47 protein-coding genes, 1 tRNA gene and 1 pseudogene (2 of these 49 running past the window's edge) are annotated in these 57,671 nt (G+C 70.1%); 40 read left to right on the top strand and 9 right to left on the bottom strand.

What is annotated here, in order from left to right; genetic code table 11:
• The 5 genes from topA to EHO50_RS26160 all read left to right on the top strand — a co-directional run.
• On the top strand, positions 1-507 hold the final stretch of the coding sequence (topA, locus tag EHO50_RS26180) for a type I DNA topoisomerase (protein WP_128433662.1). 2,316 nt of this gene lie to the left of the window's left edge; the window shows 507 of its 2,823 coding nt (coding positions 2,317-2,823); its start codon lies beyond the left edge, outside the window; its stop codon occupies positions 505-507.
• A gap of 167 nt (positions 508-674) precedes the next feature.
• Positions 675-3,941 (top strand): dTMP kinase, encoded by a 3,267-nt coding sequence (gene tmk, locus EHO50_RS26175; RefSeq protein ID WP_128433661.1) that lies wholly within the window; start codon positions 675-677, stop codon positions 3,939-3,941.
• Between the two features lie 235 nt (positions 3,942-4,176).
• Positions 4,177-5,382, top strand: a complete 1,206-nt coding sequence (locus tag EHO50_RS26170) for a DNA polymerase III subunit delta' (protein ID WP_128433660.1) — start codon at positions 4,177-4,179, stop codon at positions 5,380-5,382.
• 133 nt (positions 5,383-5,515) lie between these two features.
• Positions 5,516-7,141 carry an alpha/beta hydrolase gene (locus tag EHO50_RS26165; protein ID WP_128433659.1) on the top strand — a complete coding sequence of 542 codons (1,626 nt, stop codon included), beginning with the start codon at positions 5,516-5,518 and terminating at the stop codon, positions 7,139-7,141.
• A 170-nt stretch (positions 7,142-7,311) separates the two neighbouring features.
• Positions 7,312-7,385 (top strand) — tRNA-Thr (locus tag EHO50_RS26160).
• 690 nt (positions 7,386-8,075) lie between these two features.
• Here the strand turns inward: EHO50_RS26160 and EHO50_RS26155 are convergent.
• Entirely contained in the window at positions 8,076-8,924 is an 849-nt protein-coding gene (locus EHO50_RS26155) for a helix-turn-helix transcriptional regulator (RefSeq protein ID WP_128433658.1), read from the bottom strand.
• Positions 8,925-9,027: 103 nt separating this feature from the next.
• Between EHO50_RS26155 and EHO50_RS26150 the strand changes: the two genes are divergently transcribed.
• On the top strand, positions 9,028-9,735 hold the full coding sequence (locus EHO50_RS26150; RefSeq protein WP_128433657.1) for an SDR family NAD(P)-dependent oxidoreductase: 708 nt from the start codon (positions 9,028-9,030) through the stop codon (positions 9,733-9,735).
• Between the two features lies 1 nt (position 9,736).
• Here EHO50_RS26150 and EHO50_RS26145 read toward each other — a convergent pair whose 3' ends face one another.
• The gene (locus tag EHO50_RS26145) at positions 9,737-9,898 is read right to left on the bottom strand and encodes a hypothetical protein (protein WP_246101445.1); all 162 of its coding nucleotides are present in this window, start codon (positions 9,896-9,898) and stop codon (positions 9,737-9,739) included.
• A gap of 182 nt (positions 9,899-10,080) precedes the next feature.
• On the opposite strand from EHO50_RS26145, the gene EHO50_RS26140 reads away from it, so the two are divergent.
• Both EHO50_RS26140 and EHO50_RS44140 read left to right on the top strand, forming a co-directional pair.
• The gene (locus tag EHO50_RS26140) at positions 10,081-10,596 is read left to right on the top strand and encodes an alpha/beta fold hydrolase (protein ID WP_128433656.1); all 516 of its coding nucleotides are present in this window, start codon (positions 10,081-10,083) and stop codon (positions 10,594-10,596) included.
• A 26-nt stretch (positions 10,597-10,622) separates the two neighbouring features.
• On the top strand, positions 10,623-10,760 hold the full coding sequence (locus EHO50_RS44140) for a hypothetical protein (RefSeq protein WP_164904948.1): 138 nt from the start codon (positions 10,623-10,625) through the stop codon (positions 10,758-10,760).
• A 390-nt stretch (positions 10,761-11,150) separates the two neighbouring features.
• On the opposite strand, the gene EHO50_RS26135 is transcribed toward EHO50_RS44140, so the two are convergent.
• On the bottom strand, positions 11,151-11,819 hold the full coding sequence (locus tag EHO50_RS26135) for a GntR family transcriptional regulator (protein WP_128433655.1): 669 nt from the start codon (positions 11,817-11,819) through the stop codon (positions 11,151-11,153).
• Between the two features lie 122 nt (positions 11,820-11,941).
• Here EHO50_RS26135 and EHO50_RS26130 point away from each other — a divergent pair, with 122 nt between their 5' ends.
• From EHO50_RS26130 to EHO50_RS26070, 10 genes are all read left to right on the top strand, one after another.
• The gene (locus EHO50_RS26130; protein WP_128433654.1) at positions 11,942-12,373 is read left to right on the top strand and encodes a VOC family protein; all 432 of its coding nucleotides are present in this window, start codon (positions 11,942-11,944) and stop codon (positions 12,371-12,373) included.
• A gap of 47 nt (positions 12,374-12,420) precedes the next feature.
• Entirely contained in the window at positions 12,421-13,071 is a 651-nt protein-coding gene (locus tag EHO50_RS26125; protein ID WP_128433653.1) for an NAD(P)H-binding protein, read from the top strand.
• 53 nt (positions 13,072-13,124) lie between these two features.
• Positions 13,125-13,526 carry a RidA family protein gene (locus tag EHO50_RS26120; RefSeq protein WP_128433652.1) on the top strand — a complete coding sequence of 134 codons (402 nt, stop codon included), beginning with the start codon at positions 13,125-13,127 and terminating at the stop codon, positions 13,524-13,526.
• 784 nt (positions 13,527-14,310) lie between these two features.
• Positions 14,311-14,544, top strand: a complete 234-nt coding sequence (locus tag EHO50_RS26105; RefSeq protein WP_128433651.1) for a hypothetical protein — start codon at positions 14,311-14,313, stop codon at positions 14,542-14,544.
• 335 nt (positions 14,545-14,879) lie between these two features.
• Positions 14,880-18,323: a S8 family serine peptidase gene (locus tag EHO50_RS26100; protein ID WP_128433650.1), complete on the top strand. Its 3,444-nt coding sequence runs from the start codon at positions 14,880-14,882 to the stop codon at positions 18,321-18,323.
• 114 nt (positions 18,324-18,437) lie between these two features.
• Positions 18,438-20,129 (top strand): rhamnogalacturonan lyase B N-terminal domain-containing protein, encoded by a 1,692-nt coding sequence (locus EHO50_RS26095; protein WP_128433649.1) that lies wholly within the window; start codon positions 18,438-18,440, stop codon positions 20,127-20,129.
• A gap of 110 nt (positions 20,130-20,239) precedes the next feature.
• Positions 20,240-23,995, top strand: coding sequence for an nSTAND1 domain-containing NTPase (locus tag EHO50_RS26090; RefSeq protein WP_128433648.1), 3,756 nt, complete (start codon positions 20,240-20,242; stop codon positions 23,993-23,995).
• A gap of 175 nt (positions 23,996-24,170) precedes the next feature.
• The gene (locus EHO50_RS26085) at positions 24,171-25,601 is read left to right on the top strand and encodes a polysaccharide deacetylase family protein (protein ID WP_128433647.1); all 1,431 of its coding nucleotides are present in this window, start codon (positions 24,171-24,173) and stop codon (positions 25,599-25,601) included.
• A gap of 139 nt (positions 25,602-25,740) precedes the next feature.
• Positions 25,741-26,133: an AMP-binding protein gene (locus EHO50_RS26075; RefSeq protein ID WP_128433646.1), complete on the top strand. Its 393-nt coding sequence runs from the start codon at positions 25,741-25,743 to the stop codon at positions 26,131-26,133.
• Between the two features lie 228 nt (positions 26,134-26,361).
• Entirely contained in the window at positions 26,362-28,362 is a 2,001-nt protein-coding gene (locus tag EHO50_RS26070) for an RICIN domain-containing protein (protein WP_128433645.1), read from the top strand.
• A gap of 222 nt (positions 28,363-28,584) precedes the next feature.
• Here EHO50_RS26070 and EHO50_RS26065 read toward each other — a convergent pair.
• Positions 28,585-28,803 (bottom strand): annotated as a pseudogene (locus EHO50_RS26065) (hypothetical protein); the annotation flags it as partial.
• A 200-nt stretch (positions 28,804-29,003) separates the two neighbouring features.
• Here EHO50_RS26065 and EHO50_RS26060 point away from each other — a divergent pair.
• Positions 29,004-29,459: a M1 family aminopeptidase gene (locus EHO50_RS26060; RefSeq protein ID WP_425472261.1), complete on the top strand. Its 456-nt coding sequence runs from the start codon at positions 29,004-29,006 to the stop codon at positions 29,457-29,459.
• Positions 29,460-29,539: 80 nt separating this feature from the next.
• Here the strand turns inward: EHO50_RS26060 and EHO50_RS26055 are convergent, their stop codons facing one another.
• The gene (locus EHO50_RS26055) at positions 29,540-31,372 is read right to left on the bottom strand and encodes a trypsin-like serine peptidase (protein ID WP_164904947.1); all 1,833 of its coding nucleotides are present in this window, start codon (positions 31,370-31,372) and stop codon (positions 29,540-29,542) included.
• Positions 31,373-31,636: 264 nt separating this feature from the next.
• Between EHO50_RS26055 and EHO50_RS26050 the strand changes: the two genes are divergently transcribed.
• Together EHO50_RS26050 and EHO50_RS26045 are read left to right on the top strand one after the other, a co-directional pair.
• Positions 31,637-32,059, top strand: a complete 423-nt coding sequence (locus EHO50_RS26050; protein WP_128433643.1) for a hypothetical protein — start codon at positions 31,637-31,639, stop codon at positions 32,057-32,059.
• Positions 32,060-32,342: 283 nt separating this feature from the next.
• The gene (locus EHO50_RS26045; RefSeq protein WP_181449698.1) at positions 32,343-32,495 is read left to right on the top strand and encodes a hypothetical protein; all 153 of its coding nucleotides are present in this window, start codon (positions 32,343-32,345) and stop codon (positions 32,493-32,495) included.
• Between the two features lie 101 nt (positions 32,496-32,596).
• On the opposite strand, the gene EHO50_RS26040 is transcribed toward EHO50_RS26045, so the two are convergent.
• From EHO50_RS26040 to EHO50_RS46110, 4 genes are all read right to left on the bottom strand, one after another.
• Positions 32,597-33,421 carry a glutamate racemase gene (locus tag EHO50_RS26040; protein WP_128433642.1) on the bottom strand — a complete coding sequence of 275 codons (825 nt, stop codon included), beginning with the start codon at positions 33,419-33,421 and terminating at the stop codon, positions 32,597-32,599.
• 304 nt (positions 33,422-33,725) lie between these two features.
• Complete coding sequence (locus EHO50_RS26035; RefSeq protein WP_164904946.1) at positions 33,726-35,006, bottom strand: ATP-grasp domain-containing protein; 1,281 nt, start codon at positions 35,004-35,006, stop codon at positions 33,726-33,728.
• Positions 34,996-36,216: an ATP-grasp domain-containing protein gene (locus EHO50_RS26030; protein ID WP_128433640.1), complete on the bottom strand. Its 1,221-nt coding sequence runs from the start codon at positions 36,214-36,216 to the stop codon at positions 34,996-34,998. Before EHO50_RS26030 ends, EHO50_RS26035 begins: the two co-directional genes overlap by 11 nt.
• 122 nt (positions 36,217-36,338) lie before the next feature.
• Positions 36,339-36,581 (bottom strand): winged helix-turn-helix transcriptional regulator, encoded by a 243-nt coding sequence (locus tag EHO50_RS46110; RefSeq protein WP_425472273.1) that lies wholly within the window; start codon positions 36,579-36,581, stop codon positions 36,339-36,341.
• Between the two features lie 650 nt (positions 36,582-37,231).
• Between EHO50_RS46110 and EHO50_RS26020 the strand changes: the two genes are divergently transcribed.
• From EHO50_RS26020 to EHO50_RS25940, 19 genes are all read left to right on the top strand, one after another.
• Entirely contained in the window at positions 37,232-38,155 is a 924-nt protein-coding gene (locus tag EHO50_RS26020) for a phytanoyl-CoA dioxygenase family protein (protein WP_128433638.1), read from the top strand.
• A gap of 326 nt (positions 38,156-38,481) precedes the next feature.
• Entirely contained in the window at positions 38,482-39,801 is a 1,320-nt protein-coding gene (locus EHO50_RS26015; RefSeq protein ID WP_128433637.1) for a KamA family radical SAM protein, read from the top strand.
• Positions 39,802-40,063: 262 nt separating this feature from the next.
• A complete protein-coding gene (locus EHO50_RS26010; RefSeq protein ID WP_128433636.1) occupies positions 40,064-41,344 on the top strand; it encodes an ATP-grasp domain-containing protein in 1,281 nt (426 codons plus the stop codon).
• On the top strand, positions 41,341-42,609 hold the full coding sequence (locus EHO50_RS26005; protein ID WP_128433635.1) for an MFS transporter: 1,269 nt from the start codon (positions 41,341-41,343) through the stop codon (positions 42,607-42,609). The genes EHO50_RS26010 and EHO50_RS26005 overlap by 4 nt, the downstream gene beginning before the upstream one ends.
• A 58-nt stretch (positions 42,610-42,667) precedes the next feature.
• Positions 42,668-42,835: a hypothetical protein gene (locus tag EHO50_RS44135; RefSeq protein WP_164904944.1), complete on the top strand. Its 168-nt coding sequence runs from the start codon at positions 42,668-42,670 to the stop codon at positions 42,833-42,835.
• Positions 42,836-42,859: 24 nt separating this feature from the next.
• The gene (locus EHO50_RS26000; protein WP_128433634.1) at positions 42,860-44,182 is read left to right on the top strand and encodes a cation:proton antiporter; all 1,323 of its coding nucleotides are present in this window, start codon (positions 42,860-42,862) and stop codon (positions 44,180-44,182) included.
• A gap of 11 nt (positions 44,183-44,193) precedes the next feature.
• Positions 44,194-45,075, top strand: a complete 882-nt coding sequence (locus EHO50_RS25995; protein WP_128433633.1) for a 4-hydroxyphenylpyruvate dioxygenase — start codon at positions 44,194-44,196, stop codon at positions 45,073-45,075.
• Positions 45,072-46,739 carry a hypothetical protein gene (locus tag EHO50_RS25990; RefSeq protein ID WP_128433632.1) on the top strand — a complete coding sequence of 556 codons (1,668 nt, stop codon included), beginning with the start codon at positions 45,072-45,074 and terminating at the stop codon, positions 46,737-46,739. The genes EHO50_RS25995 and EHO50_RS25990 overlap by 4 nt, the downstream gene beginning before the upstream one ends.
• Positions 46,732-48,048 carry an amidase gene (locus tag EHO50_RS25985; RefSeq protein WP_128433631.1) on the top strand — a complete coding sequence of 439 codons (1,317 nt, stop codon included), beginning with the start codon at positions 46,732-46,734 and terminating at the stop codon, positions 48,046-48,048. Before EHO50_RS25990 ends, EHO50_RS25985 begins: the two co-directional genes overlap by 8 nt.
• A gap of 34 nt (positions 48,049-48,082) precedes the next feature.
• Entirely contained in the window at positions 48,083-49,543 is a 1,461-nt protein-coding gene (locus tag EHO50_RS25980; RefSeq protein WP_128433630.1) for a type I glutamate--ammonia ligase, read from the top strand.
• Positions 49,530-50,555, top strand: a complete 1,026-nt coding sequence (locus EHO50_RS25975) for a GNAT family N-acetyltransferase (protein ID WP_128433629.1) — start codon at positions 49,530-49,532, stop codon at positions 50,553-50,555. Before EHO50_RS25980 ends, EHO50_RS25975 begins: the two co-directional genes overlap by 14 nt.
• Complete coding sequence (locus EHO50_RS44130) at positions 50,552-52,006, top strand: phosphotransferase (protein WP_164904943.1); 1,455 nt, start codon at positions 50,552-50,554, stop codon at positions 52,004-52,006. The genes EHO50_RS25975 and EHO50_RS44130 overlap by 4 nt, the downstream gene beginning before the upstream one ends.
• A gap of 5 nt (positions 52,007-52,011) precedes the next feature.
• Entirely contained in the window at positions 52,012-52,743 is a 732-nt protein-coding gene (locus EHO50_RS44125; protein ID WP_164904942.1) for a class I SAM-dependent methyltransferase, read from the top strand.
• A complete protein-coding gene (locus EHO50_RS25965) occupies positions 52,740-54,011 on the top strand; it encodes a lyase family protein (protein WP_128433627.1) in 1,272 nt (423 codons plus the stop codon). Before EHO50_RS44125 ends, EHO50_RS25965 begins: the two co-directional genes overlap by 4 nt.
• Entirely contained in the window at positions 54,008-54,430 is a 423-nt protein-coding gene (locus tag EHO50_RS25960; protein WP_128433626.1) for a GNAT family N-acetyltransferase, read from the top strand. Before EHO50_RS25965 ends, EHO50_RS25960 begins: the two co-directional genes overlap by 4 nt.
• Positions 54,423-55,127 (top strand): gamma-glutamyl-gamma-aminobutyrate hydrolase family protein, encoded by a 705-nt coding sequence (locus EHO50_RS25955; RefSeq protein ID WP_128433625.1) that lies wholly within the window; start codon positions 54,423-54,425, stop codon positions 55,125-55,127. The genes EHO50_RS25960 and EHO50_RS25955 overlap by 8 nt, the downstream gene beginning before the upstream one ends.
• Entirely contained in the window at positions 55,124-56,293 is a 1,170-nt protein-coding gene (locus EHO50_RS25950; protein WP_128433624.1) for a methyltransferase, read from the top strand. The genes EHO50_RS25955 and EHO50_RS25950 overlap by 4 nt, the downstream gene beginning before the upstream one ends.
• Positions 56,290-57,330 carry a GNAT family N-acetyltransferase gene (locus tag EHO50_RS25945; protein ID WP_128433623.1) on the top strand — a complete coding sequence of 347 codons (1,041 nt, stop codon included), beginning with the start codon at positions 56,290-56,292 and terminating at the stop codon, positions 57,328-57,330. The genes EHO50_RS25950 and EHO50_RS25945 overlap by 4 nt, the downstream gene beginning before the upstream one ends.
• Positions 57,327-57,671: the beginning of an MFS transporter gene (locus tag EHO50_RS25940; protein WP_128433622.1), read on the top strand. The gene runs 939 nt beyond the window's last position; only the first 345 of its 1,284 coding nucleotides appear in the window; it begins with the start codon at positions 57,327-57,329; its stop codon lies beyond the right edge, outside the window. Before EHO50_RS25945 ends, EHO50_RS25940 begins: the two co-directional genes overlap by 4 nt.

Raw genomic sequence — 57,671 nt, 5'->3', positions numbered from 1 at the left:
ATCACCGCGCAGAACGGCCGCTACGGCCCGTACCTGAAGAAGGGCACGGACTCGCGCTCGCTCCAGTCCGAGGAGCAGCTCTTCACGATCACGCTGGAGGAGGCGCAGGCGATCTACGCCCAGCCCAAGCAGCGTGGGCGCGCGGCCGCCAAGCCGCCGCTGAAGGAACTGGGCGTGGACCCGGTCAGCGAGAAGCCGGTCGTCGTCAAGGACGGTCGCTTCGGGCCGTACGTCACCGACGGGGAGACCAACGCGACCCTGCGCTCCGGCGACAGCGTCGAGACGATCACCCCGGAGCGCGGCTTCGAGCTGCTCGCCGAGAAGCGCGCGAAGGGGCCCGCCAAGAAGACGGCGAAGAAGGCCCCCGCGAAGAAGACGACCGCCAAGAAGGCCGCCCCGGCCAAGAAGACGGCCGCCAAGAAGACCGCGGCGAAGAAGACGACGACGGCCGCGAAGAAGACGACCGCGAAGAAGGCGGCTGCTTCGAAGTCGGCGAGCGAGGACTGAGCCGCAAGGACCGGACTGGCAACGGGGCTCTTTCTGAGCCCGGTTGAGGGTCCGGTTCTTCACTTCCGGTTCGCAAAACGAACGCCTCGGCATCAGTTTGGTGTCGGGGCGCGCGTACGTTCGGGCGTGCGCGTCGGGCTGTCAGTAGGTCCCGATAGGCTGAAAGCATGACGCGAGCCGAGCAGCCAACGGCCCCCCACCCCGCCTCCGACGACGCCCTTGCCGCGGACTCCCGCGAGCGTGCCGTCCGCGCCCTGCTGCGCCGACCGCAGCTGAAGCGCTTGTGGAGCGCGCAGTTGGTGGGCGGTGTCGGCGACTTGCTCGCCCTCCTTGTGCTGGTCCTGCTGGCCCTTCAGGCGGCGATCGCCGAGGGCTCGTTCGGCGGCGGGTACCGGGGCGTGGCGTTCGCAGTGGCGACCGTCTTCGGCGTGCGCATCCTGGCGACGCTGCTCTTCGGCGCCGTACTCCTCGGGCCCCTGACGTCGCTGACCTCCCAGGAAGGCCCGCTCGACCGGCGCTGGACCATGGTCGGCGCAGACGGCCTGCGGGTCGCCCTGCTGATCATCGCGCCCCTGTGGATCGACTGGACGCCGGACAACGCGCTGGCCGTCCTCCTGGTCACCGTCTTCGTGACCGGCGTCGCCGAGCGCTTCTGGACGGTGTGCCGGGAGAGCGCGGCGCCCGCGCTGCTGCCGCCCCCGCCCCCGGAGGGCGCGACGGTACGACCGCTGCCGGACCACATGGACGCCCTGCGCCGCCTGTCGCTGCGTACGAGTTTCGTGGCGATCCCCCTGGCCGCCGCCGCACTCGTCGTCGCCGCCCTGCTCAACAACCTCCTGGGTGCCGGACTCGACTGGTTCGACCAGCACCAGGCCGCCCTCGCGTCGTATGTCGCGGCGGGTCTGTTCGCCGCGTCCCTGTCCGTGCTGACCTTCCTGGAGCTGCCCGACACGCGCACCCCGCGCGCGCGGTCGCCGCTGGAGGGCCTGCGCCGCCCCAAGACGGGCGCCGGCGTCGACAAGGGCCGTACCGGCGCCATCCCGCTGCTGGTGACGGCGTGCGCGGCGGTCGCCGCAGCGGTGGCCGCGGCGGTCGCCGTGGCCGTGCTGCACGCCAAGGACCTCGGCGGCGGGCCGGTGCTGTACGGCCTGCTGGTGCTCGCGCTGACCGGCGGAGTGGTCGTCGGCATCCGTACGGCGCCCTCCGTGGTGCCCGCCCTGTCGCGGCGCCGGCTGCTGGCGCTGGCGATCGCCTTCACCGGCATCGCACTGCTGGCCGCGGGACTCGTCCCAGACGTCACCACCGTGCTGCTGATCGTCGCGCTGGCCGGGATCGGCGCCGGCGTCGCCGCCAACACCGGGCACACGCTGCTCGACCAGGAGGCCGAGGAATTCCGGCGGCCGCGGACGACCGAGCATCTGCACGCGGTCGTACGGGTGTGTGTGGCCCTCGGTGCGGTGATCGCGCCCAGCGTGGCCGCGCTCATCGGGCCGCACCGGCTGGAGAGCGGCAAGTTCGTCTTCGCGCACGGCGGTGCGGCGTTCACGCTGATGCTGGTCGGGGCGCTGCTGCTGCCGGTGGCCGTGCTGGTGCTGGCCAAGGTCGACGACCGTTCCGGTGTGCCGCTGCGGCAGGACCTGCGGGACGCGCTGCTCGGCGGGGACGACCCGGAGCAGGTGCCCGCGACGTCCGGCTTCTTCATCGCCCTGGAGGGCGGAGACGGCGCCGGGAAGTCCACCCAGGCCGAGGCGCTCGCCGAGTGGATCCGGGGCAAGGGCCATGAGGTCGTCGTCACGCGCGAGCCGGGCGCGACGCCGGTCGGCAAGCGGCTGCGGTCGATCCTGCTGGACGTGTCGAGTGCGGGGCTGTCACACCGGGCGGAGGCGCTGCTGTACGCGGCGGACCGCGCGGAGCACGTCGACACGGTGGTCCGGCCCGCCCTGGAGCGGGGCGCGGTCGTGATCTCCGACCGGTACGTCGACTCCTCGGTCGCCTACCAGGGGGCGGGCCGTGACCTGTCCCCGACGGAGATCGCCCGCATCAACCGCTGGGCGACGAACGGACTCGCGCCGCATCTGACCGTGCTGCTGGACGTCTCGCCGGAGATCGCCCGCGAGCGCTTCACCGAGGCGCCGGACCGGCTGGAGTCGGAGCCGGCCGAGTTCCACGCGCGCGTGCGGTCCGGCTTCCTGGCGCTGGCCGCGGCCGACCCCGGGCGGTACCTGGTGGTGGACGCGGGCCAGGAGCCCGAGGCCGTCACGACGGTCGTCCGGCATCGGCTCGACCAGATGCTGCCGCTGTCCGAGGCGGAGATCCAGGCGCAGGAGGAGGCTCGGCGCAAGGCCGAGGAGGAGGCCCGCCGCAAGGCCGAGGAGGAGGCCGCCCGCAAGGCCGAGGAGGAGCGCCTGGAGCGTGAGCGCCAGGAGCAGCTCGCCCGGCTGCGTGCCGAGGAGGAGGAGCGCAAGCGGCGCGAGCTGGAGGAGGCGCAGCGGCGCGAGGCCGAACGGCAGGCGGAGGAGGCCCGGCAGCGGGCCGAGGAAGCGCGTCGGCGTGCCGAGGAGGAGCGCCAGCGGCTCCTCGCGGAGGAGAAGGTGCGCGCCGAGGAAGAAGCGCGCCGCAAGGCCGACGAGGAGCGACGCCGCAAGCAGGCCGAGGAAGAGGCCCGGCTGCGGGCCGAGGCGGAGGCGCTCCGCCTGGAGAAGCAGCGCAAGGCCGAGGAAGCTCTGCTGCGGGCCGAGGAGGCGCGGCGGCTGGCCGAGCAGGCGGCGGCGTCGGCGCAGGCGGGTCCGAGGCCGACGGGGCCTGCGGCCGCGGCTGCTCCTGGGGACGCGGCGACGGTGCCCACGCCGATGGTGACGCCGGGGAAGGTGCCAGGTGGGGCGTCGGACGAGACGACTGTGTTGCGGCCGGTGCGGGGTGAGGAGCGGCGGGAGCCTGGCGGTCAGGGTTCTTCCGGTGACCGTCCTGCCGGTGACCGCACTTCCGGCGACCGTCCTTCCGGGGAATCCGAATCCGAGGTGACGGCGAAGCTGCCGCAGCCGCCGGTGCCTTCGGGGGCGGCGGACGAGACGGCTGTGCTTCCGCCGGTGGTGCCGGGTGCTGCCGATGAGACCGCTGTGCTTCCGCCGGTTCCTCCGGGGGCCGCGGACGAGACTGCGGTGCTGCCTCCCGTGTCGGGGGCGGGGTCGGGATCGGGCGAGGTGTCGGGCGAGGCGTCTGCCGATCGGATTCCGCCGGGGTACTTCCGGGACCAGGAACGTACGCGCGAGATGCCTCAGGTCGACGAGTCGGGGGCGCCCCGGCGCAGGGCTCGGTCCGACTGGGCCGAGGAGACCCCGCTGGACGATCTGCCGACGCTGGCGGATGAGCTGTTGGGGCCGCGTGAGGACGAGTACGACGACGAGGGTGGCCGGGGACGGGGCCGGCGGCGCTGAGGTCGGGTGGCCCTGAGATCGGTTGCTGAACCGGCGGTGAGTCGGCCTTGCCGTGCCGCGAGGTTCGGCCCCACAGGCTGTCGGGCCGGTGCGCGCTGTTGAACTGGCGCTGTCGGCGTCCGACCTCCACCCCGCCTTCGTTCGTCCCGCCTTCGTTCGCCCTGACCCCGTTGTCAGTGCCGCCCCCCACAATGGAATCCGCGACGCGATATGTGACGGAAGGGCGGCGTGACCCATGAGCGTGTGGGACGACCTGGTGGGGCAGGAGAGGGTGAGTGAGCAGCTGGCTGCTGCCGCTCGGGACGCCGATGCCCTCGTCACCGCCGCCGCTGCCGACGCGCCTCCCCCCGAGGCGTCCAAGATGACGCACGCCTGGTTGTTCACGGGGCCGCCCGGGGCGGGGCGGAATCAGACGGCGCGGGCCTTCGCCGCCGCCCTGCAGTGCGTCAGCCCGGATCGGGCGCTCGGCGGCGCCCCCGGATGCGGGTTCTGCGACGGGTGCCATACGGCGCTCGTCGGCACGCACGCCGACGTCACCACCGTCGCCGCCGTCGGCACCCAGATCCTCGCCGACGACATGCGGGACACCGTCCGCAAGTCGTTCACCTCGCCGGCGAACGGCCGGTGGCAGATCATCCTCGTCGAGGACGCCGAGCGGCTGAACGAGAAGTCGGCCAACGCCGTCCTGAAGGCCGTGGAGGAGCCCGCCCCCCGCACGGTCTGGCTGCTCTGCGCCCCCTCCATCGAGGACGTCCTGCCCACCATCCGCTCCCGCTGTCGCCACCTGAACCTGAGCACGCCCTCGGTCGACGCCGTCGCCGACATGCTCGTACGACGGGAGGGCATCGAGCCCGAGGTCGCCGCCGCCGCGGCCCGCGCCACCCAGGGCCACGTGGACCGGGCTCGCCGCCTGGCCACCGACCCGGCCGCCCGTGAGCGCCGGGCCGCCGTCCTCAAGCTGCCCCTCCGGGTCGGCGACGTCGGCGGCTGCCTCAAGGCAGCCCAGGAACTCGTGGACGCCGCCGCCGAGGACGCCAAGCAACTCGCCGAGGAGATGGACGGCAAGGAGACCGAGGAGCTGAAGGCGGCGCTGGGCGCGGCCCAGGGCGGCAGGATGCCGCGCGGCACGGCGGGCGTGATGAAGGAGCTGGAGGACAAGCAGAAGCGGCGCCGTACGCGGACGCAGCGCGACAGCCTCGACCTCGCGCTGACCGACCTCACCGCCTTCTACCGCGATGTCCTCGCCCTCCAGCTCGGCTCCCGCGTCGCCCTCGCCAACACCGATGCCGAGGACGCCCTGGAGCGCCTCGCCCGCGACAGCGCCCCGGAGTCCACGCTGCGCCGCATCGAGGCGATCGCCGCCTGCCGCGACGCCCTCGACCGCAATGTGGCGCCGCTGCTCGCGGTGGAGGCGATGACCATGGCACTCAGAGCGGGCTGAACCGGCCGCCCGCGTCCACTCGTCCGACCTCTCTCACCCGCAAGTGATCAACAGGAGGCCGACCATGTAACCCGTACGAGCCGTGATGTGCACGCACAGCATCCGAGCCACTGCACAGAGTTACGCTCGCTTGATGCACACCAGGCGCACTCCAGTCAGCACAGACCCGAGCCCGACCGGGCACGGCCCACGTACCCGCCGCCCGAACCTCCGGCGAGTCCGCGCGGTCGGCACCTTCCTCGCCGTCGCCGCGCTGCTCGCCTCCGCCTGCACCTCCGGCGGATCGACGCACCCGGGGAACCCGGCGGCCGAGGCGGCGCTGGCCGCACTGCCGCGGTCGACGCCGGCCGCGCTCACGCCGTACTACGGGCAGAAGCTGACCTGGCGCAGCTGCGGGACGCCCGGCTTCCAGTGCGCCACGATGAAGGCGCCGCTCGACTACGCGGAGCCGGGCGCCGGGGACATCAGGCTCGCCGTGGCCCGCAAGAAGGCGACGGGACCGGGCGCGCGGCTCGGGTCGCTGCTCGTGAACCCGGGCGGCCCGGGCGGCTCGGCGATCGCCTACCTCCAGCAGTACGCGGGGATCGGCTACCCGACCGACGTACGTGCGCGGTACGACATGGTCGCGGTCGACCCGCGCGGAGTCGCCCGCAGCGAGCCCGTCAAATGCCTGAACGGTCGCCAGATGGACAGGTACACGCAGACGGACTTCACGCCCGACGACGAGAAGGAGGCCGGCGCACTCGTCGCCACCTACAAGAGGTTCGCGGAAGGGTGCGGAGCAGATGCGCCCGGCCTCCTGCGCCATGTCTCCACCGCCGAGGCGGCCCGGGACATGGACATCCTGCGGGCGGCGCTGGGCGACGAGAAGCTGACGTATGTGGGGGCGTCGTACGGCACCTTCCTCGGGGCGACGTACGCCGGGCTCTTCCCGAACCGGGTGGGCAGGCTGGTCCTGGACGGAGCCATGGACCCCTCCCTGCCGGCCCGTCGAATGAACCTCGACCAGACGGCCGGCTTCGAGACGGCGTTCCAGGCCTTCGCCAGGGACTGTGTGCGACAGCGGGACTGCCCGCTGGGCACGAAGGCGAGCGGCGTCGGCAAGAACCTCAAGGCCTTCTTCGGGAAGCTCGATGCGCGACCCATCCCGACCGGCGACCCGGACGGCCGCGTACTCGGCGAATCCCTCGCCACCACCGGCGTGATCGCGGCGATGTACGACGAGGGGGCCTGGGCGCAACTGCGTGACGCGCTGGCCTCGGCCATGAAGGAGAACGACGGCGCGGGCCTCCTCGCCCTCTCCGACAGCTACTACGAGCGCGACGCCGACGGCCGCTACACGAACCTGATGTTCGCCAACGCGGCCGTGAACTGCCTGGATCTCCCGGCGGCCTTCGCCACCCCCGACGACGTCCGTGAAGCCCTGCCCGCCTTCGAAAAGGCGTCCCCCGTCTTCGGTGAGGGCCTCGCCTGGGCGACCCTGAACTGCGCGTACTGGCCGGTGGCGCCCACCGGTGAGCCGCGCCGTATCGAGGCGAGGGGCGCGGCGCCGATCGTCGTGGTCGGCACCACCCGCGACCCGGCGACCCCCTACCGCTGGGCCCGCGCCCTCTCCGGCCAGCTCTCCTCGGCCCGGCTGCTCACCTATGACGGCGACGGTCACACGGCGTACGGGCGGGGCAGCAGGTGCATCGACAAAACGATCAACGCCTATCTCCTCCGGGGCACGCCACCCACCCACGACAAGCGCTGCTCCTAGCGTCTCGGCCGGCCCTGCTCCGTCCCCGGAAGCCCTCGCTCCGGGGGCGGAGGGGGCGGAGAGGGCTGGGAACCGGGCCGGAACGGGGCTGACCGGGGGTGGTACGGAGCACCCCCGGAAACTGTGTAGACTTACCGACGTTGCTGATCGCACCATAGTGCGGACGGCGCGCCGCCTTAGCTCAGATGGCCAGAGCAACGCACTCGTAATGCGTAGGTCTCGGGTTCGAATCCCGAAGGCGGCTCATTTCAAACCCCAGGTCAGGCCTCTGACCTGGGGTTTTCTAGCATTTATGGTGCGTCGTCCGGGCGGGATTGCGGCTGTTGACCTGCGCAGGCGCAATGCGTAGGTCGGAGGTTTGTGGTGGTGTGGTTCCCCGGAGTGTGCGTGCGGATGCCCCTCTGACCTTGTGGTTTCGAGAGTTCGCCGCTGCCTGATCGGTTCTGGTTGGCAATGGAGTGCGGGAGGGGAGCGCATCGGTGCAACTGCAGTGCGGCAGCCGGCGTTGAGGGCGGGCGGCCGGGCGGGAAGTGCTGACTCCGGCCAGGTTGTCGATGTCGCACAATCCTGTGCAGGAAGGGGGGCGCGGTCGGTTCCGTCGGCCCGGTGGTGCCGTCCGGGGTGAGGGCGGGGGTGTGAGTGCCGTACGCGCGAGGTGCGCCGTCGTACTCTCGGGGTTCCGCCGCCCGCGCGCGATCCGCCGCTTCCGTTGACGTGGTCCATCCCGACCGAACCCCGAACGAGGACATGGCCCGTCTCTCCGCGTTCGTCCGCCCCCACATCAACATGCACGGACGGCACACGTTCCAACTCCGGCCCTGCCCGGCGGGCTTCGCCCGCTGCACGACAAGGACGCCACCGACGACGAGTGCTGCCGTACGGCAGCATCGGCTTGTCGTGCTCGCCCCCTCCTTGACCAAGACGTCCGAACTGGTCAGAGCCCCGGAGCGACCAGGTTCTGGGTGCCGAGCACCGAGATCAGCTCCAGCTTCTCGGCGGCTCCGGTGCCCGGCTCGGCCGAGTAGACGAGGATGTACAGGTCGCTCTCCTCCAGCCGGAGCAGGTCGCAGTCCAGCGTCAGCAGGCCTACCTGCGGATGCTCGATCGTCTTGTGCCAGGCCTCGAACCGTCCCACGGCGCCCGCGTCCCACAGCTCGGCGAACCGCTCGCTGTTGGTGCGCAACTCCGCGATCAGGCGTCGCAGTTGGCGGTCCGCCGGATAGCGGGCGGCGGTCCTCCGCAGCTGGGAGACCATGCCGGCCTCGCAGGCGCTGCGTTCCTCGGGGGTGTGCCGCACCCGGGTCGGTGCACCCATGAAGGTGCGCCACGCGTCGTTGCGTTCCACGCCGCGCAGGCCGGACGGGTCGCCCATCAGCGCCGCGTACATCGGGTTGGCCAGCAGCAGCGTCATGACCGCGTCACAGACCGCGACGGGCGCGTCGACGAGCCGGTCCAGCAGCCGCTGGACGCTGGGCGTGATGAACCCGGGCACCATGTCGGGACCGGGCGGAATCAGCCCTGCCAGCCCGAACAGGTATGCCCGCTCGTCCCCCGACAGCCGCAGCGCACGGGCCAGCGCCTCGACGACCTGCCCGGAGGGGTTGGCCGCCCGGCCCTGTTCGAGGCGCGTGATGTAGTCGGCCGAGATCCCGGCCAGCAGGGCCAGTTCCTCGCGCCGCAGACCGACCGCGCGCCGGTGACCGCCGGAGGGCAGCCCCGGCGCCTCCGGTGTGACCCGGTCGCGCCAGCGCCGCAGCGCCTGTCCGAGTTCCGTCGCCGTCATGTTCCCCAGTGAAACACCGTCGGCCGTACATGTGCCTGGTACCCGCAGTCCCAGGAAGAAGGGTCTCCTGGCTGATCGTGCCGCCGCACCGGAGGCTGGACGCATGACGACAACACTGATCACCGGAGCCAACAAGGGCCTCGGCCACGAGACCGCCCGCCAGCTCATCGCCGCAGGTCACACCGTCTACGTGAGTGCCCGCGACGCCGAGCGCGGACGCCGGGCCGCCGAGCAGCTGGGCGCACGGTTCGTCCTCCTCGACGTCACCGACGACGCCACGGTCGAGGCCGCGGCCAAGACCATCGCGGCCGACGGCGGCCTCGACGTACTGATCAACAACGCCGGAACCGCGAGCAGGGCCGACGCCCACAGTGAGCCCACCGCCGCGACCGTGACCGCCGACCAGATGCGGGACACCTTCGAGACAAACGCCTTCGGCGTCGTCCGCGTCACCCACGCCTTCCTGCCCCTGCTGCAGCGCTCGGCCGCACCGGTCGTGGTCAACGTCGTCGGCGGCCTCGCCTCGCTGACCAACCTCTCCGCCCCCGAGTCTCCCACGCACTTCTACCCGGGCGTCGCCTACCCGGCGTCCAAGACCGCGGTCAACATGCTCACCGTGCAGTACGCGAAGGCGTTCCCGGACATGCGGATCAACTCCGTCGAGCCCGGCTTCATCAAGACGGACCTCAACGACAACACGGGCACGCAGTCCGTCGAGGAGGGCGCCGAGGTCATCGTCCGCATGGCGCAGATCGGTCCCGACGGCCCGACCGGGGGCTACTTCGACGCCAACGGTCCGCTGCCCTGGTGAGTCACAGCCGCACCTGCCGGGGCGCCGCGCCCTCCGCGCGCAGCAGCGCCCCGGCCTGACGGGTCAACTCCCGTGCACTGCCCAGCAGTCCGTCCAGGACGACGGCCCGGCGCAGGTACCGGCGCCGCGGGTGTTCGGCGGCGAACCCGATCCCGCCCAGCACCTGGAACCCAGCCCGTCCTCCGCGACGGCGAGTCCAGTACCCGGCCACCACAAGGCACCTGGACCTTGAACGCTCGCACTGCCCGCTCCTTCTGAACAGCAGCAGGAAGCCGCAGAGCTATACCCGAAGAACCGCCGAACCGGCTGCTTCGTACCACGAGTCGCAGCCTGAGAGGGAGCCCCATGACAACGTCGTCTGCCCGCAGGGGCCCGGCAGCTTCACCGGATCTGCTCCTCGTGCACGGTGCATGGCATGGCCCGTGGGCCTGGGACCTACTGCTCCCGAAACTCCCCGGTACCGTGCGCACGGTGGCTCTTCCGTCTAGCGGGGCCGACCTCAGTGCGCTGGGCGGCTTCGCCGAGGACGTCGAAGCGATCAGAACCGGGTTGGCGAAGAGCGCCGACAGGCCCACCGTCGTCGTGGCCCACTCGGGCAGTGGCCTCTCAACGACCCAGGCGGTGTGCGGGCAGCGGCACGTCCTCGGCGTCGTGTACGTGGCCGCATTCGTGGCCGATGTCGGCCAGCGCGTGTCCGACCTGTTCACCGGCCCGCCGCCGACCTGGTGGGATCTGCATCCGGAGGAAGGGTACGTCGACGCCCTCACTCCACTGCCCGTCTTCTACAACGACGTGCCCACGGACATCGCGGAGTCCTGTGCCGCTCGGCTGGAACACAAGTCCCTCGCCGGAGCGCAGTGACGCTAACCGACGCCGCGTGGCGTCACATGCCGACCACCTACGTCGTCTGTGACCACCTGCCGAGCGGGCACTCGCCGTTCCTGTCGATGCCCGACGAACTCGCCACGGTGATCAGCCGCGAGAGTGAGGAGTTCATGCGCGTCGGCACAGATCAGGAGGCTTAGCCTCGATCAACCGATGGGGATTGTGGGCTGGTTCGCGTGTTGACGAGCGCGCCAGCGTCTTTGGGGGCAGGAGGTAGCAGCCGGTCTGTCCAGCCTTTCTACTGTGGTCTCCGGTGGGACCGTCGGGCGGCGGGTGGTCAGATGGGCATTGCTGGTGGTGGCGTAAAGCCGATAGTGCTGCGCTACAACCAAAGCCATGACGTGGCCCAGGGCCGGTGGTGGGGCAGGTGTACGAGGCGATGGACCTGGAGATCGCGCACAACCCCATCAACAACACCCGCCTGAAGCCCAAGTGGCTCACCGAACGCGGGATTCCACCCTGCGTCGCCGCGACCTGCCCGCTCATCCTCGACAAAGCAGCAAATCAGATATCAACCTCATACCTCCCTCTCAGTTCGGTTCGGTGTTCCCGGTCACCACGTCGACAGCGTGGCGGCGATGTGCGGCGAAGAGGCGAAGCGTGGTTTCGGTGTCGCGGGAGCGCAGCGCGGTTACGAGCCCCTGGTGCTCGCGCGGGATGCAGCCGAGGTACCCGTCGGTGCTGAGGTTGATCCGGGTCAGCAGGAACAGGTGGACCTGGCACCGGATGCCGTCCCACGCGTCGGCGAGGCGCCGGTGGCCGGCGGCGGCGAAGACGGCGTCGTGGAAAGCGATGTCCAGTCGCACCATCTCGTGGGCGTCCGTTACGTGCGTCATGACCTCGGCCGCCTTGGCGAGGGATGTGAGGTCCTCGTCCGAGGCGCGCGTGATCACTTGACGAACAGCCAGGTCTTCCAGTGCGCCACGCAGGCTGTCGAGCTCTCCGACATCTTCGGGAGACAGTGTCGTCACTGTCGTCCCACGGTGCCACGCGCAGTGGACCAGTCCCTCGCGCTCCAGTACGCGCAGTGCTTCACGTACAGGACCGCGGCTGACGTCCATCGTGGCGGACAGTTCCACCTCGCGCAGTTGGGCGCCGGGGGCGTAGGCCCCGTTGAAGATGGCATCGCGGATCCGGTCTGCGACCTCGTCCGACAGGCCGCGGCGACGGGCCGGGGAGACCTTGCGCTGATCACTCATGTCTGAACTTGCACCTCCTCTATCTACGTCCTAATGTTAACATTCAACTCATTGTCTTATTGTTAACATTAAGTCAATGAGGTTCACGCTCCCGCTGGACCCACTCTCGGAAAGGCAGTGCCGTGACTGTTCTCGACTCCCCGATCCCTCGGTTCCACCTGGCCATGCCGGTCGACGACCTGGCTGCCGCGCGCCGCTTCTACGGCGACGTACTGGGCTTGGAGCAGGGCCGCAGCGCGGACACCTGGGTGGACTGGAATCTGCACGGCCACCAGTTCGTCACGCATCTGGCACCGGAGCGCGCGCAGCGCATACACAACCCGGTCGACGGTCACGACGTCCCGGTACCGCACTTCGGGCTGATCCTGACGATCCCGGCCTTCCAGCAGCTTGCCGAGCGGCTGCGCGCGGCGGGCACCAGTTTCGTCATCGAGCCCTACGTGCGCTTCGAAGGCCAGAGGGGCGAGCAGTGGACGATGTTCCTCCTCGACCCGGCCGGCAACGCGTTGGAGTTCAAAGCGTTCGCCGACGACTCCCAGGTGTTCGCCGCCTGACCGGCGGACATCGCACCCTCTCACCACTCGAAAGACGGGACGAACCCATGAACGTGTTCCAGATCGGCGCTGCTGGAGGAGTCGGCCGCCGCCTCACCCGACTCCTTGCCGCACGCGGAGACTCGGTGACGGGCATGCATCGCGGGCCCGCTCAGGGCGAGACCGTGCGAGAGGCCGGCGGGATACCGGTGATCGGCGATCTCATCACCGACACGGTCGACGACCTCGCGCAGAAGATGCAGGGCCATGACGCGGTGGTCTTCTCGGCCGGTGCGCACGGTACCGGCATGGACAAGACGACCCTCATCGACGGCAAGGGCCTGCAGAAGGCCGCCGACGCGGCCGCGCTCGCCGGGGTGACGCGGTTCGTCCTCGTCTCGGTGTTCCCCGACGCCCTGCGCGGCGGCGAGGCCGGTGACGGCTTTGAGCACTACATCAAGGTCAAGAAGAGCGCCGACGTGTACCTGACGCGCACCGATCTCGACTGGCTGATCGTCCGTCCCGGAACCCTGCTGGACACCCCCGGCAGCGGCCGGGTCACGGCGGGCCCGGCCGTCGAGTACGGCGACGTGCACCGCGACGATGTCGCCGCGTTCATCGACGCCGCCCTGCACGAGCCCGCCCTCAGGCGCGTCATCGTCGAGCTGACCTCCGGCGACACCCCCGTCGCAGACGCGGTCGCCCGCCTCACCGCCTGAGCCTGCCCCCACAACTCACCCCCGCATCCCCCCACCAGAGAAGGACAGCCACCATGACTGCGATCGATTCCTACAGCCACGGCGTCTCGGGCGAGCGCGAGTTCGGCTTCGCCCAGGCCATCAAGGTCGACCATACGATCTATGTCTCGGGCCAGCTCTCCCACGACGACGAGGGCAACTTCCTCTACGCGGATGACTTCGAGGCCCAGACCGCGCAGGTCTTCGCCAACTTCGAGAAGGTCCTCGCCCACTACGGCGCCACCCGCAACCAGGTCGTCTCAGAGACCCAGTACATCGTTGACCTGCCGAGGTACAACAACGCGATGGCGGCCGCCAACCTGGCCTACTTCGGCGACCACCGCCCCACCAGCAGCACCATCGGCGTCGCCCACCTGTTCTTCCCCGGCCAGCTCATCGAGACCAACTTCGTCATCGACACCCGTCTGCCCGCCTGACGGCAAAGGCGGTACTGGAGCTCAGTCTTCACCAGCTCCGCAGATTAGACATGGGCCGTCGTCCGGCGGTTCAACGGCCTACCCGACTGGCACCCGGCCATCCGGGCGAGCGAGATCATCTGGGCGGCAACGGGCTCACCCTCGGTGCGGTCCGCCTCCTCACCGGGGCGGACGGCAGCACCTACCGGGAACGGCTCGTGGCGCTGGACGAGGCCGACCGGAAGCTGACACGAAATCCTCCAGGCACCGCTGCCGGTCCGCAGCTACTGCTCGACGCCTGCCGTCCAGCCCGTCGCCGATACCGGTGGCGCCTTCCTCAGCTGGCACGCCACCTTCGATCCGGCCGAGGGAGCCACCGCCCAGGAAACCACCACGGTCCTCGAAGCTGCCTACGCCCCGCCCGTCGCGGGCCTCCACACGATCACCGCCTGACCTACGACGGCAGCCAGGCCCGCGCTGTCATCGATCACCGACCACGAAAAGAAGCACCACGCGCATGAGTTCCCTGTTCACTCCCCTCACCCTGCGTTCGCTTCAGATACCCAACCGGGTGTGGATGTCCCCGATGTGCATGTACTCCGCCGCCCCCGAAGGCTCGACACCGAGCCCCGCTGGCCCGACCAGTACGCCTACGTCGTCAAACGCCGCAAGCACTGACCTCCCCACCCCCGTACAACCTCTACCACCTTGCCCACCACGGAAGACACGTTGAACCACCCCACTGGGAACTTATCGAGGGCAGGTCAAGCTCCGTTTCAGCGGTCGGAGTTACGCCTCCGCGGGGGTGCCCGAGCGGACACGGACCGTCCCCGCGGGTGGCCCGGCCGACTTCGACGTCCATCTGGACCTGCCCGACCCCCGCGTACTGGCGCGTGCCCCGGCACTCCAGCCTGCTGTGACGGCATCCGGCACCGCCGACCAGCCCGTCGACATGGAGATGGCCCACGCCCCCACCGTCGCACCCGACATCGTGGGCTTCGCCGGACCCGGCAGTCCGTACGCCTACAACGTCGGCTGACGCCGCCCCCGACCGCCCGGGACATCCCGAGCGTTCGGGGTATCGCGCGGCGGGCCCGCGCGCGTTCCCGACTCGGTGGGGACCGCGGCGCTGTGTCGGGGTCGATGCGCATCGCATCAGTCGGCGCTCCGCATTTTTCAGTGCTGGTCAGGGCCTACTTATCAACTCCCCGGCCTCGCAGAGTCGGTGCCGGCCGGTGGCACTCCCTCGCCATCGGCCCTTCAGCAGGCGGTCCCGGTCACCCATGCCCCCTTCGGTGACTCGGGGCCGCCCTTCCACTCGCGTACGCGACCGCGTACGGACCACGCACCGACCACGGGGAAAGGGACCTTCCTTTGCAGAACAAGCACCAGCGGACGAGAAGGAGACTGCACGGACATGGCAGGGCGGGATTCGGCCTCGCCGCCGTACTCGCCCTGGCCGGCCTCACCGCGACCGCGACAGTCGCCCCCGCCGCACCGATCACTCCGGCCGACCGGTCCGCCGCGTCCTTGGGCGGCCACCCAGGCCTGGCCAAGCCGGCCGCGCGCGTGACGCTGCTGACCGGTGACACCGTCGGTGTGGACGGCAGCGGCCGGGTGGTCGAGGTACGGCCGGGCAAGGGCCGTAGCGGCGTCGGGTACTCGGTACGGCGCTTCGCCGGGCACACCTACGTCGTTCCGCTGGACGCGACGAGGCTGCTGGGCAGCGGCAAGCTGGACCGCCGGCTGTTCGACGTCACGCAGCTGGTCAAGGACGGCTACGACGACGCTCGTCGCAAGCAGGTGCCGCTGATCGTCTCCTACACCGGCTCCAGCACTGTTCAGAAGGGCGCGAGGGAGTCCCTCTTCGCCGCCGAGGCGGATGTCACGCACCGGCTGCCGGCCGTCAACGGCGACGCGCTGACCGCCGACAAGCCGGACGTGGGCAAGGTGTGGCGGGCGTTGACCGACTCCGTCGGCGGCCGGGCCGCCGTGGCCGCCGCCCCCGGTGTCGACCGGGTGTGGCTGGACGGCCGGGTCAGGATCAGCGCGCAGGACACTGCGGCTCCCGACCCGCACGGAGGGGTCGCGCAGATCGGTGCCCCGGCGGCCTGGAAGGCCGGCTACGACGGCAAGGGCGTCAAGGTCGCCGTCCTGGACACCGGCGTCGACGCCGGCCACCCGGACCTGAAGGGCAGGATCCTCAAGGCCAGGAACTTCACCGGCTCCGACTCCGCCGACGACCGGCAGGGCCACGGCACCCACGTCGCCTCCACCATCGTGGGCTCCGGCGCGAAGAGCGACGGGAAGTACAAAGGCGTGGCGCCCGGCGCGGAATTGCTCGTCGGCAAGGTCCTGGACGACACGGGCTTCGGCGACGACTCGGACATCATCGCCGGCATGCAGTGGGCCGTGGCGCAGGGCGCCAAGGTCGTCAACATGAGCCTCGGCTCGCCTGACACCGCGGACGTCGACCCCATGGAGAAGGCCGTGAACGACCTGTCGGCCTCCTCCCACACCCTGTTCGTGATAGCCGCAGGCAACTCAGGCCCGTCGGACACCACCCTCGGCACCCCCGGGTCGGCCGCGGCGGCCCTGACGGTGGCCGCCGTCGACCGCCACGACAAGATCGCCTCCTTCTCCAGCCGCGGCCCCACCGCCGACGGCCGCCTCAAGCCGGACATCGCCGCGCCCGGCGTCGACATCATCGCCGCGAAGGCCGCCCACGGCCACGAGGGCAACGACGAGGCGCCCGGCTATGTGTCGATGTCCGGCACCTCGATGGCCACCCCGCACACCGCGGGCGCCGCCGCCATCGTGGCCCAGGAGCACCCCGGCTGGACCGGCGAGCAGCTCAAGTCCGCCCTCACCGCCTCGGCCGGGACGCTGAGCGGCGTCACTGCGTACGACGTCGGTGCCGGCCGGGTCGACCTGACCCGGGCGATCGGCGCCACCGTCAGCAGCGAGCCGTCCTCGGTCGACTTCGGCACACCCGACCCCTGGCCGCACAACGACGACATCCCGGTCACCAGAACCCTCACCTACCGCAACGACGGCTCCCGGCCGGTCACCTTGGACCTGGACACAACCGCGACCGGCCCCGACGGCCAGGACGCGCCCCCTGGCATGGTCACCGTCTCCCCCGCCCGGCTGACCGTCCCGGCCGGCGGCACCGCGAAGGCGACGGTCACGGCCGACACCCGGCTCGGCAGCGCCGACGGCCTGTACTCGGGCGCGGTCACCGCGAGTGGTGACGGGCAGCGCGTCCGTACCGCCGTGGCCGTCGACCGCGCGGTGGAGACGCACACGCTGAAGCTGGTCACCACCCGCCGGGACGGCAAGCCCGACAACGAGCCCGACGTGACCGTGGCGGGCCTGGACACCGGCAAGCAGTTCACGCCCTACGACGACGGCAAGGCGCAGCGCGGCACGGTCACCCTGCGGCTGCCCAAGGGCCGCTACGCGATCAGCGCCACGAGCACCACCCCGGCCGGGCGGTCCGCCCAGTTGGTCGCTCCCCACCTCGTGCTCGACCATGACACCACCGTCGCCCTCGACGGGCGCAAGGCCAAGCCGGTGAAGGTGACCGCTCCGGACCGCCGGGCCACCCTGCGCGACGGCCAGGTCGTCTTCGCCGCCCACGGCGCCAAACGGGCCTACGACTTCTCCGCCAGCGCCAGCCTCGACGCCAAGGACACCTTCCTCGGCCAGGTCGGCCCGAAAGCCCCCGCGAACTTGGCCATCGCCCAGATCGGCGGCGTCTGGCAGCGCACCGCGACCTCACCGTCGTACACCCTGGTGACCACCCGCGCCGGCGGCTTCTTCGACGGCCTCACCCGTGCCTTCGCCTCCACCCGGGGCATGGCCAGGGTCAACACCTCCGTCGCCACGGCCCTGGCCAAGGCGGAGACCTCGCCGCAAGCCTGGTGGACCATGCCCGGCTGGCCGTCCCTCGACCAGGTCGTCTTCCCCCTCGAAGGGCCCCTGCGGCCGGCGCCGACCTCGTCGGTCGTGCAGTACCTGTCCGCCGACCACGGCATGCGCTGGTATCTCGGCGCCCAGACTCAGAACGGTACCGACGGAGAGGGCGTGACCGCCTTCACCACCCCGCGCCGCTTCGAGCCGAACCGGACGCACCGCGTCACCCTGGACGGCGGTGTCCACGGCCCGATCGTGACACCTACGCAGATCGTGGGCGGCCTGCGGGTCGGCCGGTACTACGCGCTGTGCGTGCCGATGTTCTCCGACGGGGCGGGCGACTTCTCCTACTCCCGGCAGATCCAGATCCGCACCCGGCTCACCTCCGGCAGCAAGGTCATAGGCGACTTCACCGAGGACACCTGCCAGAACAGCTACGCCAACCTGCGGGCCGGGACGGCGCGCTACAAGCTGTCCATCACCGCCGACCGCAGCAAGGGCTACAAGATCAGTGACCACGTCGAGGGCGTGTGGACGTTCACCTCGGCGAACACTCCCGAGACCGAGGTGGTCGCCTGGCCGCTGTCCGTCGTCCGCTTCCACCCGAAGCTGAGCCTGACCGGCACGGCGAAGGCGGGCGCCCGGATCACCGTCCCGCTGTCCCTGCAGGGCCCGGCGGCGGCCAAGGGGCACCTGAAGTCGCTGACGGTGAAGGCGTCGTACGACGGCGGGCGCACCTGGAAGCCGGTCACCGTGCACAGCGCGGCGAGCGGGAAGCCTTACCTGACCCTTACCAACCCGAAGAACCCCGGCACCGTCTCCTTCAGGACGAACCTCGCCGACACCGCCGGCAACACCTACACCGGCACGATCCACAACGCCTACCGCACCGTCCGGTAACGGAAGGCAAGGCAACCTGCGGCGGTGGTGAACCGGCTCCGCCCGGCCACCACCGCCGCACCGCCGTCCAGGCACTACAGCTCCATCACTTCCTTGCTCACGAACGGAACAACCATGGCCGCACACGGTCGCCGGCGCCTGACCCGCCGGGATGTCCTGCTCAGAACCGCCGCCGGCGGACTCGTCCTCGGCGGGGGCGCCGCCATCGCCGGCCCCCTGCTCGCCAGCGCCGACGCGGCGCCCAGCGCCTTCGGGTACCGGAACGACGGGCGCGCCTACGTCATCACCACCGGCGCCGACCTGGTCTTCAAGGTCGACCACCGCAACGGCGACCTGACCTCCCTGGTCTACAAGGGCACCGAGTTCCAGGGCTACGGCAACCGGAACTCCCACGTCGAGACGGGGCTCGGCACTTCGTCCGTGAGCATCCGTACGTCCGGCGACACCATCCTGGTCACCGTCGTGCACGGCACGATGCACCACTACTACGCCGCCCGCCGCGGCGAGAACAACGTCTACATGTGGACGAACAAGGCGGACGCCTCCATCACCGCCACCCGCTACATCGTCCGCGTCAAGCCCGGCCTGTTCCCCAACAACAATCCCGACACCTGGGACGCCCGCACCGACACTCTCATCGAGGCCCAGGACATCCGCCGCAAGCCCAACGGCACCACCCGCTCCAAGCACTACTCCAACCAGCGCGTCATCGACTACGACCACGTCGGCTGGAGCGACGGCAAGACCGGCATGTGGATGGTGCGCAGCAACCACGAGAAGGCCTCGGGCGGCCCCTTCTACCGCTCACTCATGCGCCACCACTACGAGGACGGCGCCGGGCTGTACGAGATCCTCTACTACGGGGAGAACCAGACCGAACCGATGCGGTTCGGCCTCCAGGGGCCCTACGTCCTCGCCTTCACCGACGGTGGCGCCCCCGCCCGCTCGCTCAGCCACGACGTCATCGACACCTCGTGGGTCGACGGTCTGGGCCTGGCCGGCTGGGTCGGCCGCGGCGGTCGCGGACGCGTCGCCGGCGTCGGCATCAGCGGCCGCGGCGACGGCCACGCCTACACCGTGGGCTTCGCGAACGCCGCCGCCCAGTACTGGGCGAAGGCCGACGCGGTCACCGGGCACTTCATGTCCCCGTACATGCTGCCCGGCACCTACACGCTCACCGTGTACAAGGACGAACTCGCCGTCCACACCACGTCCGTCACCGTCACGGCCGGGAAGACGACGGCCCTGCACACGCTGAAGATCACCGCTGACCCGAGCCGGAACACCGCGATCTGGCGGATCGGCGACTGGACCGGCACCCCCGGAGGCTTCAAGAACGCCTCCCTGATGACCACCATGCACCCTTCCGACGCGAGGGCCAGGCCCTGGGCCACCGGTGTCCACACGGTGGGCTCCTCGTCTGCGGCGGACTTCCCCTGCTACCAGTGGGCGGACATCAACAACAAACTGAAGATCCGCTTCAGGCTGACGCAGCAGCAGCTGGCCTCCGGCCACACCCTCAACATCGGCATCACCACCGCGTTCGCGAACGGCCGCCCCCGGATCAGGGTCAACGACTGGCTCTCGGCCGTCCCCCAGCCCGCCAAGGAACCCACGACCCGCTCGCTGACCGTCGGCTCCTACCGGGGCAACAACCACACCTACAGCTACGCCATCCCGGCGAGCGCCTGGACCAAGTCCGCCGACGCCTACCAGGAGCTGACGATCGACATCGTCAGCGGCTCCGGCGGCACCGCCTACCTCAGCCCCGGGGTGGCGTACGACGCCATCGAGCTGGTGCCCTGAGCCGGACGAGATCCCGGCCTCATCAGGTGGGGCCGGGATTGCCTCCGGATGGGTGAAAAACGTAGGTTGGGCGCCCGTTCCTGTGTTTGAAGGTTGAAAGGTGCCACCAGGTGGGCCGACGAGAGAAGCCGGTCGACCCGAGCGCCGGTCCGGTCCAGCGCCTCGCGCACGACCTGCGCCTGCTGAGGGAGAAGGCCGGCAAGCCGCCGTACCGGGAGATGGCCGAGCGCGCGGGCTACTCCACGACCGCCCTGTCGCAGGCCGCGGCCGGCGACCAGTTGCCGACGCTCGCGGTGGTGCGCGCGTACGTGGAGGCCCTGGACGCCGACCCGGACGAGTGGGAGGCCTGCTGGCGGGAGGCGGACGCCGAGCTGCGGGCTCCCGCGGCCGACGAGCGGGCTCCGTACCGAGGGCTGGCCCGCTTCGAACCGGCTGACAGCGACCTGTTCTTCGGCCGGGACGCACTGGTACGCGAACTCCTGCACCTGGCGCACGCGCACCGCTTCGCGGCCGTGTTCGGGCCCTCCGGCAGCGGCAAGTCCTCGCTGCTGAGGGCCGGTCTCGTCCCGCGGCTGCGGGAGAGCGAGGGTGTCGACCGCCCGGCGGTGATCCGGGTGCTCACTCCCGGCGAGCGGCCCGCTCGCACACACGGACAGGCGCTCGTCGCCAAGGACGGTGAGCTGGACACCTGGGTGATCGTCGACCAGTTCGAGGAGCTGTTCACCCTCTGCCACGACCGCGAGGAGCGGGACCGCTTCCTGGACCTGCTGCTCAGCGCGCGTGAGCCGGGCAGCCGCCTGCGCGTGGTGGTCGCGGTACGCGGCGACTTCTACGGCCACTGCGCCGCCCACCGGGAGCTCGCCGAGGCGGTCAGCCGCGCCAACCTGCTGGTCGGGCCCATGAATGGGGACGAGCTGCGCGAGGTTATCACCGGCCCGGCCACCGCGGCCGGGCTGAACGTGGAGCGGGTGCTGACCGCCCGGATCATCGAGGAGGCCGGCGACCAGCCGGGCGCGCTGCCGATGCTCTCGCACGCCCTGCTGGAGACGTGGCGCCGTCGCCGGGGCCGCACCCTGACGCTGGCCGGGTACGAGGAGGCGGGCGGCGTCCGCGGGGCGATCGCCGCCACGGCCGAGCAGGTGTACGGCGGCCTGACCGCGCGGCAGGCACGGACCGCCCGCCGCATCCTGCTGCGGCTGATCGCACCCGGCGGCTCCGCTCACGAACAGGGTCCCTCCCTGCCCGCGGTCGCCCCCGACACGCGCCGCCCGGCGTCCCGCGCCGAACTGACCGGCCCGGACGCACCGGACGTACTGGAACGTCTCGCCACCGCCCGCCTGATCACCCTGGACGGCGACGCCGTCGAGCTGGCCCACGAGGCCCTGATCACGAGCTGGCCGCGGCTGGCCGGCTGGATCGACGAGAGCCGGGAACGGCTGCACGCCCAGCGACTGCTCGGCGAGGCCGCCCGCGCCTGGGACGGACTGGACCGCGATCCGGGCGCCTTGTACCGGGGCACCCGGCTGGCCCGGGCCGAGGAACTGTTCCAGAGGCGAGGAGCGCAGGACGACGACCTGTCCCGGCTGGAGCGGGCCTTTCTCACCGCGTCGCTCGCGGCGCGGGACGCCGAGCGGGACGCCGGGGCACGGACCGCCCGTCGCACGCGCGCGCTCGCCGTGGGCCTGTCGGTGTTCCTCGTGTGCGCGCTCGCGGCCGGCCTGCTCGCCTGGCAGCGCGACCGGACGAGCGAGCAGGAGTCCGCGAAGGCCGCCGCCCGCCGCCTGGCCACCATCGCCGACAGCCTGCGCTCCAGTGACCCGCGCACCGCCGCCGTGCTCGGCGTCGCGGCCTGGAAGCTCGCTCCGCTGACGGAGTCCCGCTCCGCACTGCTCGCCTCGCTGGCCCAGCCGGAACGGGACGCCTTCACCGACCCCCAGACGGGCAGCGACGCCCGGCGCTTCCTCACCGACCACGGCCGGAGCCTCGTCAGCGTCGCGGACGGCACCGTGAGGGTGTGGCGTGTCGCCGACCACCGGCGTACGGCGACCTACCACCTGCCCAGCGGTATGGAGATGACCGCCGCCGGCCCCGACTCCCGCTCCCTGGATCTGACCGGGCCGGACGGTGAGGTGCTGTGGGACCTCGCCGCCGGGAAGCCCGCCGCCGAACTGGGCGACGCCACGCTGGTGGACGCCTCCGACGACGCAAGCGCGTACCTCACCGTCCCGGCGGGGGACGGCGGCTCGCTGCGGCTGCAGCGGACCGACGGCGCCGGGAACGTCTTCTCGGCCGCCGCCCCGGACAGCATGCTCATGACGGCCGTCGGTCCGCGCGGCCGACTGCTGGCGCTGTGCCCTCCCGGAGGCCGGCCGCAGGTGTGGGACACCGTCCGGCACCGGCGCCTGACGGGAGCCTGGGACAAGGCCGACAGCACCGTCTGCGGCACCGGCTCGGGCGCGGACAACGGAGACCGCCTGCTGAAGTTCAGCGCGGACGGCCGACGGCTGGCCGTCGCCTACGGCACGGCGGCCACCGTCTGGGACGTGGGCAGCGGGCGCACGGTCGCCGACTTCGCAAGCGGCGGCATCTCCGGGTTCACGCAGCTTGCCCTCTCCCCCGACGGACGGTTCCTCGCCACGGCCGACGACCAGCAGATCGCCGTGTGGCGCATGGACAGCGGAGGCACCCTCGCCTACGCGCGGCCGCTGTCCGGCGCGGAGGTGGGAGGGCTGACCTGGGTCCCGGGCGGGCAGCGCGTGCTGCGCTATCTGGACGGTGCCACCGTCCACAGCTACGACCTGACTGATCGCCTCGAGGCCCGCTGGCAGGACACCGAGGCCGGGGCGACCGCCCTCAGCCCCGACGGCACCTCCCTGGCCACCGTCACCCGGTCCGGCCACGGCTACCGCTTCGAACTGCGCTCGAGCGGGGGGACCCCCATCGGCAAGGTGCTCGCCCGGGCCCCGCTCGGCCCCCTGCCCTCGCTGGACAGCACCACGAGCCCGTTGCTGTCCTTCAGTCCGGACGGCCGGTCGCTCGCCGTCGCCGACACCACCTCCTCGCAGGGCTCCCTGCGGCTGCGGTTCACGGTGTGGGACGTGCCGGCGCACAGGGTGCGCACGTCCTTCGAGACCTCCGGCGCCGCCGACCGCCCCCTGTCCGACCTCGCCGTGGGCCCCGGGGGGCGGACTGTGCTGACCGTGCGTGAAGGCGGGGCCGAGGTGTGGGACACCGCACGCGGCCGCAGGTCACGGACCCTGCACGGCATGTCCGAGACAGCCCTGGCCATCCGGCCGGACGGACGGCTGCTGGTCAGCCACGGCGACGCGTACGCGGACCCGGCATCCGGCAAGGTCACCGGGCGCGCTCTCGCCGACGGCCGCGAGGTCACCGCGCTCGACTTCAGCCCCGACGGCACCCGGCTGGCCGTCGGTGACGACACCGGGCACGTCACCCTCTGGGACGGAGACGTACGGCGTCGTACGGGCGTGTTGACCGGCACTGCCGACACGGTCTCGCGGGGTGAGCCCGAGCCCGTCACCGCGCTCGCCTTCTCCTCCGACGGACACACCCTCGCCGTGGGCGGAAGAGCCGGCACGCTGCGGCTGTGGGACACCGACGGGCAGCGGCTGCTCGGCAGCGACTTGCCGACCTCCGGCGACGAGATCGGCTCCCTCTCCTTCGCGCGTGACGGGGGCACTGTCTACGTTTCAGGCCCGGACGTGCTGCTCCAGGCCCTGTCCATCGACCCGGACCAGGCCGTCCGCACCATCTGCGAACGAGCAGGCGGCGGACTCACCCGGGCCCAGTGGCACACCTACGTGCCCGACGCCCCGTACCGGGAGGTGTGCCCCGCACCGCGCTGAGAAGCCGCGACCAGGGGCCGAGGATTGTTCAGGGTGACCCCGAGGGTCGCTGAAAAACGCCTCTGACCTGGAGCATCGAGAGCACGACGGCCGTCCGCGCACTTCCCGCGCAGGGCGGCCGACCGGCGTCCGCTCCGCGACGCCCGGCACATCCTCTCCCCTCCAGGTACTCCGCATGCGCGCTCACACCCTCATCCCCTCGGCCCTTCTCCTCCTCGGTTCCCTCACCCTGACCGCGGCCTGCTCCCACGGGTCCGGAACCCCGGGCCCCACCCCTGAGGCACAGCCCGGCCCGCCCTCCACCGCGTCCCGGACGGTCGACCCGTCGAAGATCAAAGGTCTGGAGATCGTCAACGACAGCAGTGAGCAGAGCTCCTGCCCGTTCGCCGTCAGCTACCCGGACGTGCCCGGGGCGGAGGCGATGACCGCCGCGATGAAGAAGGACGTCGACCAGCGCCTGGACACCTTCCGCTCCAACAGGTGCGGCAGCGGCTCAGCCTCGGGGGGCGAGTTCAACGTCAGCCACCGGTTCCTGGTCGCGTCCGGAGACGTGCTCGGAGTCCGGCTCACCACCCTGGACGGCAGCGGGGCCGGCAACGGGCAGTCGGCCAAGAGCTACTGGTACGACGGAAAGGACGGCGCCTACCGGCAGGCGCTCGACCTCATCGCCGACGGATCCCGGGACGCCTTCTCCGCCGCCCTGAAGAAGCGGCTCAGGGGCCACGAGGGGGTGGACCCCACCTACCTCGACGACGCTTTCGCCGACGCCACCCACCTCGCCGGCCTTCTCGACGACCTGTCCTTCACCACGGACGGCGGTCTCCGAGTGGAGTTCGAACCCGGCACGGTGGGAGGCACCGCGGCCGGGTCATTCGTCGTGTCCTTCACCAAGGCGGCGATCACGCCCTGGCTGTCCCCCTTCGGCAAGCGCGCCCAGAAGCAGACCGAGCGCCCCAGCGACGGTCTCGACCTGGGCGCCACCAGCACACCGAGTGCGGCCGTGCCCACCCACACCGCCTCCGCCGACGACGACACCGACTGCACGAAGGTCAAGTGCATCGCCCTGACCTTCGACGACGGCCCGGCCGCCCCGGAGACCGCGACCCTGCTGGACCACCTCGCCCGGTACAAGGCGCGCACCACCTTCTTCGTCGTCGGCCAGAACATGGCCGCCCACCCCGCGCTGGTACGCGCCGAGGCCAAGGCCGGCCACGAGATCGGCAACCACACCTGGAACCACCCCGACCTCACCAAGCTCACCCCCGAGCAGGTCGCCTACCAGCTGCGCCGCACCAGCGCCGCGATCAAGGCCGCCACCGGCAAGGCCCCCACCCTCTTCCGCCCGCCGTACGGTGCGATCAACACCAAGGTGAAGGCCGCCACCACACTGGCGCCGGTGCTGTGGGACATCGACACCGAGGACTGGAAGTACCGGGACAGCGCCAAAGTCGCACAGACGGTCATCGCCAAGGCCCGGCGCAACAGCGTCGTCCTGATGCACGACATCCACCCGACGTCCGTCGCCGCCGTCCCGCAGATCCTGCGCACCCTCACCGCCGAGGGCTTCCACTTCGTCACGGTGAGCCACCTGCGCGCCACGCTCTGACTTCCGACCGCCTTCAGCTGTGCGGCCGTCCCCATCACTCCCGCACCAGGCCGCGTTCTCACGCCCATGCCGGGATCGACCCGGTTGCGGGCGTCGATCTTCTGCTGGATGTCGGCCAGATGCGTCTTGACAGTGGACAGTGAGCAGCAGCGCGGAGGTGATCGTCTGCGAGGAGGGGCGCCGCGCCGGTGTGGAAGCCGTGCGCGTCTGGACACGCCTCAGGCGTTTTCTCCTGGTGGACGACGACCCCGAAGTGCCGACCGCCGGAGCGGAAGGCCGGGAGCCATGGTCCCCGCTGATCACCACGGCACAGCCGACCATCGAGGTCGTCCCCGGGCGCACCGACGACCCGGTGATCCCGATGTTCACCTCGGGCCCTACCGGCACGCCCAAGGGCGTTGTGCTCACCCACGGCAACACCTGGTGGAGCACCGGGAACGGCGACATACGCCCGGACACCCGCCGCGGCGACGTGACCTGCGTGACCTTCCCCAACCACACAAAATCCAACGCGCTTCGACAAAACCATTGACCTCCCTATGCCCCACCTCTACTTTCTGACCACTTCCCCGGACTGCGGCCGGTATATCGGACGGCCGACGACGCCGGGGTCACGTCCCGGCTGGACACGGCGCCGCGGGCCCGGCGAACCGGCACCCGAGCGTGGTGCCCGGGCCGGCGGACCCCCGCCGTCCCTGGGCCGTCGTGAGGCCGGCCTTGTTTCCCCCTTCCTCTTTTCCCCCTCCCCCTGGAGAGCCGCATGCCCCACCCCGCCGTACGAAGATGGACCAGGCGCATCACCGCCCAGGTCCTCGCCGCCGGACTCGCCGTGGCCGGTCTTGCGTCCCTTGACCGGCCCGAGCCGTCGGCGCCCCTGCCCGCCGAACCGGCCGCCGTGAGCACCAACCAGATCGGCGTCACCCCGCCGCCGATGGGCTGGGCGTCCTGGAACAGCTTCTTCAGCAGCATCGACCACAATGTGATCAAGCAGCAGGCCGACGCCCTGGTCTCCTCCGGCATGGCCGCGGCCGGCTACAAGTACGTCAACCTCGACGACGGCTGGTGGCAGGGCGAGCGGGATGCGAACGGCAACATCGTCGTCGACGAGAACCTGTTCCCCGGCGGCATGAAGGCGATGGCCGACTACATCCACAGCAAGGGCCTCAAAGCCGGCATCTACACCGACGCGGGCAAGCAAGGCTGCGGCTACTACTTCCCCACCACCCGCCCGGCCGCCCCGAACACCGGCATGGAGGGCCACTACCAGCAGGACCTGGAGACCTTCCAGCGCTGGGGCTTCGACTACGTGAAGATCGACTGGTGCGGAGGCCGCGAACAGGGCTTGGACCAGGAGAGCACGTACAAGCAGATCGCCGCCGCGAACGAGGCCGCGTCCGCCGTCACCGGCCGCAAGCTGGTGCTCTCCTTCTGCGAGTGGGGTACCGGCCTGCCCTGGAACTGGGCCACCGGTTACGGAGACCTGTGGCGCACCAGCCACGACGTGCTGCTGTACAAGGAGACCCCGGGCCTGACGAAGATGTACCGCAACTTCGACGAGGCCCTCCAGCCCGCGGCCCAGCACACCGGGTACTACAACGACCCCGACATGCTGATGGTCGGCCTGAACGGCATGACCGCCGCGCGCAACCGGCTGCACATGAGCCTGTGGTCGATCGCCGGCGCCCCGCTGCTGGCCGGCAACAACGTCGCCACGATGACCACCGAGACCCGCGACATCCTCACCAACCCCGAGGTCCTCGCCGTCAATCAGGACCCGCGCGGCCTGCAGGGCGTCAAGGTCGCCGAGGACACCCGGAACCTGCAGGTGTACGGCAAGGTCCTCGCCGGCACCGGCAAGCGCGCGGTGATGCTGTTCAACCGCACCGGCTCCGCCGCGAACATCACCGTCCGCTGGGCCGACCTCGGCCTCACCCCGGCCTCCGCCAGCGTGCGCAACGCCTGGACCCGCACCAACGCCGGATCGCACGCGACGAGTTACACCACCTCCGTCCCCGCCAACGACGCTGTCCTGCTGACCGTCTCCGGCACCGAGGCGGCCGGCTCGACGTACGAGGACACCACCACCGCCACCACCCCCACGTTCGGCAACGTCAACGCCTCCACGGCGGGCACCAAGCTCGTCGACATCACCTACGCCAACGGCTCCAGTACCGCCCGCAAGGCCACCATCCAGGTCAACGGCCAGTACAGCTACCGCATGGCCTTCCCGCCGACCGGCTCGGCCACCACCTACCGCACCGTGTCCGTGCTCGCGCACCTGGCCAAGGGCGCGAACACCGTGAAGTTCGCGGCGGTTTCGGGCAGCTCCGCCCCCGACATCGATGCCCTCCGCGTCCAGGGCATCCCCGGCACCGACGGCACCGCCCTGGTCGGCTCCGCCTCGGGCCGCTGCGTGGACATCGACAAGAACACCTACGTCAACGCCACCCAGGCAGGGATCTGGGACTGCTCCGGCGGACGCAACCAGACCTTCACCCACACCTCGCGCGGCGAACTCGTCGTCTACGGCAACAAGTGCCTCGACGCCGACAACAACGGCACCACCAACGGCACCAAGGTCATCATCTGGGACTGCACCAACGGAACCAACCAGAAGTGGACGGTCAATTCCAACGGCACCATCACCAACAACCTCTCCGGCCTCTGCCTGGACGCCTCGAACGCGGCTACCGCCAACGGCACCAAGCTGATCTTGTGGACCTGCACCGGAGCGGCCAACCAAAAGTGGACCCTCAGCTGATGTCCGCGGCAGGAGCATGACGCACAACCGGCGAGGGCGCGGCAGCACCTTCGCCGGTCGGCGTACCACAACCGCAGTGTCATGCCCTGATGCGCGCCGTCGCAGTCTCGTCAGCTCATCGCGGGCCCCATTCGACAGGGCGCCCCGCAATCGATTCGTCAAGTTCCCTCTTGAGGCGGGTGAAGGTGATTTCGGCAGACGAGCGCGCGTGCGCCTGCGTGGTTACCGCGCGCCGAAGCGGGCCGCGTCGAAGTTGGCAGCGCCCATGTTCTGGTGGGCGTTGTCCTCCAACTCCACATCACCGGTGCCGAACGCGCTGTCCATGCCGGACTGACCGCCCAGGATCGCGCTGAGCGAGCTGTTCAGCGCGTCCGTGATCTCATCGGCATGCATCTTGAACGTCTCGAACGCGGCCTTGCCCGCCCCGTTGAACTTGCCCTCCTCCTCTCACACCTCGCGTTGCAGACGCAATGTCAACAGGCCGAAGTGGCGTGAACAAGCGGGTGAGCAGCGGACCCGCCCCAGGCCGGCCGAGCTCGCCCAACGGCCCGCTCTGCGTGCGCTGATGGAGGCCAAACGGACCCTGTGCTGGCCGTCCGAGCACGTGGGGGGCTGCGCCGCCGGTTGCCCGGTGGCTGCTCGTGCACGAGCTGGCGCACCAGTGGTTCGGCAACTCCGTCACCCCGCGCAAGTGGAAGGACATCTGGCTCAACGAGGGCATGGCCACCTACGCGGAGTGGCTCTGGGAGGAGGAGCAGGGCGGCAGGAACACCGATGAGATCTTCGAGGATTTCTACGACGGCACGGATTCCGAGAGCGAGGGCATCTGGGCCTTCCCGCCGGCCGATCCTCCCCGCGCAGCGCGCGTCTCCGACCCGCCCGTCTATGGACGTGGCGCCATGGTCATGCACAAGGTGCGTGAGGCCGTCGGCGACGAGACCTTCTTCGACATTCTCCGCACCTGGACCCGACAGCACCGGCACGGCAACGCCGACACCGGACAGTTCATCGCCCTGTGTGAGGGCAAGTCCGGGAAGAAGCTGACGAAGCTCTTCGATGTCTGGCTCTTCAACAAGAAGAAGCCGTCCCGGATGTAACGAGAGCAGTCCGATGGGAGGAGGGCTCTTTCTCGCGCCCAGGGGGAGAGAAGAGCCCTTCTCCTGTCCGGAGGAAGCCCTTACGCGGGCGGGTATACCAGCGTGATCTCGCGGTTCAGGCCGGTCTCGTCGGCGTCCGGGTACATGGAGACCTCACCGTCGGACCACCGCACCAGGAAGTCGTCAGGGTGGCGGTTCTCCGTGTAGTCGCCGGCGCCCAGGAGGGTGGCGTGGGTCCAGAGCCGGTTGGGCTTCTTGACCTGGATCTCGCCGTGGAAGCCGTTCTGGTCGAGGTCTTTGTAGAGGGTCAGTTCGCCATCCGTCCAGCGCACCATGAGGTCGTGCTGGTCGTTGCCCGTGAAGTCGCCCGACGTGATTGTCGCGGCGTGCTTCCAGGTGCCGTTGGGCGCGGCAAGCTTCTTCTCCCCGTGGAAGCCGTCGCGGTTGACGTCGGTGTACAAGGTGACTTCACCGTCACTCCAGCGGACCAGGAGATCGTCGGCCCACTTGTTGCTGCTCGTATAGCGGCCACCGGTGATGGAAATGGCGTGCTTCCACGTGGCGTTGGGCTTCTGCAGCTGGACATCGCCGTGAAATCCCCGCTCGTCGACGTCGGGATAGAGCGTCAGCTCGCCGTCGGTCCAGCGGACGATCAGGTCATCCCTGTCGGCACCGGTGAAGTCGCCCGCCGCGATGGTCTCCGCGTGCTTCCAGGTGCCGTTGGGCCCGATTAGACGAATCTCCTTGTCGAAGTTGTCAGCGTCCTCACCGGCACCGCGGTACAGGGTCACTTCGCCGTCGGTCCAGCGGACGATCAGGTCGGAGTAGTCCCACGTTCCGGGATTGCCGTCGGTGAAGTAGCCCCCGGCGATGACCTCGGCGTGCTTCCAGGTCTCGGCCTTGCCCAGAACGCCACGGCCGGCCGGCTGACGGTTGTTGACCGCGTCGTCGTACAGCGCCTTGGCGTCAGCATCGAGGTAAGAGCTGTAGGAGATGTCGTCCTTGTCACCGCCGGTCTTCCAGCCGCCGATGACGCCGATGAGACCCCAGCCGCCGCCTCGCTTGATGAGGAACGGGCCGCCGGACGCGCCGCCGGAGTACTTGTCGCATGCGATACGCAGGAAACTGCCCGGGATCTTCGGGTCGGTGCTGTTGTAGCGGACGGTCTTGTCCGTGCAGTCCAGCGGGCGCTTCTGGTTGGCCGGATAGCCGATGAGGCGGACCGGGTCGTGGGCGTACCCGGCATTGATCATCAACTCGGCCCCGCCGACGACGTCCTCGACGTTCTTGCCACCGCGCGGTTCGAGCTGCAGGAAGTTGAAGTCGAGGTCGGCCGCGGCGTCCGGGCCCTTGGACAGGTATCGCTTGTCGACGTATATACGCCCGGGCTTGACCGTGAAGGCGCCGTGCGGCTTCTTGCCGTCGTCGTACTGCGGGACGAACGTGAGGTTCTTGCGCGCGTCCTGGTCGTCGAAGCAGTGACCGGCGCTCATCACGATGTTCTTGCCGGGGCTCTTGACGACCGTGCCACCGCAGAAGCGGCCGGTGTCGGTGCCGTCGTTCCAGAAGAAGGTGCCGACGACGGGCAGCCCTTCGAACGGCTTGCTGGGGGAGCGGGGCGCCCTGGTCGGAGCGGGAAAATGCTTGGCCTCCTGCTCCTGGACGGGCTGCGCGGCCCGCATGCGCTCCGGAGTCCAGTAGCTGTCGGCGTCGGCCGGCGTGAACCCACGCGCGTCGTCGTCCCCGCCCGGCGGGACGGGGGTCGGCGGAACGGAAGGCTTTTCCGCCAGGGCGCTCGGGGCGGCGTTCCCCGAGGGAGGTGGCTCGCTCTGGTCTGCGTACGCCGGAAGCCCCGGCAGCAGAATGAGTGCCGCAGCCCCCGCCACAGCGCCCAGCGCTCTGCGCAACTTCATGGTCAATTTCCCCGTCATCAAAGGAGACGCGTGTCATGCCGCCTGGCGTGAATACGTCAAGGTCAGCCATGATCATAGGACCGTTTTATGCAAGAAAAGGCGCATATGACCCACCTCACACGCTCACTCGCATATGGCGGACTCGCTGCAATTGCCGCACCTCTGATCCTGCTCGGGCAGTCCACGACGGCCCACGCCGATCGGCTCCCTTTCCCTGGAGGGGGATACGTTTCCGTCAGCGGTCCGGCAGGACCCGGCGAGACAGTGGAACTCACGGTCAAGGAGCGCCCTGGCAATCCGCACCCGACGTCGGTGGAGGTCTCCAGCCCGGCGCTGACCGACGAAACCGCCCTCGGTGACACCAAGAGCGCCTGGGTAGGTGCGGGCCGGATCAGAGAGAACCTGAAGCCCGGCACGTATCCCGTGACGTTCACGCTGCGCCACAAGGACGCCGACTGCGTGACGGAAAAGGACCGCGACTATGTGTGCAACTACCCCTCGATCGTCCTGCGTGGAGAGGTAAAGGTCTCGACTCCGGACGAGGCCCCGGCATCGGGCGACGGACTTGGCTTCGGCGGCGGCTTGGCGCTCGGCATCGCGTCGGGTGCCGTGGGGACGCTGGCGGCGGGCGGGATGGTGCTGCGCTTCCGGCGCCGCGAGGCTGTCGATGAGTCGTCGCAAAGCTAGAGGGTGTCTGGGAAGTTCCGTTCAGGGAAGGCGAGTTAGTCCCTGTGCTGGTGGAGGCTGGGATGGCCGGGGCGGGCGACTCGCGTATCCGGCTGATCTCGCACCTGCGGAGTGGGCAGTGCTGGTGCCGCCTCCGCAGCCGGGCGGGGGCCCACCTGAGCATCCGCGGCGGGAGATCATAGATGCCCCTCGGCCACTGGATCCGGGTCGGCTGTGCCTGGCGCCCGTGGGGGAGCCGTGGGTGAGGGCGGCCACGGCCATCAGGCAGGAGCGTGCGTGAGCGATGTGTGAGCGGACCGTTCAGCACCATCGAGGGCTGACCGACCGGGCCAGGGGCCTGACGGCCGACCTCCTCGCCCCGGGAAGCGACGGCCTCAGGGACCACTTCATCTTCAACTACATCGACGTCATGGAGAGGAACCTGGACCGGAGCTGACCTTGTCGGCGGCTGAAGCAGACTGCCGTACGCGATGCGCTCCATGCCGCGCGGCACATCCCGTCACCCAGCCAACCCGGGCGGGTTGTCGTGGGGCCTGCTCAGATCGCCGGTGAAGTCATCGGGGAGCGAGTCACTGCTGAGGTGAGAATGTCGCGGGGTACCCGCTCTGCTGCGGCGAGGGCGCGACCCACGGGGTAGGCGTGGCCGCCGGTCGGGAGGCTTCCGGGTCGACCGCTGAGTACCACGTCGATGGCGCCCATCGTGCTGCGCGAGTCCGTGGCTCTCCCCAATCGTCGCAGCGTTTGACGGGCGACCGCCTCCGCGCTGTCGTACAGAGTGATTCCACTGGGCAGGCTCCGTAGGATCTCTGGCACAACCAGGGGGTAGTGCGTGCATCCCAGCACCACGGAGTCGCAGTCTTCGGGGGTTCGCTCGGCCGCGTCGGCGATGGCTGCCGTTGCTGCGGCGGTGTCGCCGTGGTCGATCGCCTCCGCCAGGCCGGGGCATGCGACACGCGCCACGGGCCGGCCGTTCGCGTGGTCCGCGATCAGGCGCTCCTGGTATTTGCTCGCCGTGGTCCGGACGGTTGCCCACACGGCGATGCTTTGGCCAACTGCTGCGGCCGGCTTCACGGCGGGCACGGTTCCGATCACAGGTACGCGCGGCTCGTACCTCTCGCGCAGAGCGTCGATCGCGGTGACGGTGGCGGTGTTGCAGGGGACCACGATGGCCTGCGCGCCTCGCTCGATGGCGAACTGAGCGGCGGTCAACAGACGTTCCGTGACGAAGGAGGCCGTCTTCGATCCCCAGGGAGCGCCGTCGGGATCGAGTAGCAACAGCAGGTCGAGTTCCGGGGCCAGGTGCCGGAGCCAGCCCGTAGTGGAGAGGAGTCCGAACCCTGAGTCGATCAACGCCACCGTCATGGGGCCAAGTTATCAGCCACGCCGGAGGCGAGAACGCGCTGGTCGGCCGGGTATCAGGGCATCACTGGCTGCTCGAGCGGTAGTTGGAACAGCTCCCGCTCGAGGTCGCGCAGGTGGGTCGACAGGCCCGCGATGTCGACGTGCAGGCGCTCCTCAAGGAGGCATCCTGTTCGCTTTGTGCGAGCTCGTCGAGCAGCAAAACAAATCACGGCACCGAGCAAGCCACGAAGGTGCCGCGGTCCCCGGCAGGTTGATGATGACGGCTATGCCAGGGGGCCAGAACTGATCGACATGGAGCGCAGCATCACGTCTGGCCACCGGGTTCGTCGTCGAGATCGAAGGTGAGCGACTCCACTGCCGCCTGAGCGCGCTCTGTGGCTTCCTCCGGCGTCGCGCCGAGTGCCCAGGCGAACGCGAGTCGCGCGAGCGAATCGGTGAGATCGCCGACCTGCTCACCGACCTCGGCCACAGCGGCGACCTCCATCACGCCGGGCATCCCGTGCGCCTCCTCGATGCCGTGGACTGCGGTGAGTACGCCCCGGCGGTCGGCGCACCGGTACCGGATCGCTGCGAACTCCGCGCGCTCGCCGCTCCGATGACGCTCTATCGCCTCCTCGATCTCCGCGGTGATCGAGTGGCCGACCGCCTGACGAGCCCAAGCCTTCTGGATATCGATCCCCGTCGCGGCCGTGAGCATGTTGGGGATCCTGTCGCCGCCGTAGCGTAGATGGGTCTCGATGATCCGGACACCGTTCTCGGTGAGGATCACCTCGGTGTGGGTCAGGCCGTCCTGGATCTCCAGCGCGTCCAGCATCCGGAGAACGGTGTCGGAGATGGCTGCCGCGTCCGCGTCAGGAAGCGGCGCCGGCAGCAGATGCCCGACTTCGACGAAGCTGTCCTGGTCGATGGACTTTTGGGTGATGCCTGCCACGTAGTGTCGGCCTGTCTCGCTGATGCACTCGACACTGAACTCCTGGCCCTGGTGGAAGGGCTCGGCTATGAGCTCGTCCCCGTCCAGGCTCGAAGTTCCTTCCTTGCTCCAGGTGAAGGCCCGGGGGACGTCCGCGGGGGACTCCAGTTTGCTGATGCCCAGGCTTCCGGTGCCTCCTGTGGGCTTGCAGATGACGGGGTAGCCCAGCTCAGCGGCGGCCTTGGCGAGCTCGTCCGGGCCGACCACCTTCATCGCGGGAGTGTGATCGACGCCCGTCTCGTTCAGGCGGGCGCGCATGAGGTACTTGTCGGTGACCCACTGAACGGTCTGCGCGGAGTAGCACCTCAGCCCCAGCCTCTCGGCGATGTAGGCGGTCTTGTCCGCATCCGACTCGGTGAAATTGACGATCGCATCGATGCGGTCGTTCTCATGGATCGCCCGGACGATGCCCAGCCATTCCTCCCGGCTGGTCTCAGGATCGAGGAGCAGCAGCCGGTGCAGGTCCTTCTTGTCCCAGACCTTGCTTTCGAACTCCTGCCGACAGATCACGCTGATCCGCAGCCCGGGGGCAGCCTGGAAGCAATTCCTCGGGACCTCGCGTGCTCCACCGACCATGAGAAGGTGTTCGGCAAGCTCTGCTCTTTCAGCACTCATCCGACCACTCCGCATTCGCGTAGAACCAGTCGGTACAGATGCGAAGGCGTTCTTCGACCTCGTCACTGGTCGCGCCGGAAACGACGAAAGTCACGATCTCGCTGCTGGTGTGCCGCAACTTGTAGTCCAGCACCCAGTCGAACGGAGCCGACTGAGGGGCCTTGGTCAGGGCCCTGGTGGAGGAGATCTCTCCGTGCCCGGCGATCTGCTTCTGCAGGGCCTCTGTTCCCGGCGAGTCACACGGTTCGAACCCACAGAACGCACGGACTGCGTCCATCTTGTAATCGACCCCGAAGCTGGCCCGGCTCTCTTCGAATATCGGACCGCCGGCGAGCCGCTGTGCGGCCTCGCCGAGGACGAGCTCGCCGTTCGGGCGCTGCCAGATCTCCACATGGAAGAGGCCGTCGGGCCCAAAGGGAAGCACCTTCTCCAGGAGGTTCCTGGTGAACTCGGTGAGTTCCCGGAAAATGTCGCTCCGGGCGTCGAGAACCGTGCTGCCCAAGAACCCGCCGCCCTGAAAGAAATCGATATGACTGCCGACATACCGAGCCGCGCTCATGAAGCGGCAGACGCCCTGGGAGTAGTAGCCGTCGACGTGGAACTGCGTCCCGTCGACGAAGGCCTCGGCGAGCATGTCCGGCTCGCGGTCGGCCCTGGCGAAGATTCCCGCACTCAGCAGGGAGTCCAGCTCGGTCTCCGAGTCCAGGATGAAGGTCTCGGCCGATCCCCGGCCCGAGATCGGCTTCAGTACGACCGGGAAGCCGACCTCGTCCGCGAAGTCGAGCAGCTCGAAGGCGTTGCGGACCTTCCGGCCATGAGCCACCGGAACGCCTGCCGCAGACGCGCACTGCTTCATGAGGAACTTGTCGCGCATGTAGACCGCGTCCTCGGGAGGGACACCGGTCAGCCCGTGGCGCTTGCGCAGCCATGCCGCTCGCATGACGTCTGCCTCTGTCATGGGGATGACCCGTTTGAACCCGCCGTTCGCGAGCAGGTGGTCGGCCCGCTTCGCGACCAGGTCGTTCGCCTCGTAATTCTCGAAGCACTCAATTTCCTGGAACGCGTCACCGTAGTGCGCCTTGATCCATTCCGGCGGGTGATCGCAGTCTGTTCCCGTCAACAGATGGGCCGTGTTCTGGGTTGCGTCGGACCATTCCCGAGGCGTACTGCGAAGCAACGCACTGATTGGCGACATGATCAGGTTTTCCACGGTGCCTCAATCCTGCTGGGCGGAGTATGTGCATGGCCGTGGTCATGGCCATTTCGCCCGCATCATCAAACGGAAATTTAGGGCAACGACACGGCCTGTGAATACGCCGCATCCAATGAGAGTTATGAGTTCTTGGACCAGAGGGCCAGCGGAATGATTGCCCTGGCCAGGTCTTCGCCCCTCGGGGTCAGCTCGTAATGCACGCGCACGGGAGGGATTTCGCCACTGACTATGCGATCCACTATTCCCGTATCCCGCGCGCGAACGAGCGTCCGAGACAACTGCTTGCTGTCCATGTTGGTCTCACGAGCAAGTTCATTGTGCCCAAGTGGGCCCAATATCAGAGCGTTCAGAACGGCGATCATTCCGCGTCGAGCCAGAACGTCTACTACCTCGATCGCGCCATGGAGCTCGATCGGATCCATCGCTCCATCTTTCCGAGCGCCTACCCCGTTTGCTCGCTTTACTTTTGTCGCGAGCGAATAACCAGAATTCATATTTTAAAAATTCCCCCGTTGCAGCCCGCCTCTTTCCGGCTGTAGCCGGGGAGGGGTGTTGGCGCCGAATCGGCTGCTGTGATGGTGGTCACATTCGCCTCGCTCAGCTCGGCAGGAGTGTGCCAACGGCAGCCTGCAAGATCAAGTTGCCCAGTCTACTTTGTCGGTTACACCACGAAGGTCCACCCTGTGAAGCCTGGGAAATGGGTTGGCAATGGCGGGTTGTCCATCAATTGCACTGCCGACTCGACGCCGCGATGTCAGTAGGTGGCATGAATGTCTCTTGATGTGCGCCTGACCGTGTGGATTTACTTGGCTGGGAGGTATGCCGCTCGTTGAGCCCTGCCGTGCGTGGAATCTTTGCCGCGTGCGAATAGGGGACGCCCAGGTCAGATATCGGGGATCTGCGGTCCTGGGGAAGAGGCTCGGCGATCCGGATATCCGCTTGGCGTGCCCATCTTCCGTAACCGCCGGCAGCCCACTACCCCGTTCCAGAAACATCAAACAGGAGTCCGCGCGTGATCAATCCGAGCTTTTCTGTCTCTGACGCAGATATTCAGAACTTCCGTGAGCACGGCTTCCTGAAGCTCAAGGGCATCTTCTCGCCGGAACTCATCGAGCACATGCAGAAGCTTTGCACCTCGGAGGTCGCTCCCCCGTCGGACAACTACGGCAAGGGCTTCAGCAAGCTGAAGTACGACGTGGGCAACGACGACCCCACCGTTCTCGACGTGATGCGCGACGAGACCTTCTCGACCGCCATAGCCAAGCTGACCGGTCAGCAGCTGTTCTTCACCCAGGGGCTCGGATTCGAACTGGCGAAGGGCAAGAGCACCGGGTTCCCGTGGCACGTGGGCAACAAGAGCTTCGGCTTCCAGCGCCGCCAGGACGCAGGCTTCACCGTCTGGACGCCGCTGTGCACCATCGATGCCCAGGGCCAGCGCGGCGGCATGAAGTACGTGTCCAAGCAGCACCTTTCGGGCGAGTTCGTCTACCAGCACTTCAACCTGGTGCCCGAGTACTGCAGGAGCGAGGTCGAGGCCGGCCGCGACCTTAGCTACGAGGACTTCAGCACCCTCAAGGACGGCCCGCTCAACTCGCCTTCGACGAAGGCGCTGCTGGACCACTTCGCGGTGGAGGACTCCTTCGAACTGGGCGACGCCCTTCTCTTCGACAAGTACGTGCTGCACCGCAGCATCAAGCTCGAGGAGGGCCCGATCCCGTCGCGGCTGGCCTACGCGCTGCGCTTCTCCTCGGTCGACGCCCGGTACGACAAGCGTCGCGTCGAGAACCTCGCCTCCCCGCGGGCCACGTTCAACTACGACATCGGCCGCGACTTCAACGACAAGGTCGCTACCGAGGACGGCGAACTGGTCTACGCCAGCCCGTACTTCGACGGTACCCGCGAGGCTCGCACGCTCCTGGCTCCCCGCGAGGCCTGAGTAATTCGTGACCTGCTCGACCGGCAGGCGCGCAGGTTGAAAGCGTGACGAAGGTGCCGTTCTCGATCTGGCATCGATCGGGAGCCGCAGTGGCCTGGATCTATGCAGGGGAACGGCACCTTCAAAGCGAGCCTTACGGCATCAAGTGTTTTGCAGAAAAAGTCCGGAGTACTGCGGAACGGTGTCTCCGTGGCCGCCTGGAGAAACGCCCCGGCAAATCAGGGAAGCAGAGGGGTCTTGGGCCTCTGCTGTCTGCCACGCGATTTGCATTGTTACGACCAGAAGTTGCGGCACCAGGCCGTATGACACCAGAAGAGAGTCCACGAGTGACATTGCTCAATGACGCACCGCCCGCCGGGTTGGCCGGCACGCCGGTGCGCGCCACGCAACGCTTTCGCGCCTACACCAACAAGCACCTCGATGAACTGGTGGCCCGAGCGGGGCTCGGGCCCGAGGCGAGGCTCGCGACTCGAGCCGTGGCGACGGTGCTGCCCTTTCGGACGAACGCCTACGTGGTGGACGAGCTGATCGACTGGTCCGCCGCCCCCGACGACCCGATCTACCGGCTCGTCTTCCCCCAGGCGGACATGCTGCCCGACTCGGACGTCGCCCGGATCGCGGACCTGCTCCGCCAGGAGGCACCGCCCAAGGAGATCCAGCGCGCGGCCCACGAGGTTCGGATGAAGCTGAACCCCCATCCCGCCGGGCAGATGGATCTCAACGTTCCCGACGAGATGCAGGGCATCCAGCACAAGTACCGAGAGACGGTGCTGTTCTTCCCCAAGCAGGGGCAGACCTGCCATGCATACTGCACGTACTGCTTCCGGTGGGCGCAGTTCGTCGGGGAGCCGGACCTGAAGTTCGCTTCCGACGACATCGACGGCCTGGTGGAATATTTGGTGGCGCACCCTGACGTCACCAGCGTGCTCATCACCGGCGGCGATCCCATGATCATGGGCGAGACGGTCCTCAAGCGCTACATCGAGCCGTTGCTCGAGCTGCCGCAGCTCGAATCGATCCGGATCGGGAGCAAAGCCCTGGCGTACTGGCCGCAGCGGTTCGTGACCGACCCGGACGCGGACGCCACCCTGCGGCTGTTCGAGCGGGTCACCAAGGCCGGCAAGAATCTCGCTTTCATGGCGCACTTCAGCCATCCGCGGGAGATGGAGTCGCAGCTGGTCTCCCAGGCGGTCCGCCGCATCCAGTCGACGGGCGCGACCATCCGGACGCAGGCCCCTCTGATCCGGTCGATCAACGACAATCCCAGCGACTGGTCGAGCATGTGGCGGCAGCAGCACGCAATGGGGATGATCCCCTACTACATGTTCGTCGAGCGCGACACCGGCCCGCAGGACTACTTCGCGGTCCCGCTCGGCCGGGCGTACGAAATCTTCCGGGATGCCTATACCTCGGTCTCCGGCCTCTGCCGGACCGTTCGCGGCCCCTCCATGTCGGCCACGCCGGGCAAGGTATGCGTCGACGGCGTCACGGAGATCAACGGCGAGCGGCTGTTCATGCTCCGGCTCATCCAGGCGCGCGACGCGTCGCTGGTGGGGCGGCCGTTCTTTGCCCACTACGACCCGGAAGCCAAGTGGCTGTCGGACCTGAAGCCGGCGCTCGCCGACAAGTTCCCCTTCGAAGAGTAGGGGCATCGCTCCCCTGAAGCCCGACCGCTCAAGGACGCGGACGCCTGCGCGCCCCGGATGCCGGCCGCCTGGGCGTACGACTTCGGTGCCTTGCATCCGCGGTTCCCATCGCTGAGACGCCCCGAGCTGAAGCCGGTGGAACCCCGAGACGTTCCGGATTCCCCAGTACGCCAGGTTTTCGTCGGGCCGATATGGCCTTCCAGCCCATACGTCCTGAGCTGCTCATCTCAGCTATCCAACCCTCTGCGACAAGGCACCTTCGATGTCCCTGAGCGACTCCATCACCCACGTCCTCGTAGGCTTCAGCGTCGGGAGCCTCTCCGACCTGGAGGAACGCCTCCCGGAACGGTCCGTGCTGATCCTGGAGGAATCGAGCGTCATCGAGGCTCGGCGAGCCCACGAGCAGGCCGCCAAGTTCCGTTGCGTGGCGGCTCTGTTGGAGGCCCCGACCCAAGACGAGGAGCACCCCGAGCGAGTCGTGGCCGCCGTGCAGCGTCCGCCGCGTGTGCAGGCGGTGATGCCCGGTGTCGAGTACGGGGTGGTCTCGGCCGCCGCGCTCGCCGACGCCTGGGGCGTGCCCGGAGCCGGGCTCGCCGCCGCGCGGGTGTTCCGCGACAAGGCGCGGCTGCGCGCTGTGGCCGGTGCGGCCGGCATCGCCCAGCCTGCCTGGGCCGAGGTCAGCGGGCCGGACGAGGTCGAGCGGTTCCGCTCCGTGCACGGGCGGGCCTGTGTCATCAAGCCGGGCAACAGTCAGGCCAGCCTCGGCGTCCAGCTTCTGGAGCCCGATGACGACGTTCACGCGCTGTGGTCGCACACCGCCGGGGCCAGGGACACCCGGCAGCGCGCCCGGTACGCCGACGCCGACCGCTACCTGGTTGAGCAGCGTCTGTACGGTCCTGAGGTCAGCGTCGAGGTCCTGGTCCACCAGGGTGTGGTCGGCTTCCGCAACATCACGGCCAAGACCGTGCTGCAGTCCCGTTACCCCGTCGAACTGGCCCACACCGTCCCGGCCGGGCTTCCCGCCGCCACCGAGGAGGCGCTGTACCGGGCCGTCCGGCTGCTGGCCGAGGCAGCCGGCTTCCGCAACGGCGTGCTGCACGCCGAGTGGATCCTCGGCGACGGCGGCCCGTACCTGGTCGAGTGCGCGGCCCGGCTCCCTGGTGACAACATCCCGCAGCTGATCGACCTCGCCTACGGCGGCTCCCTGGCCGACGACCTGCTCGGCATCCTGGAGGGCGGCGGTCCAGTCGGGCCGCGCGACCCGCTGGGGGGCGCCGCAATCCGCTTCCTGAGCTCGCCTCCCGGTGTGGTGGCCGAGGTCCTGGGCGAGGAGAAGGCGCGAGCTGCCAAGGGCGTGCATTCAGTGCACGTCGGCGTCGCGCCCGGGGACACGGTCCGGCCGACGACCAGCTCCTGGGAACGGGCCGGTCATGTGATCGCCACGGGCGCGGACGGCCCCGACGCGGCCGCCAACGCCGAGGACGTCGCGGGGCGGATCGCCGTGGTGTGCACGGATGGTGCCGCAGAGGAGGAACGGCGGTGAAGCTGCCCTCGTTCAAGGACTACGTGCCGTCCACCCCCGCCGCGCGGACCTTTGCGCTCACGGCTCTGATCAGCTCGATCGGCACCGGTCTCTTCCTTGCGGGCTCCACGGTCTTCTTCATCCGCTACGTCGGCCTGAGCAACTCTCAGATCGGCCTCGGGCTCGCCACCGCGGCAGTGTTCGGCTTCCTGGCCACGGTGCCGGTCGGCGCCCTCGCCGACCGGTTCGGCTCGCTGCGAGCCCTGATCGGCACTCAGCTCTGGCGTGCCTGCTGTTTCATCGGGCTCTGCTTCGTGAGCGACCCGATCGGCTTCACGGTGGTCGCCTCGTGCATGGCGGTGGCCGAAGGGTCGACCCCGCCCCTGAACCAGGCGGTGGTCGCCGAGACCACCAGTCCCCAGGACCGGCTCCGGGCCATGGCGATCATCCGCACGGTCCGCAACGTCGGGTTCTCGCTGGGCGCCCTGCTCGCCGCCCCACTGCTGTCGGCGTCCAACCCTTCGGCCTTCCGGCTGCTGGTTCTCGGCAACGCCCTGGCCTTCTCCGTCTCGGCCTGCCTGCTGATGCGGCTGAAGTTGCCCCGCAGCACGGCCGCCCGTGCCTCCGGCAGCGTGTTCAGTGCCATCAAGGGTTTCCGCGACTGGCGTTACGTCGCGCTGAGCACCTTGAACGGCACGCTCTGCCTGCACATGACGATCCTCTCGGTCGGCATCCCGCTGTGGACGGTGACGGCCACCGAGGCCCCCACCGCAGCGGTGCCGATCCTGGTGTTCATCAACACCGTGCTGGCCGTGGTGCTGCAAGTCCCTTTCTCCAGAGGGGCCGACGACGCCAAGGGGGCCGGCCGGGCGCTGCGCCGCGGTGGTCTGGCGCTCGCCGCGTGCAGCGTGGCCTTCGCGTACGCCCAGGGTACGAGCGCGGCGGTGGCACTCACGGTGCTGCTGATCGGTCTGGTGCTGCTCACCTTCGGCGAGCTGTGGCAGTCCGTCGGCGGCTGGCAGCTGTCGTACCTGTTCGCTCCCGAGGGCCAGAAAGCCACCTATCTCTCGGTTTTCAACCTCGGCTCCACGAGCGAGGGCATCATCGGGCCGAGCCTGCTCACCACCGTGGTGATCGGCACCGGCCGGGTCGGCTGGCTGGGTCTGGCGGCCTTCTTCCTGCTCGCCTCACTCCTGGTGCGCCCCATGGTGGCTCTGCTGGAGCGGCAGCAGCGGCCGGCCGAGTCCGAGGAGGCGAAGGGGATCCCGGAGCCACTCGGCTCCTGAGGTCCCGGTGGCCTCGGCAGCGCTGAGTGCCGTCGCCCGCCGTCCTGGACGCCCGGGGATGGTGACGGATGCCGGCCACACCGAGGTGCTGCTGACGGCGCAGGGATCGGTCCTGATCCGGATCGGGCCCAGGCCGGCCGGCGGCACCAGGCAGCTCGTCCCTGCCGCTCGTCGCGCGCTGCGGGCCACGAAGGACGCCACCCCCTGCACCGTGACCACGCCGTAGCGCGGTCTACCCGAAAGGAACGCAATGACGCTGGCCACGGGACCAGTGCCTGGTCTCACCCACCACCAGATCCTGATCTTCCTGCTGCAGGCGGGTCTGCTGCTTGCCACCGCGATCGTCCTCGGCCGCCTCGCCGTGCGAGTGAAACTGCCGCCGGTCGTCGGGGAGCTGACCGCCGGAGTCGTGCTTGGGCCCTCGCTGCTGGGCAACTGGCTACCGGGCCTGTCCAACTGGTTGCTGCCCCACGATCCCGAGCAGATGCACCTGCTCAGCGCCGTGTCGCAGTTCGGCGTGCTGCTGCTGGTGGCGATCACTGGCGCGCACATCGACCTGGGCCTGCTCAAGCGCAAGCGTCGGGTGATCGCCTCGGTCAGCGCGGGCACAGTGCTGCTGCCGCTGTTTCTGGGCTGTGGGCTCGGCTTCGTGCTGCCCACGCAATTGATGGGCGATCCGGGCAACCGGCTCACCTTCGCGCTGTTCATCGGGGTGGCGGTGGCGGTGAGCGCGCTCCCGGTGATCGCCAAGACGTTGCTGGACATGGGACTGCTGCACCGGAACGTCGGTCAGATCATCATCGGTTCGGCGGCGGTGAGCGACATCATCGGCTGGATGCTGCTGTCGATCGTGTCGGCCATGGCCACCTACGGTCTCCACTCGGGGGTGGTTCTCGAGTCCGTCGGCTACCTGGTGATCGTGCTGGCCTTCGCGGCGTTCCTGGCCCGTCCGCTCATCGCGCGGCTGATGGGATGGGCCGAGCGGTCCGGCGGGCCGGCAGGTACCCAGGTCGGCCTCTCGGTCGCGATCGTGCTGATCATCCTGTCCGCGGCCGGTACCCATGCACTGGGCATGGAACCGATTCTGGGCGCCTTCCTGTGTGGCATCGTGATCGGCTCGTTGGGCAAGGCCGGGCGCCGAACGCTGGACACCATGCGGCCCTTCGTGATGGCGGTCCTCGCCCCGATCTTCCTGGCCACCGCCGGGCTCCAGGTGGACCTGTCCGCGCTCGAGAGTCCGAAGATCCTGCTCGCCGGGCTGGCCACCCTCGCCGTCGCCATCGGGGCGAAGTTCGTCGGCGGCTACCTCGGCGCGCGGGTCGGACGACTGTCGGGCAACGAGGCGCTCGCCATCGGCGCAGGCCTCAACGCCCGTGGCGTGGTGGAGATCGTGCTCGCCTCCGTCGGCCTGCGCATCGGGGTGCTGACCAGCGGGTCTTACACCATCGTCGTGCTGGTGGCGGTCGTCACGTCGGTGATGGCCCCGCCCATCCTGCGACGGACCGCCGCACGCATGCCGCTGACCTCCACCGAGATCGAGCGTGAACGTGAGTTCGCGACTCAGTCCGCCTGAGGAGGCTTGGCATGACTGTGCAGGACATCGCCTATGTCGAGCTGTTCGTGCTGGACAAGGTCGCGGTGGTGGACCGCCTGGTGGCCGATCTCGGATTCGCCCGGGTCGCGGACAGCGTCCAAGCGGATCGGAGCTCGGTACTGCTGCGGCAGGGTGAGGTCCTCTTGGTCGTCACCTCGGGCTGGGGTACCCGCAGGTTCGTCTCCGATCACGGGGACGGTGTCTTCGACATCGCCCTGAGCTGCGCCGACGTCGCGGCGACGGTCGAGGCGGCCCGGGCGGCCGGGGCGAGGACCTGGGCCGCGCCGAGGGGCGGCTGGATGGTGTCCGGCTTCGGCGGCGTCTGGCACACGCTGGTGCCGACCGCTGCGCAGGGCGGGCCGGCTTGGCCGTCGGGCCGGCAGTGGATCACCACGGATGGAGCCCCGGCCACGGAGGCCGTACCGGACTCCCCGGCCGTACCGGACTCCCCGGCCGAGCCGACCGGGCGGGCCCTGCGCCTGGACCACTTGGACATCCTGCTGACCGCGCACGGTCTCGCCGACTACGCCGCCTTCTGCGAGGACGCCCTGGGCTTTACCCGGCTTCCCGCCGAACTGCCCGGCCGGACCGGCGATGCGGCCGACTCGGTGGTGCTGCGCATCGGCCCGGCGGGTCCCTCCGTGACGCTCACCGCGTCCGCCCACCGGGACGGCCGGCCGAACGAATCCGACGAGTTCCTGGAGCGCAACGGTGGCCCAGGCGTTCACCGCCTCGGCTTCCGCACCGACGAGATCCGTTCGGAGATATCGGTCCTGCAGCTGGTCGGGCGGCGTGACCACGCCTTGGTCCCGGGCGGCGGCACCGGACCCCGGCCACTGCGCAACCAGCTACCCGACGGGGTACCGCGATGATCGGCAGTGAGGGGTGGGACGGTCTGCTGCGCCACGTCGCGGCAACCGCCCTGGCCGCAGCTCCCGAAGTCGCGGCGGTGACCGGGGTGCTGCTGTCGATGGACAGTCGCATCCCTCTCGATCAGGGCCTGGACCGGCTGCCAGGGGAGTCGCGCGAGCTGCTGCGGCGCGTCGCCGCGCTGCCCTGCCGGGCGGTCGCCGCCACGGAGCAGGCCGAAGGCATGCCCGTCGGGCTGAGCCGGACCGGGCAGGTCTGGGCGGTCCAGGCGCCGGACGGCTCCGAGCCGTTGGTACGCGTCCTCGGTGGCGCCGCTGCCGCCGAGCTGGACCAAGCGGTACGCCGCTGGGCTGTGGAACGGCGCACGGCCGAGGCCGAGCGGCTGCGGCTGCGGGACTGGCTGGCCGCCCAGGCCGGCGAGGCGGTCGACGAGTGTCTGGACCGCCTGGCGTACCTGTTGCCGCACATGGCGCCGGTCCAACTGCACGTGGGCGATGCCTGCTTCACCAACCTGGGCCGGGGCAACCTCCCGGGCCGCCTGGTGTCGGCCGGTGCCCCTGCCGACACGCTGGCCCGGCTGCGCAGCCAACCGGTCGGCACGTGGAGCGGCGAGGAGGCCGCCTTCGTGACGGCGTGCTGGGTACTGATCACCAGCGGCCCGCCGTCCCGGCTGGAGGAGGCCAACGGCTGCCACCTCGACCTGCGCTGGCTGAGCGAGTTTCTGCGGGGACACGCGCAGCGGTATGGAGTGCAGGTGGTGGCAGCGGGGGGCCCGCCGGAGCCGGAAGCGCTCATGGCCCTGGCCGCGCGCCTCGCCGAGCGCCGGGCGGAGCTGCTCGGGCAGGGCACGGTCTTCTACCGTGAGATCCACGGGGTGAGCCTGAACAAGCGGGAGCGGTCGCTGCCGGCCGTACCGGACGCCCGGCTGCTGGCCCGGCCGCAGTACCGGTGGTCCAGGTGGTCGGCGCAGGCGCCGACCCTGGCCGACATGGGCCGCGAGGCCGCGCACCAGGTTCAGGACGCCGCCGTCGGCAAGCGTCCGGCCGTCCGCGCGGAGATCCTCCGCGACCTGCTCCAGGACCTCGCCGCAGCCACCGGCTCCGATGTGACCATGGCCCGCGGGCCGCGGGAGCTCTTCTTCGTGGACGACTCCGAGCCGGAGCGGCACGCGCTCACCCTGAGCACCACCGACTTCTACTGCTGCGTCGTCCCCAGCGGATCCTTCGCGAACCAGCACCGCGGCGGGGAACCGTCACTCGACAAGATCCTCGCCGCCTACAGCGCCCGCATGCGCTTCAACAGCTGGCACTACCTCCCACACGTGCTCGGGCAGACCGACGATCCCCGGCGCGACGACTGGTTCTTCGCGCCGACCATGCCCGACCTCACCCACCACTCCGAATGGCACCACACCGGGCACGTGCGGTTCGGCGTGCGCCATGCGATGCGGGTGCCGCTGCAGGTGGCCCTGGACGGCCGGACCTTCCCCGGTCTGTACGACCTGCGTCTGATGCGGGCCGGTGGCGTCCCGTTCACCGCGGCGGATCTGGCGACCGCCGTTGCCTTCGGCCAGGTCCTGCGGGTGTTCCACGAGGAGATGTACCGCGTGTGCCGGGACAAGGTCACCGAGTTCGACAACGCCTGGTTCCGGAGCACCTATGCGTAGCGGGCCCGGGTACTCGGCGCGGAGTCTCACCGGGCAGTACGCCGAGGGCGCGTTGCTGCCGTCGAGCCATGTCGCCGAGCTGCTCGACCGGATCACCGAGGGGACCCCGGAGGGGTCCGCCTTCGTGTCCGTCGACCGGGACTCGGCGATGGCCGCGGCCCGGCGTGCGGACCTGGCTTACCGCAGCGCAAGGGTGCCCCCGCCGCTGTGCGGGGTGCCGGTCTCGGTCAAGGACCTGCTCGACGTGGCGGGACTGCCGACCGGTCGTGGGCGCGCAGGGGACGCCCCGGCGGCGGCGACGGACTCGCCCGTGGTCGAGGTGGTGCGCCGGGCCGGGGCGGTGATCCTGGGCAAGACCCGCACGTCCGAGGACGGCTGGTCGGCCAGCACCGTCGGTGCCTGCGGCCCGGCCAGTGTGAACCCGCGCTGCCCGGACCGCAGCAGCGGTGGATCGAGCGGCGGAGCCGCTGTCGCGGTGGCCACGGGTCTGGGGCCGATCGCGATCGGGACGGACGGTGCCGGCTCGGTGCGCATCCCTGCCGCATGGTGCGGGGTCGTCGGGTTCAAACCGACCTGGGAGCGCTGGGCCTACGGGCCGCGCGGCGACAGCCTGTCCCACGTCGGAGCGCTCGCCGCGACGGTGACGGACTGCCTGCTGTTGGACCGGTTGGCGGCAACGGTCACTCCGGAACCGGACAGGACGGCCCACCCGCTGCACCGGGTCGCCTGGCTGTCGCTGCCGCACGCCTCCCACGGGCAGGACACGCTACGGGCCGACCTGCACGCGGTCTGCGGACGGCCGGCGGCCACCGTCGCCCTGGACACCACCGGCGCCTACTCCCGGGCGCTGGTGCCGATGCTGGCCGCGGGGGAGCACCCGCGGCTGGCGCGGCACGAACTCTGGCCGGGCCACGCCGAGGTGGCGCGATCGGGCGCCGCCGTAACCGAGCGGCAGCTGCGCCGGGCCGAGGAGGTCCGCGCCCGGCTGGCCGCGGATCTCGATGCGGCCCTCGCCGAGTACAGGGTGCTCGCGCTGCCGACGGTGGCGGTGCCCGCCTTCGGAAGGGACGAGGAGTACCCGCCGGGCACGGACGTCCAGGGCTGGCTGGGCTGGGCGGAGAACACCTTCCTCGCCAACCTCACCGGCCACCCCGCGATCAGTCTGCCCTGGGGCACGGACGCCGACGGCGTGCCGCTGGGCCTCCAGCTGATCGGTCGGCGCGGCCAGGACCGGGCCCTGCTGGAAGTGGCCGGCCTGCTGGAAACGGAAGCCGCCCGAAGCCACATGACGAGGGCCGTCCGGCCCTGACGACGAACAGGACGACGAAGAGAAGGGAGGCGCAGTGAACGAGATCGGCATCGGAGCCGGAACCAGCACGCGGCCCGGCGTAGTGAACCACCGGGACATCGACGCGGTGCGCGAGGCAGCAGCCGAAGTGGACTTCGTGCACGTGCTCTACGGAGACCCGCACGGGATCGCACGGTCCAAGGCGCTCTCCCCGCACGCACTGATGGGCGCACTGCAGCACGGGGTGGACTTCAGCCCCGGCCCGCTCGTGTTCGACACCGGGCACGCCATCGCCCTTGGCATCGACGACACCGCCTTCGTGCAGGAGCTGCACGGCGCGGGGGACATGGTCGTGGTGCCGGACCTGAGCACCTGGACCGTCACCGAGCACCGAGGGCGGCGCACCGGGTGGGTGATCGGCGAGGAGCGGCTGCGCAACGGGGCCGAGCACCCGCTGTCGAGCCGCCGAGTCCTGCGGGAGGTCGTCGAGCGGGCGGGCGGGCTGGGTTGGAGCCCGGTCGTCGGCATTGAGCTCGAGTTCTACCTGCTGCGCAGGCTGCACGAGGGCTATGCCGGCAGCCCCGGCGGGTTCGGGGTGCAGGGCAGCCCCGAGCCGACGGCCCTGGTGGACGGCGGCTACCAGTTCAACTCGACCCGGTTGCTGGAGGCGGCCCTCGACCTGCTCGCCCCGCTGTGGGCGCCGCTCCGCTCACTCGGTGCCCAACTGCGCACCGTCGAGCACGAGTCGGGGCCCGGGCAGCTGGAGATCACCTTCGCGCCCCAGCAAGCACTGGCCGCGGCCGACACCGTGCTGCTGCTGCGTACCTGGCTCAAGTGCTTCGCCCGGGGGCACGGACTGCACGTCTCCTTCATGGGGCTTCCGGCGTTCCCGTCGGCGGATCCGAGCGGCTGGCACCTGCACCAGTCGCTGCGGCGGCTGGACGGGACCGCGGTCTTCGCGGATGCGGTCACCGGCGAGTTGAGCGACGTCGGCGGCGGCTACGTCGAGGGCCTGGTGCGTCGGGCGGCGGAGTACTCGCTGCTGAGCAATCCGACGGTGAACGCCTACCATCGCTTCGGCCCCGCGCATTCGCTCTCCCCCTCGCGCGCGAGCTGGGCCCGGGAGAACCGGGGCGCCCTGGTGCGGGTGGCGGACGGCGGGGCGCCGGAGGCGGCCCACGCGGAGAACCGCATCGGTGACCCCACGGCCAACCCCTACCTGTACCTGGCGTCCCAGATCTCCTCCGGCGTCGAGGGGGCGGCGGCGGAACTGGTCCTCTCCGCACCGGTGCCGAGGCCCCAGGAGCAGGGGACGCCGCTGCCGGAGACCCTCGGCGACGCCATCGAGGCGTTCGAGTCCTCCAAGGCGGCCCGGGAGCTGGTCGGCGACGACCTGCACCGCGCTCTGGTCGAGCTCAAGCGCAGCGAGTGGAACCGGTTCATCGCGGCGGAAGGCGGATTCCGCAGCGGACGAGTGAGTGAGTGGGAAGGCCGGGAGTACGGTGACGAGTTCTGAGGAGCGTTACCGGGTCGAGGTGCTCACCAGCGTGGAGGACCTCCCCCCGGAGTGCGGGACGATCGCCGAGGAGCTGGGGATCTCCACCTTCTACTACGGCCTCGAGTTCCTGCGCGCCTACGAGCGCGAGCCGATCCAACGGGTACTGCACACGCGGTACCTGGTGATCAGGGACATCGACGGGCAGTTCGTGGGATTCGTGCCCTGCTACGTCCAGGGCGACCCGTTGCGCGCGCTCGACCTGGCCGAGGACGAGGTGGTGCTGCTGAGCCACGTCTGGCACTGCTCCGACACCAGGCTGGCCTTCCGGCGGGAGGATCCGGAGATCGCCGCTGCGGTGGCCCGGACCATGGAGACTCTGGCGCGTGAACTCGGCGCCGGGCGCTACGGGTTCATCAACGTTGCCGAGGGGCCGAGCCGAGACATGCTGGTGGCGGCCGGATTCGTCCCCCGGCACATCGACACCCGCTACGTCATCGACCTCGCCGCGGCAGGCGACTTCGAGGGCTACCTGCAGGGCCTGAGGCCCAATGCCCGCGGGGAGTACCGGCGCCAGCTCAACCGGGCGCGCGACGCAGGGGTGCGCACGACGGTGCGCGTACCCGAAGGCGCCGAGGACCCGAGCAGCCTCGACCTCTTCGAGAAGCTGATGGCCAACGTGGGCTCGGCCGGTTACTACGACAAAGAGCGAATCTCCCGGTTCCTGACCTATGTCCCGTCCGGGGCCAGGATCGTCGAGCTGCACCAGGGCGAGGAGTTGCTCGGCAAAGCGGTCGTCTTTCTGGAAGAGACCAAGATCCACGCCTGGGCCGGCGGCTACGACCGTTACGAGGACGCGAGGGTCAAGCGCCCGTTCAGCAGCTACTACCTGTTGATAGCGGAGATCATCCGGCTGGGCTACGAAGCCGGGGTGCGCTACTTCGAGGGCGGCCGGCGCAACGGGCCGTTCAAGGAGCGCTACGGGATGAGCCCGGTGGAACTCGACGCCTTCATACGGGAGGTGGCCCCGTGACCGGCGGCAGCATGCGGCGGGGACGCCGCCTGGACGTGCGCGAGCTCGCGGAGTTCGTCGCCGCACTGTCCGCCGCGCAGACGGGGGAGACCCGGCCGGGGCCCACGGAGGTGTACCTGCTCGGCACCGGCCCCGTGGCGGACGCGTGCGCGCAACGCCTCAGGGACGGGCTCGTCCCCTTCGGCTTCCGGGTGGTGGCATTGGACGACGGCCGACCGGAGGTGCGCGCCGTCTCCGCCCACCGGCCGGGCCCCTGGGCGGCCTGGGACGCCGAGGAGTTGGACGGACTGATCGAGGATGTCCAGGCCGAACGCGTGGCCCACTGGGCTCAGTCCGCTGCTGCCCGGCCGCGGATCCGCACCCTGCACCGGCCGGGCTCGGACTCCATCGGGGTCATCGAGTTCGACTGTGCCGCGGGCAGGTTGGTCGCCAAGGTCGGCCCGCAGGACGTGATGCTGGAGGAGCAGGAGCATGTGCTCCGCGCCCATGCAGCCGGTGCGCCGATCTTCCCTGCGCCGCGCGGCTTCGAGGCGCGGGACGGAGTGGCCGTCCGACTCATGGACGCCGTCACCGACGGCGCCTTCGTGGACCGGGTCTTTTGCCGGGATCCGGACGGCCTGCTCCGTGCCGATCCGGCGGGGGTCCCCGCACTCGACGGGCACCTGCGGGTCCTGACCGAGTGGTACGCCGACACCCTCACCGAGGGTGAGCCGCAGGTCGCGGCCTACCTGTACACCGAGCGCCTGCACCGATTGCCGGAGACCGAGGCGTGCCGCCGCGTCGGTGAGTCGGTGCTGGGCGCAGCCGCCTACCGGCAGGCCTTCTCCAGGCCGGTGGTGCTGCCCGACGGCAGCCGCAGCAGCTATGCGGAGCTGGTCGCCTGGGTGCGCGATACCTACCCGCAGTGGCGCCCGCTGCGGTCGGCGGTCGTCCACGGGGACATCTTCACCAGCAACCTGATGTGGGGTCAGGCCGGAGAGCCACGGTTCATCGACCCGCGCAGTGCCTGGGACGGAGCGGCCCAGGCAGTGGCCGGCCACGGGGACCCGGTCTTCGACCTGGGCACGCTGCTGCACGCGGTGTCGCCGATGGTGACCCTGCTCGACGCGGTCGGCCGCGGGCAGGAGGAGCTGGTTTCGCCCTCCGTGGGGCCCGATTCCGAGGGCGAGTTGGACGCACGCGACCTGGTGTCCACCGAGGACTGTCCGGCGCGCGCGGTCTATCTGGACCGGGCTGCCCGGCTCATGGCGGGCTGGGCGGACCCGGGGGCACCGGTTCGCATGCATCTGGCCTCCGCCTGCAGCCTGCTGGGCTGGCTCAAGTACCCGAAAGTCGTCCGCACTCCCGGAATCTGGTGGGCGGTCTTCCTTGCGGTGGTCGCCGACCTCGCCCGTGCCCGGCGGGTGCACGAGGGACTCGACCCCGTGTTCACACACGACGGACCACGGTGAAAGCAGTGAGTGTCAACTACGACCCGATCGCCCGCGAGTACTCCACCCACCGCCGGGCCTACCCCGGCCTGGTCGAACACCTGGCCGCCCTCGTGCCGGAGCACGGGACGGCGGCCGAGATCGGCTGCGGCACCGCCAACCACCTCCGTGGCATCACCGAGCGGGTCGACTGCACGGCTGTCGGCCTCGACCCCTACGCCGGGATGCTGGAGATCGCCAGGGCCGCGGGGAGCACTGCGACCTTCGTCCAGGGCGTGGCGGACGACCTGTCACCACTCGGAATCGCGCCGGGCAGCGCGGACCTGATCTTCAGCGTCGACATGGTGCACTACCTCGACGACCCTTCCGGATACGCGGCCCAGGCATGGAACTACCTGAAGCCCGGCGGATACTTCTGCACGGCCACCGACTCTGAGTGGATCATCCGCAACAGGCAGCCGATGACCACCTACTTCCCCGGCACCGTCGCCCTGGAACTGGGTCGGCACCACGCGCTCGAGCGGTTGCAGCAGGCATTCGGGGCAGTCGGCTTCGTCGCCGCCGAGCAGCGCGTCTTCGGCGAGGAGGGGATGCTCGCGGACGCCTCCCGGTTCCGGGACAAGGCCAACTCGGTGATGCACCTCCTGCCGGAGCAGGAGTGGCGGGACGGACTGGCCCGGCTCGAGGCCGACCTGGCGCACGGCCCCGTCCCCTCCAACAACCGGACCTGCCTGCTCACGGTGAGGAAGCCGTCGTGATCGCACGCTACGCCACCCCCGCCATGGCGGAACTGCTGAGCGACGGCCACCGCTACCGGGTCTGGCGCGAGGTCGAGGAAGCCGTCTGCCGCGCCTACGTCAACCTCGGTCTGATGGACCCCCAGGTCCTGGTGGACGTGCTGGCCTCGGAGTCGCCCGACCCCGCCGAGATCAGGCGGGAGGAGCTCAGCCGCGACCACGAGGTGCTCGGCTTCCTGGCCGCATGGACCCCGCTGATCCCCGACCGAAGCGCCGCGCAGGTGCACCGCGGGCTGACCAGCTACGACCTGGTGGACACCGCCAACGGCGTGATCCTCAAGGAGGCGGGCGGGCTACTGCTGCGCGGGTGCGAGGAACTGCTCGCCGCCTTCCGCGAGCAGATCACCCGGCACTGGGCCACCCCGTGCCTCGGGCGCACCCACGGCATGGCGGCCCAGCCGACGACCTTCGGGCACCGGCTGGCCACGGTGGCCCTGGAACTGCGGCGAGCGGTGGACGTGCTGGCGCGAGCACTGGAGGGGGTGGCCGTCGGCACCGTCTCCGGGGCGGTCGGCACCTATGTGGAACTCCCGCTGGAGCTCGAAGCCGCCGTCCTCGACGAACTGGGCCTCGGCTGCGAGCCGTTGGCCACCCAGGTGGTGGGCCGGGACCGGCACGCCCAGCTGCTCAACGCGCTGGCACTGGTCAGCGCCGTGGTGGAGCACCTCGCCGTCGATCTGCGGCTGCTCTCGCAGACCGGGGTGGAGGAGGTCGAGGAGCCCCGGCCACCGCTGTACCAGGGGTCGAGCATCATGCCCCACAAGCACAATCCGACCGGCAGCGAGCGGCTGTGCGGGCTCGCCAGGATCGTCCGCGGCCACGCCGGAGCGGCATTGGAGACCGTGGCGCTCTGGAACGAGCGGGATCTGTCCAACTCCTGCGTCGAACGGGTGGCCATGGCTGACGCCCTGAGCGTGGTGGAGTACCAGGTCACCTTCGCCGCCGGACTCCTGCGCGGACTGCAGGTCCGGCCGGAGGTCATGCGCGACAACCTGCGCAGGGCCGCGGTGCGGCTCGGCAGCCCCCGGGCGATGTTGCGGCTGGTGGACGCCGGGGCGAGCCGGGAGGAGGCGTACCGGCGGGTCCAGTCCGCCATCGACGCGGCAGACCCGGTCGCACTGGCCGCAGTCGGCCTGGCCGAGGACGAGGGCCTCACCGAGAGCGCGCTGCAGCAGATGCTGCCGCACCGCAGGGCGCTGTACGAACGAGTCATGAAGGAACTGGGATGACCATCACTTACGAAAGCGTGCCGCCCGCCGACGCCGATGTCGCCGAACTGGCCCAGGTGTACCGGGAGTCCGGGCTCGCCGAGCGCCGACCGCTCGAGGACGGCGCTCGGTTCACGGCGATGGTGCGCGGGGCCGACCTGATCGTCGTCGCCCGGGAGGAGGGCCGCGCCGTCGGGGTCGCCCGCTGCCTGACCGACGACTGCTACGTCACCTACGTCAGCGACATAGCCGTCTCCCGCAGCCACCAGCGCAGTGGTGTCGGCAAGGCGATCCTGGACGAGATCGAGCGCCTGGTGCCGGGCGTGAAGCTGGTGCTGCTCGCGGCCCCCGACGCGGCCGGCTACTACCCGAAGATCGGCTTCGACCAGCACCCCTCGGCCTGGGTGCGCCGGCCGGCCGAGGAGTGGAAGCGTGACTAGACCGCCCCTGGTCGGTGTCACCACCTATCAGGAGGACGCGTCCTGGCGCGGCTGGCACCGGCGCGCCTCGCTCGTTCCCCGGGACATCATCGAACCACTGGAGCAGGCGGGCGCCGCGGTCTGCCTGCTCCCGCCCGCAGCGGGCGAGCAGCACACGCTGCGGGCGGCCGCCGGCATCGACGCGCTGCTGCTGGTGGGCGGCCCGGACATCGCCCCGGGGATGTACCGGGGCGGCAGTGACGGCTCGACCCGGGACCGGGCGGAGCGCACGCTGCTGCTGGACGCTCTGGACCGCGGGCTTCCCGTTCTCGGCATCTGCCGCGGCATGCAGCTGATCAACGTCTGCCTGGGTGGCACCCTGGAGCCGGACATCCAGCCCGCCGCCCGTGCGGCGCAGCACCAGCCCGCGCAGCCGCGTTTCGTGGACCGCAGGCTCCGCATCGACCCGGACCACCGCTTCGCCGGACTGTTCGGCGAGGATCCCGCCCTGCCCTGCTTCCACCACCAAGCGGTCGACGAACTCGGCAAGGGTCTGCGGATCCTCGGCCGTGCGCAGGACGGCACCGCCGAGGTGGTGGTCTCCGACGAGCACGCCTTCGTGCTCGGGATCCAGGGGCACCCGGAGGCGCCCGGCTCCGGACGGGCGCACCCGGTCTTCGCCGCCCTGGTGCACCAGGCCACCGGTAGGGCGGCATGACCAGGTCCCTGCTGGAACGCACCATCGACATGGCCCGGGCCGGTCGGACCCCGGCAACGGGCGAACCGGTACCCACCGGCCGCCGACACCCCGACGGCTACCTGCAGTACCTGGCCGGCGACGGCTACGCCTACGCCTCCGAGCCGGGCGGCGAAATCTACCTCGGGGCGGACTCGCTGCAGTTCGCCGCATTCGTCCAGCAACTACGGCTGCGCGGACGCGCGCTCGACCTCGGGTCCGGCTCGGGGCTGCTGGCCGCCCGGTTGGCCCGGAGCTGCACGCACGTGACCGCGATCGACAACAGCGCCGCCGCAGTCGGGGCGAGCCGGGCCACCCTCGCCGCGGAGTGCGCACCGGACCGCTTCGAGGTGGTGCACACGGACCTGTTCGCGTACCTGCGCGAGACGTGTCCGGTGGACGCGGTCGTCACCAACCTGCCCTTCGTCCCGGTGCCCGACGGCCTCTCCTACAGCGGCTACGGGGCGGGCGGGCCCACCGGTCTCGGCCTGGTCGAACGGGTCCTCGCCGAACTTCCCGCAGTGCTCCGTGCGGAGGCGGTGTTCTGCCTGAAGGTCCACTGCGCGGTCGGTCCCCAGGGGCCGCTGGTCGCCGAGCCGATCCGACGCTTCCTGGAGCGGACCGGACACGCCGGCTGCCTGATGATCGACGGCGATGTGCCGATGGCGTTCCGGGCCGCTCAGTCCGCCCGGAACGCGGTTCCCTTCAACCCCGGGCACGATGACCTCCTCGGTGTGTTCGACCGCCACTACTCACACCTCGGCGAAGAGTTCGTCAGCACGATCGTGGTGACCCAGTCGGCGTCGGGCTCGCTCCGGCCGGGCGAGCTGATCACCGTGGACCGGCGTCCCGCGCCCGCAGCGACAGCACCGGCCGAGGCCGTACCGCTGCCGCTGGTGCTCCGCCGCTACGGCGCACTGACGGCACAGATGCCGGAGGGCTACGAGGAACTCGGCACCGCGGCCATGGTGGACGAGGTGGCCGCGCACGCCGAGCGGATCCTCGAACTCGCCGCCGCCGGCGCAGGGCTGGAGCAGTGCGTGCGCGAGGGGCTTCCCGGCGTGGCCGGACTGGACCCGGTGGCGGTCCGCGGCTACCTGGTCCCGGTGGACAGGCTGCGCCGGGCCGCCCAGCGGGAGGCCGTATGAGCATCACCGTCAGCACCGGCGTGCCGCACCACTGGGAACAGCGCTATCCAGGGGCCACGGTGTTCGCCGGCCGCCGTTGGATCGACCTCGGCTCCGTCTGGTACCCGGGCGAGCTGCTCACCCTCGAGGCGGTGGACGCCCAACTGGCCATTACCGGCGCGGTGGTGGAGACCCCGCTGAGCGCCGCCCGCCGCTGCCCGTGGTCCATCGCCTCGGGTGCCATGAGCGGACAGGGCTTCGCGGCCGACGGTCCGCATCCGTGGGCGGGACTGCAGGCGCAGGAGGTATCGCCGGTCCTCTTCCTGATGTTCCCCTACTACCTCGGGGACATCGTCGGTGGCGATGCCCGCCGCCCCGAGGCCCTGGACGTCTTCCTCGCAGACTGCGAGGGGTGGGCCCGCGCACAGGGCTGCCGCAGCGTCGCCTTCATGTACGGCACCGACATACCCGAGCAAGCGGCCGCGCTGGCCCGGGCCGGGTACGCCCGGGTGCCGGTCACCCAGCGCGGGGAGCTGCGGGTCACCTGGTCCGACTGGGAGGGCTATCTGGCCGGCTTCGCGAGCCGACGCCGTCAGCGGCTCCGAAAGGACCGGGAGGCCATCGCGGCCGCCGGCGTGCTGCTCGCGGAGGAGCCGCTCCCCGACGACACCGCGCAACTGGTCGAGCTCCGCTGCAACTTGCTGCGCAAGTACGGCGCGCTGCACTCGGTGGCGGACGAGCAAGCCATGGTGGACCGGGTCGCCGCGCTGCGCCCCAGGGACTCGCTGACCATGATGACCGCCCGCCACGGCGGCAGGCTCGTCTCCTACACGGTCTTCGTCCGGGACGGCGTGCAGTGGACGCCGATCCTGGCCGGCAGCGACTACTCCGACGAGAGCAGCAACTGCTACTTCGGGACCACGTTCTACCTGCCCGTCTCGCTGGCCGCCGGGCGCGGGGTGGAGGTCATCGATTACGGGGCCGGTGCCATCGCCACCAAGCGGTTGCGTGGCTGCGCGGTCACCGATCTGGTTGCGCACGTGCGGGGGCTCGGATGAGCGCGGGCGACGCCCAAGCCGCAGCCGTCGCCCCTGGGCCGGCCGAGGTCGATGCGCGCCGGCAGACGCGGCTGCTGCTCGGCGCGACCGCCGTGGACACCTTCGGCTCCGGTCTGAACTACGCGATCCTGAGCCTTTTCCTGGTGAGCGCCGTGGGGCTGAGCGGCACCGCCGCCGGAATCGTCATCGGCGTCGCCGCGGGGACAGCCCTGCCCGGCGGCTACCTCACCGGACGGGTCGTCGATGCGATCGGCCCACGGCGCCCGCTGATCGGCAGCTACTGCCTGCAGGGCGTCGCGGCGGCGCTGCTGCCGCTCGCCTCCGGCCCGGTCGGAGCCTGT

This window comes from Streptomyces cyaneus (assembly GCF_004028635.1).
Taxonomy (GTDB): domain Bacteria; phylum Actinomycetota; class Actinomycetes; order Streptomycetales; family Streptomycetaceae; genus Streptomyces; species Streptomyces cyaneus.
Note: the sequence above shows the minus strand (reverse complement) of the source record. Positions and strands in the feature narration are given on the sequence as shown.

Coding starts and splice junctions, on each gene's coding strand:
- EHO50_RS26135 (WP_128433655.1), bottom strand. CDS start 11,819: ATGAGTGATCAGCGCAAGGTCTCCCCGGCCCGTCGCCGCGGCCTGTCG.
- EHO50_RS26010 (WP_128433636.1), top strand. CDS start 40,064: ATGTCCCTGAGCGACTCCATCACCCACGTCCTCGTAGGCTTCAGCGTC.
- EHO50_RS26035 (WP_164904946.1), bottom strand. CDS start 35,006: ATGAGTGCTGAAAGAGCAGAGCTTGCCGAACACCTTCTCATGGTCGGT.
- EHO50_RS26120 (WP_128433652.1), top strand. CDS start 13,125: ATGACTGCGATCGATTCCTACAGCCACGGCGTCTCGGGCGAGCGCGAG.
- EHO50_RS44135 (WP_164904944.1), top strand. CDS start 42,668: ATGGTGACGGATGCCGGCCACACCGAGGTGCTGCTGACGGCGCAGGGA.
- EHO50_RS25990 (WP_128433632.1), top strand. CDS start 45,072: ATGATCGGCAGTGAGGGGTGGGACGGTCTGCTGCGCCACGTCGCGGCA.
- EHO50_RS26045 (WP_181449698.1), top strand. CDS start 32,343: ATGTGTGAGCGGACCGTTCAGCACCATCGAGGGCTGACCGACCGGGCC.
- EHO50_RS26150 (WP_128433657.1), top strand. CDS start 9,028: ATGACGACAACACTGATCACCGGAGCCAACAAGGGCCTCGGCCACGAG.
- EHO50_RS44140 (WP_164904948.1), top strand. CDS start 10,623: ATGCCGACCACCTACGTCGTCTGTGACCACCTGCCGAGCGGGCACTCG.
- EHO50_RS26165 (WP_128433659.1), top strand. CDS start 5,516: ATGCACACCAGGCGCACTCCAGTCAGCACAGACCCGAGCCCGACCGGG.
- EHO50_RS26095 (WP_128433649.1), top strand. CDS start 18,438: ATGGCCGCACACGGTCGCCGGCGCCTGACCCGCCGGGATGTCCTGCTC.
- EHO50_RS26040 (WP_128433642.1), bottom strand. CDS start 33,421: ATGACGGTGGCGTTGATCGACTCAGGGTTCGGACTCCTCTCCACTACG.
- tmk (WP_128433661.1), top strand. CDS start 675: ATGACGCGAGCCGAGCAGCCAACGGCCCCCCACCCCGCCTCCGACGAC.
- EHO50_RS26170 (WP_128433660.1), top strand. CDS start 4,177: ATGAGCGTGTGGGACGACCTGGTGGGGCAGGAGAGGGTGAGTGAGCAG.
- EHO50_RS26070 (WP_128433645.1), top strand. CDS start 26,362: ATGCCCCACCCCGCCGTACGAAGATGGACCAGGCGCATCACCGCCCAG.
- EHO50_RS25985 (WP_128433631.1), top strand. CDS start 46,732: ATGCGTAGCGGGCCCGGGTACTCGGCGCGGAGTCTCACCGGGCAGTAC.
- EHO50_RS26000 (WP_128433634.1), top strand. CDS start 42,860: ATGACGCTGGCCACGGGACCAGTGCCTGGTCTCACCCACCACCAGATC.
- EHO50_RS26125 (WP_128433653.1), top strand. CDS start 12,421: ATGAACGTGTTCCAGATCGGCGCTGCTGGAGGAGTCGGCCGCCGCCTC.
- EHO50_RS25960 (WP_128433626.1), top strand. CDS start 54,008: ATGACCATCACTTACGAAAGCGTGCCGCCCGCCGACGCCGATGTCGCC.
- EHO50_RS26055 (WP_164904947.1), bottom strand. CDS start 31,372: ATGAAGTTGCGCAGAGCGCTGGGCGCTGTGGCGGGGGCTGCGGCACTC.
- EHO50_RS25995 (WP_128433633.1), top strand. CDS start 44,194: ATGACTGTGCAGGACATCGCCTATGTCGAGCTGTTCGTGCTGGACAAG.
- EHO50_RS46110 (WP_425472273.1), bottom strand. CDS start 36,581: ATGATCGCCGTTCTGAACGCTCTGATATTGGGCCCACTTGGGCACAAT.
- EHO50_RS26155 (WP_128433658.1), bottom strand. CDS start 8,924: ATGACGGCGACGGAACTCGGACAGGCGCTGCGGCGCTGGCGCGACCGG.
- EHO50_RS25950 (WP_128433624.1), top strand. CDS start 55,124: ATGACCAGGTCCCTGCTGGAACGCACCATCGACATGGCCCGGGCCGGT.
- EHO50_RS26085 (WP_128433647.1), top strand. CDS start 24,171: ATGCGCGCTCACACCCTCATCCCCTCGGCCCTTCTCCTCCTCGGTTCC.
- EHO50_RS25945 (WP_128433623.1), top strand. CDS start 56,290: ATGAGCATCACCGTCAGCACCGGCGTGCCGCACCACTGGGAACAGCGC.
- EHO50_RS26140 (WP_128433656.1), top strand. CDS start 10,081: ATGACAACGTCGTCTGCCCGCAGGGGCCCGGCAGCTTCACCGGATCTG.